This window comes from Ruicaihuangia caeni (genome assembly GCF_040536845.1).
GTDB classification, from domain to species: domain Bacteria; phylum Actinomycetota; class Actinomycetes; order Actinomycetales; family Microbacteriaceae; genus Ruicaihuangia; species Ruicaihuangia caeni.
On sequence record NZ_CP159582.1, the window covers coordinates 1,599,027 to 1,656,697 of the forward strand.

Sequence of the window (57,671 nt, forward strand, 5' to 3'; positions counted from 1 at the left end):
GGCGACGAAGTGGATCCCTCGACCGGCTGAGAAGGAAGAGCAGTACAGCGCGACCCGAGTGATCGTTCGCGGAGCACGACACGGCGAAAAGGTTGAGGTCGAGTTGTACATGTGCACGGGGTCACACGAGGGTTGGAACGTGCCCGCCGGCATGCTCAAGACCGTCGTGCCTCCGTCGATCGTGGCGGAGATGATCGGCAATGGGGCGATCGCGAACCCAGGAGTATGGCTGCCCGAGAGCAGCGTGCCCGTCCAGGAGTTCTTCGATGAACTGGCTTTGCGCGGGATGGTGATCGAGACAACCGAGCGCCGCGCCAGCACTATCGACGTCTCGCGCTGAGTCTGAACAGCGCGAAGCCCCCCACAGACCCGGGTGGGGGGCTTCGCTGATCGTGGAGGCGCTAGCGCTATCCAGCGACCCTGGTTACGGGCGGCGCCCGGTGAACGCTCGAATGAGGAAGGCGATGATCGCCAGGACGAGCAGTATGAGCCCGACCCAGAGCAAGAAGTTGAGCGACTGCACGAAACCACCGGTGATCAGCAGCACGATGGCGACAATGGCGATGATGACGAAGAGCAGATTCATGATGTTCCTTCCGTAGTCGTTCGTTGTTCGAACTGGCGTTGCGGGCGGGTATCCGGTGAACCGGCTCAGTCCTTGAAAGCGTCCTTGACGTTCTCGCCGGCCTGCTTCAGGTTCGCCTTCGTCTGGTCGAGCTTGCCCTCGGCCTGGAGCTTCTCGTCGTCGGTCATGTCACCGACCGCTTCCTTGCCCTTGCCCTTGAGCTCTTCGGCCTTGTTCTCGAACTTGTCGGCTCCGCTCATCGTCGGTGCCTCCCTTCCCTTTCTCGCCCGGCAAGTGTCTGCCGGACGACCTTTCTGCGCCAGACGGTACCCCCCGACCAGGGGAGCGGCAAGAGTCGGTCCAGGCGTCGCGTTCATGTTCTTGCACCCCTGCCCCGGTCGACTCGAGCAGGGTTATCGTGCACCTATGCCCCGCCTCCGCCGCAGCGTCCCCGGTCGAAAGGGCTACGCCAGGGTTCGAGCCGGAGCGGGTTTCAGCTACCGCGACGCGGATGGCCAGACTGTCCGCGATCCGGTGCTCCGGCAGCGTTTCGACGCCCTGGTGATTCCTCCGGCGTGGACGGATGTCTGGATCTGCGAGCACGAGAACGGGCATATTCAGGCGACGGGCGTCGACGACGCCGGGAGACGGCAGTATCTCTACCACCCGGTGTGGCGCGAGCAGAAGGACAGGCTCAAGTTCGAGCGCGCGCTCGCGCTCGCGGCGTCGCTGCCGACGGCCCGAGCGTTCGTGACCAGGGCGCTGCGCGACCCCGAACCGAGCCGAGAGCGCACGCTGGCAGCCGCCTTCCGCATCATCGATCTCGGCTCACTGCGCGTGGGCCATGCGCGGTATGCCCTCGCGCACGGCAGCCGCGGTCTCGCGACGCTGCGGTGCGAGCACGCACGAGTCGACGGCGACGTCGTGGAGCTGCGGTTCCCTGGAAAGAGCCGGCAGCCGTGGAACACCAGCATCCGGGATGCCGATCTGGCGCACGTCGTTGGCGAGTTGCTCGAGGGTCGGCCCGCGAACGCACCGCTGCTCGTGTGGCCGAGGCCGTCGGTGGATGAGGGCGCTCCAGCCGATGCGAGCACCCTGCACCCGATCACGCCAGCCGACATCAACGCGTACATCAAAGAGCGCACCGGCGGCGAGTTCACGGCGAAGGACTTCAGAACACTGCGCGGCACGGCGATCGCTGCCGAATCGCTCGCGCGCTCTTCCGCCGGCAGCACCGTGCGTGAACGCACCAAGGCGGTGAGCGAAGCCATGCGAGCGTGCGCCGAAGCACTCGGGAACACCCCCGCCGTCGCGCGATCGAGCTACGTCGACCCGCGCGTCGTCGACCGATTCATGCAGGGCGAGACGATTCAGCTCTCGCCCGGTATGACGGTGGAATCGGCGTTGCGGGCAATGCTCGGCGACCCTCGCCAGCCCGAGTAGCCGCGGCGACGCGGCGCTCCATGAGCAGTGGGCAGAGAGCGGCGGGCTGCTACGCCCGGTCGATCATTCCGAACCCGATGACTCCGCCGGGTCGGGGGTGTGCTGCTCGATGAGCCAAGCGGCGAAACGCTTCGCGCGGTAGGCGGCTTCGATGTCGCCCATGGTCGAGGTGATGATCGCCCCCTTCATCAGCAACTGGAACGAGCTGGCGAAGTCTGCGGCATCCTTGAGTCCGGCCTCTCTGGCCATCTGCTCGACCCCGGCGCGCACGTGGCTGAGGTGGGTGATCGCGGTCTGGCCGAGCGGATGCTGCGGCCCCATCTCGATGAGCACGTTCACGAACGAGTCGCCCTCGAAGTCGTCGCGTTCGAACCAGTCGGCGAACACGTCGAAGATCGCGAGCAGACGCTCGCGCGGAGTGCTGCCCAGCTGCTTGGCGCTCTCGATGATCGACTCGGAGGTCCACAGTTGCTCTCGCCGAGTGAGAAACGCTTCGACCAATTCATTCTTCGACGAGAAGTGACGGTAGAAGGTTGCGATCGCTACGCCTGATCGGCGGATGATCTCATCGACACTGACTTCGCGAACTCCTCTGCGTGAGAAGAGCTCGTAGGCGGCATCGAGGATGCGGTCGCGAGCACCTGGCTTCGGGCGAAATTTCTGCTGGTCAGACAAGTGTTACCTCTTGTGCGAGCCCGGGACGTCGGGGGCCGGGTAGAACGGGGGCTCTCTAAGGATGGCCCTGATCGGGGCCTCCTTGACACTGCCTCGCCAACAATTCGCTTGACAGAACGCGCGTTCTCCCCTCCAATAGGGGTAGACCCAGTGGTCACTCTCTTTCGGTCAACCCGAAGGGGTGGTCACGCGAGCAGATGGGAAGACGAAATGTCACGAACCACCGCCCTTCGCGAACGCACCACGGTCATCTCCAGCGAGCAGACCAGCGCATCGCGTGTTCCTTCCCGGGCTTCGCGCCCGTCCGCCACGCCCGCCGATGCGTCGGTTGATGTGGTGCACGACTACTTGAGCAAGATCGGCACCTACCCCCTGCTGACAGCTCAGGAAGAGACCGAGCTCGCCCAGATCATCGAGGTCGGGCTCTTCGCACGTGAGCGCCTCGAGACGAAGGGCGACTCGCTCACGCCGAAGGAGAAGCGAGAGCTTCGCCAGTTGATCCATGAGGGCGAAGCGGCGCACAAGCGCTTCATCCAGTCGAACCTGCGTCTGGTAGTGAGCGTCGCGAAGCGCTACACCAACACCGGCGTGCCCCTCATCGACCTCATTCAGGAGGGCAACATCGGCCTCGACCGCGCGGTCAAGAAGTTCGACTTCGCACAGGGGTACAAGTTCTCCACCTACGCGACGTGGTGGATCAAGCACGCCGTGAACCGCTGCGTCTACGACTCGGCTCGGCTTATCCGGGTTCCGGTTCACACCGAGGAGAAGATCACCGCAGTGCGTCGAGCTGCTGCCCTCTTCGAGATCGAGACCGGCCGCACCCCCACCGCCGAGGAGCTCGCCGATGAGACCGGGTTCAGTGCTGAGAACATCGAGCGCTACATCGAGGCCGACCGCACGCCGGTCTCGATCCACATCCCCGTCGGCGATGAGGCCGACTCGGAACTCGGCGACCTCATCATGGATGACGACACGGCGCCCGTGGTGGACATCGTGCACGCCGGCATCCGTCGCGAGAAGCTGCAGGAGAAGCTCAAGACGCTTCCGCAGCGCGACGCTGATGTGTTGCGCATGCACTTCGGGCTCGACAATCGCGAACCGATGACCCTGGAGCAGCTCGGCGGAGTGCTGGGCATCTCCCGCGAACGTGTGCGCCAGATCGAGCAGCGGGCGCTCGCGAAGCTGCGCTGCCCCGAACTGGCCGACATGCTCGAAGACGAGCCGCCGCTCATCGACGAGAAGGAGGCCAAGTGAAGGCTTCGCGAGACCTGAGCGCGTCGCTGCAGGCGGTGCTCGTCGATCTCATCGCCTTGAGCCTGCAAGCGAAGCAGGCGCACTGGAGCATCGTGGGCCCGAACTTCCGCGGGCTGCATCTGCAACTCGACGAGGTGACCGTCGATGCCAGGCGATTCGCCGACCAGGTGGCCGAGCGCATGCGCGCCTTGCAGGCGGTGCCCGATGGCAGTGCGGCGACGGTGGCCGGCACTGCAAGCTTCGACGACTTTCCTGCCGGAGAGGTGCTGACGACCGACGCGGTCGTGATGATCACCGACCGGTTGGAGAGCGTCGTCGGCACGATGCGCGATGTGCACGACGCGGTCGAGGAAGAAGACCCGACATCCGCCGACCTCCTGCACGCGATCATCGAACGATTCGAGCAACTGGCCTGGATGGTGAGCGCGGAGGATCGGATGCCGCAGGCAGCCGCCGACGCTGAAACCTCGACTGAGAAGGCCGCCTCCGGCAAGAAGTCGGCAGGCGCCAAGTCGGGCGGGCGCAAGGGCAGTGCCACTTCCAGCAAGTCGAAAGTGAAGGCTTCGTAGCGACGTCTTCCTGAACACTTCCGTAACGACGACGACCCTATACCCCGGGTGGGTATAGGGTCGTCGTATGTCTGAGCACGGGAAAGGTGGCGGCGAGCACGAGCACGCGTCGCACAATGAGCACCTGGGGCACGATGAGAACGTCGGGCACGATGAGCACGTCGGGCGTGATCGCGATGAGCAGGGCCACCGCCCGGCGGGTAGCGAGCATGGGCAGAGGGCTCGCGATCGCCGAGTCACCAGCGGAGAGCACGACCACCGCACTGATGACGGGCACAGTGCCCACCACACGCACGCTCGTCCCGTAGCGCGTGGTGATAACGCCGATCATGCTGGACGCGGCGATCACGCGGATCGCGCCGATCACGCCGATCACGGCGGTGCCGTCGATCATCCGGACCATGGCGATCATGCTCCGCAGGGCGATCATGCCGCGCATGGCGATCATGCTGGGCACGGCGATCACGGGGATCACGGCGATCACGGCGCGATGGGCCACGCTGCCCATGGCGCAGCGCACGCGATCATGTACCGGAGGCTCTTCTGGTTCATGCTGGCTCTCGCTGTGCCGGTCGTGCTGCTGAACCAGATGTTCGCCGACCTCGTTGGCTACAGCATTCCTTCCATACCCGGGCTCTCGTGGGTTTCCCCAGCGCTCGGCACCGTCATCTTCGGCATCGGCGGGCGACCGTTCCTTGCGGGCGCCGTCGACGAACTGCGTTCGCGCAAGCCCGGCATGATGACCCTCATCTCGCTCGCGATCAGCGTCGCGTTCCTCGCATCCGCGGGCGCCACCCTCGGCTTCCTCGACCATCATCTCGACTTCTGGTGGGAGCTCGCGCTGCTGGTCGTGATCATGCTGCTCGGCCATTGGCTCGAGATGCGATCGCTGGCGCAAACCGCTTCTGCGCTTGACAGCCTCGCCGCGCTGCTGCCCGACCAGGCGGAGCGTGTGGTCGGCGACGCGATCGAGCAAGTGCGCCCGGACGAGTTGCGTGTGGGGGACATCGTCATCGTGCGGCCAGGTGGCCGAGTTCCTGCGGACGGTGACATCGTCGCAGGAACCGCAGACATTGACGAGTCGATGATCACGGGCGAGTCGACCCCTGTCACACGCGCCCCGGGCGACCGCGTAGTGGCTGGAAGCGTCGCGACCGACACGGCGATCAGGGTCGAGGTCATGGCGGTCGGCGACGATACGGCGCTCGCCGGCATCCGTCGGCTCGTCGACCAGGCGCAGAGCTCGTCGTCGCGAGCGCAGACGCTCGCCGACCGGGCCGCGGCACTGCTGTTCTGGTTCGCGCTCAGCGCGGCGGTGATCACGGCGGTCGTGTGGTGGATGCTGGGCATGCCCGACGACGCGATCGTGCGCACCATCACCGTGCTCGTCATCGCGTGCCCGCACGCGCTCGGCCTCGCGATCCCGCTCGTCGTCTCCATCGCGACGGAACGCGCCGCTCGCGCAGGCGTGCTCGTGAAAGACCGGCGCGCACTGGAGACGATGCGGTCGGTCACGGCGGTGCTGTTCGACAAGACCGGCACGCTCACCCTCGGTGAGCCCGAAGTCACCCGGGTGCTCGTCGACTCCGGCGCTGAAGCCGACGAGTCGCAATTGCTTGCGCTCGCCGCAGCTGCGGAGCATGACAGCGAGCACCCGCTGGCGCGGGCCATCGTGCGCGAGGCGGAGCGACGCGGAATCAGCCTCAGCACCGCCACCGAGTTCGAGGCATCCGCCGCTGTCGGTGTGCGGGCTCGCGTAGACGGCAGCGTCATCGAGGTCGGCGGGCCGCACCTGCTGCGCCAGGCCAGGCTCGCCCCACTCGCAGGCACTTCGGACTGGGCGACCGAGGGCGTGACCGTGCTGCATGTCACGCGCGACGGGCGCCTGATCGGGGCCCTGGCGCTCGCCGATGCGGTGCGCGAAGAATCGAGTGCTGCCATCGCGGCGCTGCACGAGGCCGGCATCCAGGTGGTCATGATCACGGGCGATGCGGAGCCTGCAGCCCATCGCGTGGCGGCCGAACTCGGCATCGACCGGGTCTACGCAGGCGTGCGCCCCGAGCACAAGGCCGACAAGGTGGCCGAGTTGCAGCGCGAGGGGCACGTGGTCGCGATGGTCGGCGACGGGGTGAACGACGCGCCGGCCCTGGCGCAGGCCGACGTCGGCGTGGCGATCGGCGCAGGAACAGATGTCGCGATCGCATCCGCTGGCGTGATCCTGGCCGGATCCGATCCGCGGGCGGTGCTGTCTGTGCGCGATCTGTCAGTCGCCTCGTACCGCAAGATGCGGCAGAACCTCTGGTGGGCAGCCGGATACAACGTCGCGGCGGTGCCGCTTGCGGCGGGTGTCCTCGCCCCGATCGGGTTCACGCTGCCGATGGAAGTGGGTGCACTGCTCATGTCGGCCTCGACGATCGTCGTCGCGCTGAACGCGCAACTGCTGCGGCGCCTCGACCTGCGACCCGCGACCGTAGCGCCGTTGGCGAACCGGGAGACCGCGGCGCTTCCGGCCTGACCCGCTGCTTGCGCGAGGCAAGGCGGTAGTGCTGTGCGCCGCCTGTGCTAGCCGGGCTGGCGTCGCAATCGCTCCTCCGCCTGGCGCGGTCTCCAACCACACGCGCCGAGAAAAGATTGGGAAAAGTTTCGTCGTGCCGGGATTCCAGTCACCTTTCCCCGGCGCAACGGCGGCGCGACGGCATCCGTCTTGACAGGATGGAAGGGATCCCGCTGTTCGGAAGGAAAGCATGCCCAAGTCGCCAGAAACCGCGCTCGAGAACTGGATGGATCGCGAGGCCGCAGCCGAACAGATGATTCCGCTGATCGGTGCCCTCCATCGCAACCATGGCGTGGTGACTTCGATCCATGGGCGCCGGCTCGTCCACAAGTCAGCACTCGGCATCGTCAAGGCTCACCGCTACGCGCGTCAGCACTCCGGCGAGGAGTTGGCGACGACCGATACGCTCGCTCTGCTGCAGGCGCTTGCCGGCCTGGACGTGGGCGCCGCTTCTATCGACATCGCCAAGCTCGTGCTGCGCCACCAGGCGGCCGGCCGACCAGACCTTGACGCCTTCCTGCGCGAAGAGCTCGCCCCGGTGATCGGCGCATCGGCGAGCATCGAGCCCACCGACGTCGTGCTCTACGGCTTCGGCCGCATCGGGCGACTGCTCGCCCGGCTGCTCGTCGACCACGAGAGCCCGAACGCGGGCCTTCGCCTGCGGGCGATCGTGGTGCGCAAGGGCAGCGACAACGACATCGTCAAGCGAGCGAGCCTGCTGCGGCGCGACTCGGTGCACGGACCCTTCGACGGCACGATCTCGGTCGACGAGGAGAACAGCACTATCCTCGCGAACGGCACCCTGATCCGGGTGATCTACTCGAACGATCCGGCCACTGTCGACTACACCGCATACGGCATCGACAACGCGATCGTCGTCGACAACACCGGCCGCTGGCGCGACTTCGACGGCCTCGGCCAGCACCTGCGGGCGAAGGGCGTCGCACGAGTGCTCCTCACGGCGCCCGGCAAGGGCGACATGAAGAACATCGTGCACGGCATCAACCACGAGAGCATCACGGATGCCGACACCATCGTGTCTGCCGCATCGTGCACCACGAACGCCATCACGCCCGTGCTCAAGGCCCTCAACGACAAGTTCGGCGTCGTGCACGGCCACGTCGAGACGGTGCACTCGTACACCAACGACCAGAACCTGATTGACAACTTCCACAAGGGCGACCGTCGTGGACGGTCCGCCGCGCTCAACATGGTGATCACCGAGACCGGTGCCGCCAAGGCCGTCGCCAAGGCACTGCCGGAGCTCGCTGGCAAGCTGACCGGCAACGCCATCCGCGTGCCCACCCCCGACGTGTCGATGGCCATCCTCAACCTCACGCTCGAGACCGAGACCACCAAGGACGAGGTCAACCAGTACCTGCGCGGCCTCTCGCTCAACTCGAACCTGCGCCAGCAGATCGACTACATCGAATCGCCCGAGGTCGTCTCGACCGACTTCGTCGGATCGCGCCGCGCCGGGGTGGTCGACGGTCTCGCGACCATCAGCAACGGCAAGAACCTCGTGCTCTACGTCTGGTACGACAACGAGTTCGGCTACAGCAACCAGGTGATCCGCGTGGTCGAGCACATGGCGAACGCGCACCCGCGGGTCTTTCCGCCGCGCGAGGCCTAGCGCCTCTCGCTCGGCGCCGGCAGCACGGAATTCGAACGCCCGCAAGGGCTACCGGGCTCCGTGCTGTGGTGTCTAGCATGGGGCATGGTCGCCCGAATCGTCTCGCTCGAGACCGCCGTCCCCGAAACCGTGCTCGTGCAGGAGCAGGTGCGCGACGTGTTCCTCGCGCAGCCCGGCTTGAACCGGCTCGCGCAACGTCTCATCACGACGTCCTTCGACCAATCGGGCATCGAGCGGCGGCACACCGTGATCGACGAGCTCACGCTCGACCGGCAGGCGGACGACCCGCGCTTCTTCGACCGTGACCAGCGGTTGCTGCACATGCCGGGCACGCGAGAGCGCAACGAGCTGTACACACGCGCCGCAGGGGAACTGTTCGTCGCGACGGCAAAAGCGGCGATCGACGGATGCGGCGGCATCCTGCCCGGCGATGTCACACACATCATCACGGTGTCGTGCACCGGCTTCTTCGCACCCGGCCCCGATTTCCTGATCGCGAGGGATCTCGGACTGCGCCCCGACGTGCAGCGCTACAACCTCGGCTTCATGGGCTGCTACGCCTCGATGCCGGCCCTACGGCTCGCCGCCCAGTTGTGCGACGCCGATCCACAAGCAGTCGTGCTGGTCGTGAGCGTCGAGCTCTGCACGCTGCACGTGAGGTCGTCGAACGATCCCGACCAGATCATCGCTGCGTCGCTGTTCGCTGACGGAGCTGCCGCCGCGCTCGTGACGGCGCGCGACGACGTCGGCGACCAGGTGAGTCTCACGCTCGACCGCTTCGAGACCCGCGTCACGCCGGTCGGGGAAGAGGCCATGAGCTGGACCATCGGCGACGAGGGCTTCGAGATGGTCTTGAGCAGCTACGTGCCCCACATCATCGGCGAGCACATCGACGCTGCCCTCGCGCCGCTGCTCGAGCATCCCTTCAGCGCGGTCACGGCGGGCGCGACATCCGATTCACTGCTCGATCTCACCGCGCCGGTGCCCGATGACGCGAGCGGCCTGCTCGACGACAGCGCCGGACCGCCCGTAGTTCAGTCGGCCCCGGAACCCGCAGCCGAGACGGCCACTGCCACTGCCACTGCCACTGCCACTGCGACGGCTGCGGTTGCAACCGACGACGTGCCCGACGCCGTGCGCTCCGGCGCGCGTTCCGATGTGCAGTGGTGGGCGGTGCACCCCGGCGGGCGCAGCATCGTCGACCGCATCCAGCAACGCTTCGAGCTCAGTGACGAGCAGGTGGGACCGTCTCGAGATGTGCTCCGTGACTTCGGGAACATGTCGAGCGCGACGGTGCTCTTCGTGCTCGACGCGCTGCTCGATCGGGCGGCCCCCGGCGACACGGTCCTCGCGATGGCGTTCGGTCCCGGGCTCACGGTCGAGTCCGGTCTCATGACGGTGCGCTGATGGTCGCCTCATCGAGCGGTTCCGGCGGGCGGGACCGGGCACAGACCTCGGCGCGGACGCGCAGATTCGCGCCGATCCGCTCCGAGAAACTGGCGCACCGGCATCCGGAGCTTCGCGAACACATGGACGACCCAGAGTGCGACCGAGAGGTGCTGCGACGCACCTACCTCGGCTTCCGCATCGTCAACCCGATCGTGTCGGGCTGGCGCTCCAACTGGAGGCGGTACCTTCGGCCGCGCCTGGATCCCGCGCGCGAGATCACGGTGCTCGACGTCGGCAGCGGCGGTGGCGACATTGCGCGCCTCATCAGCAGGCTCGCACGGGCAGACGGGATGCCGGTCGCCATCACCGCGGTCGACCCAGACCCGCGCGCCCTCGACTTCGCCCGTGCGCGCCCGACACCGACGGGGCTGACGTTCCGTCAGGCGAGCACGCGGGAGCTTCTCGACGCGGGTGAGCGGTTCGACATCGTCATCTCGAACCATGTGCTGCACCACCTCGATGCGCCGCGCGAGTTCCTCGACGAGACGCTCGCCCTCGCACGCCGACTCGTGCTGCACTCCGATATCGAGCGCAGCGCCTGGGCCTACCGCGCGTTCGGTGCGCTGACCTGGCCATGGTTCGCCGGCTCGTTCATCCGCGACGACGGACTCACCTCGATTCGGAAGAGCTTCACGCTGCCCGAACTCGCGCGCGTCGCAGGCCCCGGATGGCGGCTCCGCCGGGCAGTACCCGGGCGCCTGCTCCTGATGCGCGAGGTCAGCGGCGGCCACCCGGACGCGGAACCCGACGGAGCGCGGGTGGGCGCCGCACAGGCAAGCGCAGAGCAAGCGAGCGCGCAGCAGGCCATGACTGACCAGACTGATCAGGCCGCCACCGCGAACGCCGTCGTCGGGAGGGAACGATGACGGATGCCGCGGCGAACGCCGCGCTGACGCATCCTGAGCATGACGTCGCCGTCGTCGGTGGCGGACCGGTCGGTGTGCTCGCCGCCGTGCTGCTCGCCCAGCGGGGGCTCGATGTGGTGGTGCTCGAACGACGGGTCGGCATCTGGGACCGACCCCGCGCGATCGGAATGCACCCGCCGGCGCTGCACGTGCTCCGACAGGCAGGCGTGCTCGACCGGGCGCGCAGCGCGGGCCGCCCGATCGAAGGCGGATCCGCGCGTGATCGCGATCGGGTGCTCGGCTCGTTGCGGTTCGAGGAGGCAGTGCTCTCGCTGCCTCAGCAGGAGCTCGAGCGCATGCTGCGCGACCGGCTCGCCGCGTTGGGCGCCGACATCTTGCGCGAGGGCGCCGAGGTGACGCGACTCGAGCAGCTCAACGGCGCCGTCGCGGTCGTCTGGAGGGACGCCCGATCTTCGAATGCCGAGACCGAGCACCGACTCACGGCGCGATATGTGATCGGTGCCGACGGGGTTCGGAGCGCGGTGCGACGCGCAATCGGCGCTGAATGGCGGCGACTGCGCGGCACTGCGGCGTACGTCATGGCCGATGTGGAGTCGCCGGAATCGTCCGTCGGACGCTCTTCGACCCTGGGCGACGGGTCTTCCGGCGCCGGTCTCGATGGGGAGTCCCACGGCGCAGCAGGGCCCCCGCTCGAGTCGGCCGTACTGTGGTTCGACCGCGAGGGCGTCGCCGAGTCGTTCGCGCTGCCGGGCGGCAGGCGTTGGGTGGCGCGCCTGGTGCCGCCGCATCGGTCGCGGCCCGCTTGGCTGCCGAGCGGGCAGGGGGCGGCATCCGCGCTCGCGCTCGCGATCCGCAGGCGCACGGGAGCCGTGATCGCTCCCACCGAGGCGAGCACCTTCATCGCTCGGCAGCATCTCGCCGAGCCGATGGTGAAGGGCCGCGTCGTGCTCGCGGGCGATGCCGCACACGAGTTGAGCCCGATCGGTGGGCAGGGCATGGCGCTCGGACTCGTCGGCGCCGAGCGTCTCTCACGGGTGATCGCACACGCGCTCCGAAGCGGCCACAGCGGGCCCAGGACTTCGAACGATCACTCCGACGACGATGACGCGACCCTGGCGACATGGGCGGCTCGCGAGCGCCGTCACGCACTTCGAGCCGCGGTGCAGGCCGAGTTCAACATGGCGATGGGCCGCGCCGCCGGCCCGTTCATGCACGCGCTGCGGTCTGCCGCGATCCGGATGCTGGCCCTGCCTCCTCTCGATCGGCTGCTCGCCCGCGTCTTCACGCTCCGCTGGCTCGCCCGCGACTAGCGCCCGGAGCCGCCAGGTAGCCTGAGCGCATGACTTCGCCGCGGCTCACGCTCGCCTATGTGCCCGGCGCGACCCCGGCGAAGTGGCTGCGCGTCTGGGCAGAGCGGCATCCGGAGATTCCGATGGATGCCGAACGGGTACCGCTCGAAGAAGTGCGCGCGCGACTCGATGACGGTCGCGCAGACGCGGCGCTGCTGCGCCTGCCCTCCGAGGTCGACCCGACATCGGTGGAGGAGCTGCACGTCATCCGGCTCTACGAGGAGACCCAGGTCGCCGTGCTTCCCCGCGATCACGCCTTTGCCGACTTCGGTGAGCTGAGCGGTGAGGAGTTCGCCGAACTTTCCGGCGAGGTTCTCGACCCGGTCGCACTGGGGGAGAAGTACGGCGAGTCCGGCCCCCTCGGCGACGAGCAACTGATCGAGGTGGTGGCATCGGGGGCCGGGATCGCCGTGATGCCCCAGCCGGTCGCCCGACTGTACTCGCGTCGCGATGTACGAGCGGTGGTGCTCACCGACGCCCGCGCCACTGCCATTGCACTGGTCTGGCGAAGGGATTCTTCCTCACCACTCATCGAAGACCTGGCCGGCATCGTGAGGGGTCGCGGTGCGAAGAGCTCGCGTGGGAGCGCCGATGGCGCGTCGGGCCCGCCTGCCGCCAAGTCGACGAGCGCTTCTGCGGGCGGGCGATCCGGCGGGTCTGGTGCGAGGCGCCAGCAAACGAGAGGGACGTCTGCTCAAGGCTCTACGGCGAGCCGTCGCCCGCCGCGGCCGAAGCGCAAGCGGGGTCGTTGATCGCCCGACCTGACCGGCGCTTTCAACCGCTAGCTGTACTCGGTCATGAGGTTGGTGACACCCTGCTGATCGGGGGTCGGCCGCCGCAGGCGGTGTGTGGTCGAGCGTAGTTGTAATGCTCGAGCCATGGTGCGAGGGCGTCGGCGCGGTGCTGGTTCGAGATGTAGGGGGCGCGGTAGGCCCAGTACTCCTGCATGGTGCGGTTGAAGCGTTCGGCCTTGCCGTTCTGCCAGGGACAGTGCGGCCGGGTGGTGATGTGCGTCGCGCCGACCGCGTGGAGCTGGGTCTGGAACGCGGTCGAGACGGTGTAGTTCTTCGCGTTGTCGGTCATGACCTCGCGGATCGGGATGCCGTGACGGGCGAAGAAATCGGTCGCGGCGGCGAGGAATGCCGCGCAGGTGGTGCCCTTCTCATCCGGCGGGATCTGCGCGAACGCGAGCCGGGAGTGATCGTCGACGGCGACGTGGACGTAGTCGAACCCGAGCTTCACCTTCCGGTCCCGGCCGTGGTGGTGGTCGATGAAGTCCGGTCCCTGCGTCCGCCAGCCGCCGCCGTCGGGGATCCGGCCGAGCTTCTTCACGTCGATGTGAATCAGATCCCCCGGGGCGTCGCGTTCGTAGCGGACCTGGGTGCGCCGGGACGCGCGCAACGCGATCCCTGTGACCGGGTCCAGCTGGTGCAGCGCCGGTAGGCCTGCCTTCGCGATCAGCCGCGACGCTGTGCGGGGACTGATCCCGCAGGCCCGAGCGACCTCGTCCCGCCCAAGCCGCTCGCGCGAACGCAGCTCGACCACGGCCGCCGCCGTCTCCGGCGGTGTCGCGGCGGGCGATGAGACCGGACGCGAGGACCGATCGGACAGCCCAGCCTCGCCGGCGACGCGGTAGCGGCCGACCCAGCGATGAGCACACTGCCGGGATACACCCATCTCCTTCGCGACATGCGAGACGGGCCGGCCGCCGAGGATCCGGCGCACGAGAATCAGGCGGCCCGTGACAGTGAGCCGCGCGTTACGGTGGACCAAGAGAAGGCCTCCACTTCGGTGACGTTAGACACCACCAATCGTGGAGGCTTTCTCCCTATCCGGCTGTCACCAACGTGCTGGCCGAGTACAGCTAGCGCTTCCCGGCTGGGTGCAGGCGCCCCATCGTCCGGCTCTCGCTTCGCGCGCCTTCGCTTCGGCAGCGCTGAGTTCGGGCCAATACGCGTCGTTCGCCCCGATGCGCACGGCCTCGGCGGCGCCCTCGCGCACGAGTTCGAGGTTCACGAAGTCGCCATCGCTGTTCCACAGGTAGAGCAATGCGCGACCGTACGGGTCGATGCGGTCGACGCCGGCGAGCGCTCGCACGGAACTGCCATCCGGCAGCAATCGACGCAGGTCGTCACGGGCTTCTGCAGCGAAGCATTCCGCGGGTTCGGAGCCCTCGAGTTCAGGAGTGTCGACGCCGATCAGTCGCACCTTGATGTCGCTGCCGTCATCCGCTCTGACGAAGAGCGTGTCACCGTCGTGCACATGCTCGACCGTGTACTCGGTCGTGCCGACGGGAGGCTCCGGTGAGCCGGCATCGCCCGTGCCGATGCCGAGCAATTGCGACGCGGCGAAGACCGCGAGAACGAGGCAGGCGACCGCGCCCAGCCCCCACCACCGCGCCCCGCCCACGCGCCGAGCATACCCAGCGCGCATCCCACTCACACCCGCAGCCGGAGGCCTTGCGGGGTTGGCGCGAATCCAGCGCGCTCAAGGGCGAGGCCGAACGCGGTGCCGATTGCGAACTCGCCATTGACGCGTTCGATGCGCAGCGACCGGGCTCCGCGCCGGACGGCCCCGGCGAGAGCGGATGCCGCAGCCTCGAATCCCTGCTCAGACGCGGCGTGCCCGAAGGTGAGCGCGCTCTTGCCGCCGCGCTCGAGGTACACCGCGAGTGCGCCGTCGACGAGCACCACAATGGCGCCCGCCTTGCGGGCTGGACGGTGACCTTCAACCTCTGGCCACGGCAACGCCGAACCGTAAGCGTTCGCCGGATCGGTCGCGGCGAGGGCGATCGCGGTGGGCGGGCGGTCGGCATCCGCCGCGTCGTCTCGATTGAACGAGCGCAGTCGGTCGACGGTGGGCCCTGTGGCGAACTGCGCCGCTCCGAGCCCCTCGACGAAGTAGCCCCGGCGGGCACGCCCCGACTCCTCGAACCGCTTCAGCACCTTGTACACGACCGCGAAGCCGCCGGGCAGCTCTTCAGACTGCACGAATCCGCGCGTCACCACCCCGTACCGCTCGAGCAGTTGCTCGGCGGCGGCGGCCGCGCGCATCGTCGGGTCGTCGTGCGCGGTCGGAACCACCGACCAACGTCCCGCGACCGTCGGCGGACCCGATCGGCTCGGCAGTGCGGCGCGCCCTCGCCCGCGGTAGCTTCGCGGGCGAGGCGTGCGCCTCACTCCCGAACTGCTTCGCAACGGCGCGAACGAGTCGTTCGTCACCGCGCCGGCCCACACGAGGTTCCAGAGTGCGGTGGCCAGGTCGGTGTCGTCCACAACGCCGCGCGCTGCCCCTACTGCATCCGACAACTGCCGGAAGAAGTAGCCGCCGCCACCTGCGAGCGCCGCCAAGATGGCGAGTTCGAGCTCGCCGAGAGCATCGTCCACACCGCCGCTCGACTCGCCCGCGGCGTCGGTGCGGCTGTCGACGTCGATCGCAGCCTTGTCGGTCGTGCCCCCGCCGGTCATGCCGCCGTCGAGCGCGCCGCCGCCGGTCATGCCGCCGTCGAGCGCGCCGCCGTCGGTCATGCCGCCGTCGATCGCTGCGCCGTCGATCGAAGCCCCGTCGGTCGTGCCCCCGCCTGTCGCCTTACGGGCCGTGCCGACACCAGTGCTCACCAGGGGCAGCGTGAGCGGCGAAGACTCCGCCGTGTGCAGGCTGACCCAGCCGTCGTGCCCAGGAAGCGCCCCATGCCCGGCCCAGACCACTTCGCCGCTGGTGGTGAGCTCGTCGAGCATCCCCGGTTCGTAGTCCGAAACGCGTGACGGCAGCACGAGCGACTCCCAGGCGGATGCCGGCAGCGGAACTCCCGCGAGCTGCTCCACGACCTGCAGCACCCCGTCGACTCCGCGCAGTCGCCCGCCCACGTGCTGCCACACGGGCAGGAAACGCGCCAGGGTGTCGGGCGGCACCGGCTCCACCTCGCGCCTCAGCGCGGCCAGCGATCTGGCGCGAAGGCGTCGCAACACCTCGGCGTCCACCCACTCGGTTCCGATGGCGTCGGGCGTGAACTCGCCCTCGAGTACCCGACGGTCAGCGGCGAGCCGGCGCAAGGCGTCGTGAGCGACAGCCGTGCCGAGGCCGAAGCGCGATGCGACATCAGCGATCGTGAAGGGCGCATGCGTGCGCGCGTACCGGCTCACAAGATCGCCGACCGGGTCGGCCACCGGCTCGAGGAAGGCTGTGGGCACTCCGATGGGCAGCGGCACTCCGAGCGCGTCGCGTAGGCGAGCGGCATCCTCGACGACGGCCCAATGCTCGACGCCCGCGATGCGGGCTCGGATCACCCGGTTGGCGCGTTCCAACTCGTCCAACCAGCCGAGGGGGGTGCTGCCCGGTTCGACCCGCTCGGCGATCTCTTCGGCGGTCAACGGCCCGAGCAATCGCAGCAGGTCGGCGAGAGCCTCGGCATCCGCCGCGAGTCGGTCGCGCGTCAGTCGTTGCAGCTCCTGACCGACATCGCGGATGACCGCGGGGTCGAGCAGTTCACGCAGTTCGGCCCGGCCCAGCAGTTCGGCGAGCAGCGTCGTGTCGAGTGCGAGCGCTGCTGCCCGGCGTTCGGCCAGGGGCGAATCGCCCTCGTAGATGAACTGCCCGACGTATCCGAACAGCAGCGATCTCGCGAACGGCGACGGCTGCTCGGTGGCTGTTTCGACGAGGCGCACCTTGCGACTAGAGAGGTCTTTCATCAGCGAGATCAGCCCAGGAAGGTCGTAGACGTCTTGCAGCACCTCGCGCATGGTCTCGAGCACGATCGGGAACGCCGGGTACTTGCTGGCGACGGCCAGCAGCTGTGACGCCTTCTGTCGCTGCTGCCACAGCGGTGATCGCCTGCCGGGGTCGAGTTTGGGCAGCAGCAACGCTCGGGCCGCACACTCCCGGAATCGCGACGCGAAGAGGGCCGAGCCGCCCACTTCATCGGTCACGAGTTGATCGAGCTCGTCGGCCTCGAAGACGAACAGTTCGGCGCCTGGAGGCTCGGCGTCGGTCTCCTGCAAGCGCACGACGATGCCGTCATCCGAGGCGTTCGCCGCTGCGTCGATCCCGTAGCGCTCACGCACGCGCGCGCTCACCGCGAGCGCCCAGGGCGCGTGCACATCCAAGCCGAACGGCGAGTGCAGCACGAGCCGCCAATCGCCGAGCTCGTCGCGGAAGCGCTCCACCACGAGCACGCGATCGCTCGGCACGTGACCGGTCGCATCCTGCTGCTCTCGCAGGTAGGCGGTGAGGTTCGCAATCGCGCGCTCGTCGAGCCCTGCCCCTCGGAGCCGCTCCGCAGCGCTACCGGGCGATGACGCGATCTCTCGCATGAACGCGCCCAGGGCCCGCCCGAGCTCCAGCGGCCGACCCGGGCGGTCACCGCGCCAGAACGGCACTCGCGCCGCCTGGCCGAAGGCGGGGCTCACGACGACGCGATCGTGGGTGATCTCCTCGATGCGCCAGCTAGTCGTGCCGAGGGCGAAGACATCCCCGACTCGTGACTCGTAGACCATCTCCTCGTCGAGCTCGCCGACGCGAGTGCCGCCGGTCGCATCACCGACCATGAAGACGCCGAACATCCCGCGATCGGGGATGGTGCCGCCGCTGGTCACCGCGAGCCGCTGTGCTCCGGGGCGTCCGGTCAGTGTGCCGTGAACGCGGTCCCATACGACTCGCGGGCGGAGCTGCGCGAACTCATCGCTCGGGTATCGCCCGGCGAGCAGATCGAGTGTTGCGTCGAAGGCACTGCGGGGGAGCGCCGAGAACGGTGCGCTTCGTCTGACGGTGTCGAACCAGGTCTCCACCTCGAGCGGTTCGAGGGCCACTGCAGCGACAGTCTGCTGCGCCAGCACGTCAAGAGGGTTCGACGGCACGACGAGCTGCTCGATCGCTCCGGCGGCCATCCGTTCGCTCGTGACCGCTGCCGGAACCAGATCGCCCCGGTACTGCGGAACGATGATGCCCTTCGAGATGCCGCCCACCTGGTGACCGGCGCGGCCGATGCGCTGCAGGCCGCTGGCGACCGAAGGCGGCGATTCGACCTGGATCACTTGATCGACCGCGCCCATGTCGATGCCGAGCTCCAGCGATGAGGTGGCGACCACGCACCGCAGCCGGCCGGATTTCAGGTCGTCCTCGATCACGCCCCGCTGCTCTTTGCTGACCGAGCCGTGGTGCGCCCGGGCGAGCACTGGTTCGGCCCCCGAGACCTGTCCCGACTGGCCCATGAGCTGGGCGGGCATCGACGTGAAGGCTCCCTGCGGCCGAAGTGCGTTGACAGCGTCACGCGCGCCGTCATCGGCTTCATCGCGCAAGGGCGGTGGCTCGGGCGGCAGCTCTGCCGCGGTCGCCTCTGCCAGCCGCTCCTCATACAGCTCGTTGATGCGCCCGGTGAGGCGCTCGGCGATGCGGCGCGAGTTCGCGAACACGATGGTCGATCGGTGCTCCAACACGCGCTCGAGCAACTCGGCCTCGACGTGCGGCCAGATCGATCCGGATCGCTCGCCGTCAGCGCCCGTGCCGCCGAGCTCAGTCATGTCTTCGACCGGCACGACGACGCGAAGGTCGAAGCGCTTGCCGCTGGGCGGCGCGACGATCTGAACGGGCGCCGCCCCGCCGAGGAAGCGCGCCACTTCCTCCGGCGGACGCACGGTGGCCGAGAGACCGATGCGCTGGGCCGGCCGTTCGAGCAGCAGGTCGAGCCGCTCGAGCGAGAGCGCCAGATGCGCGCCCCGCTTCGTGCCTGCGACCGCGTGCACTTCGTCGATGATCACGGTCTCGACATTGCGCAACGATTCACGCGCCGAACTCGTGAGCATGAGATAGAGCGACTCAGGCGTAGTGATGAGGATGTCGGGCGGCGTGCGCTGCAATGCGCGACGCTCCTGAGGGGGAGTGTCGCCCGAGCGCACACCTACCGTCGGTTCCGGCGCGGGCTGCCCCAGTCGGCGCGCGGTCTGAGTGATGCCGATCAGTGGAGCCCGAAGGTTGCGCTCGACGTCGACGCCAAGCGCCTTTAGCGGTGAGATGTACAGCACTCTGGTGCGCTGCTTCGGGTCGAGGTCGCGTTGGTCGACCATGAGCCGATCGAGCGACCAGAGGAACGCCGCGAGCGTCTTTCCAGACCCGGTCGGCGCGATCACGAGCGAGTGCGCGCCGGTCGAGATCGACTCCCATGCGCCTGCTTGCGCGTCGGTCGGCGCCTCGAACGCGCCCGCGAACCACGCAGCGGTGGCGGGCGAGAATCGATCGAGCGCGGTCACGCGACCATCTTTACGGATGCCGCCGACACTGGCTCGCCCTCGCCCTTGCTCTTGCTCTTGCTCTTGCTCTTGCTCTTGCTCTTGCTCTTGCTCTTGCTCTTGCTCTTGCTCTTGCCGTTGCCGTTGCCGTTGCCCTTGCCCTTGCCCTTGCTGTTGCTGTTCCCGTTGCCCGGTCTCCGGCCACGCCTACGCTCGCGGGACCCGGCCGCGCTTCAGTCGCCCCGACATCCGTTTCGCGCGAGACTGCCCCGTAGGCCGCGCTACCGCCCCGGCATCCGCTTCTCGCGAGGGTTTGGTGCAGCCGCGCGGGTAGTAACCGTCGCGCTTGCAGCAAACCCTCGCGCGAGGGTAGACCGCTCGCCACCCTCGGTAGTCCGGCACGCGGCCGGTGCGGGGCAAGCGGTTGCGTTCTCGCGAGGTTTGGTGCAGCCGCGCGGGTTGCAACCCTCGCGCCTGTAGCAAACCCTCGCGACGGCAGGCGCGCTCGCCGCAGCGATCCGACTCAGCCCTAGACGAGCGGCGCCATGAACTCCGCGATGTCGAGCAGTTCCTGATGCACGACTTCGTGTGCCATCCCCGGATACGGCCGATACGTCAGCGTCGAGTGCTCCGGCAGCCACTCCCGCGTGTACTCGATGAAGCGCGGGTTGATGACCTGATCGGCCGAACCCATGCCCCAGAACACCGGTGGCTTGCGCTCGGCCAGCGCAGCATCCCCCTCGTGAGGAGTGGGCACGACGAAGCCCGAGAGGTTGATCGCGTACCCGAACTGCTCGGGGCGGTGGCGCATGAGTTGTGCGCTCATCGCGCCGCCCTGCGAGAAGCCGAGCAGACCGACCGAGGTGAAGGCCTGCGCGTCGAGCCACTCGAGCACGGCAGCGGATGCCGCGTCGATCTCCCGCGCCCGCGCCTCGTCGTCGGGGTTCGGCTCGAACCACGACCAGCCGCCGCCGTAGCGGTTCGGCGCGCGCAGTGACGCGACCACCGGCTCCTTGGGCAGGTAGGGAGTCAGGCTGAAGAGGTCGCCCTCATTAGAGCCGAGCCCGTGCATGACGACCAGCAGGGGTCGACCCTCGCGTTCGCTCTCGGCAGCCGACCAGAGCACAGCATCCGCATCGATTCGCATCCTTCGATTCTGCTGCATGCCGTCTGCCCGAGCGCCGAGACCGCCAGCGGCGCCCGGCCGCCCGGGTCACGATTCGGTGAAAGCGGCCGCTCGGCCCGCGTCCATGTCGGGCGCCGGAACTCGGCAGTGCTGCAAGGCAGGAGGAACTCCCAATGGATTGGGCCTCGATCTTCGTGCCGTCGATTCCCGTGCTGGAATCGGTGGTGCGAGGCTCTCTCGTGTTCATCGGACTGATGGTTCTGCTCAGGATCACCGGGCAGCGCGAGTCCGGTTCGCTCGCGCTCACCGACCTGCTGGTGATCGTGCTCATCGCCCAGGCGATCGGGCAGGGGCTCGCCCCTGAGTCCACTTCGATCACCGATGGGTTCATCTCGGTGCTGACGATTCTCGCGTGGAGCATCGCCTCGATGCGCTGGCATACCGGTTCCCTCGGGTCAGGCGCGTGCTCAAACCGAGCAAGCAACCGCTCATCGAGAACGGCCCGCCGAACAAGCACGCGATGCGTCGCGAGTTCCTCAGCCGTGCAGAACTGGAGGCTCAGCTTCGGCTGCAAGGCATTGAAGACATCGAGCACGTGCGCGTGGCCTATCTGGAGCCGAACGGCATGATCTCGGCGTTCCGGAAGGATGCCGGCGACGTCGAGCCAACGCCGAGGCCACCCGAGAGCTGAGGGAGCAGTGCGCGCCACTCAGCCGTGAGTCAGCCGCGAAACCTCAGGGGAGCACGCCGGCCGAAGCGAGCGCTGCCCGCAGCAGGGTGCCGCGGCCGCCCTCCATCTCGCTGACGATGCGCGGCGAGGCCGCTTCTTCTGGAGTGAACCAGGTGAGCTCGAGGGCGTCCTGACGGGGATCGCACGTGCCCGTGACCGGGACGATATAGGCGAGTGACACCGCGTGCTGGCGGCTGTCCATATAAGGAGTGAGCCCCGGCAGGGGAAAGTACTCAGCAACCGAGAACGGCACTGGCGACGCCGGCAACTGTGGGAAGGCCATCGGCCCCAGATCGTTCTCGAGGTGACGGAACAGCGCATCGCGCAGGGTCTCCCCGTACATGACGCGGCCCGACACGATGGTGCGCGTGATCTCGTCCTCCGAGTTCGCGCGCATCAGGAGGCCGACCTCGGTCACTACGCCGAGTCCGTCGACCCGCACCGGCACGGCCTCGACGTAGAGCACCGGCATCCGTCGCCGGTACATCGCGAGCTCATCGTCAGAGAGCCACGCCGAGTTGGGGTCTGGAGTGCCCACGGAAGCCATGTTCCATTCTTACCCGAGGGCCGGGCGCAACGGGCGCGAGTTCGCCGAGCGCGCACGATTGGGCGAGGGGTCGGCCGACGTGCGGTTCAGTTCCGCAGCCAGCGAGCCAGCGAGCCAGCGAGCCAGCGAGCCAGCCAGCCAGCCAGCCAGCAAGCCGGCCGGCAAGCCAGCCGATCGATCGGTGGTCGACAGCTCATCGCCGCCGACCACCTTGAGCGATCAGCCCTGTGCGCGGCGGCCGGGACGGCGCTCGACCCGCGGCGCAGCAACGCGCTGCTGACCGGCGGATGCTGCGCGACCGCTCGCGGCGCTGGAGCGTGCGGGGCCGGTGGCTCCGCTGCGTTGGCCGCCGAGCGCGCCTGAAGCATTCGAAGTGGCGGCGTTGGCACCGCCGGCGGCGCTGCCGCCACGCCGGCGACCACGACCGCCCCGACTGCGTGCCGGTGCAGCGCCATCGCGACTCGAGTTCGAGTTGCGCGTCGACGATCGTTGCTGGGCCGCCTGAGGGGCTCCGGCCGGGGCGGGCGCGACATACGCCGCGACCTCGCCGACGAGCGCCGCCACCTCGGGCGACTCGGCGTGCACCGCGAGCGGGCTCACCGTGATGGCGGCCTTCTTCAACAGCATCCGCACGTCGTCGCGTTGCGAGGGCAGCATGATCGTGACGACATCACCCTCCGCACCGGCCCGCGCAGTGCGGCCGGAACGGTGCAGGTACGCCTTGTGCTCGGCCGGCGGGTCGACGTGCACGACGAGTTCGACATGGTCGACGTGCACGCCGCGGGCGGCGACGTCAGTGGCCACGAGCACGCGTGCCGCCCCGCTGCCGAACGCCTGAAGGTTGCGGTCTCGCTGCGGTTGCGAAAGGTTCCCGTGCAGATCCACTGCCGGGATGCCCGACTGCGTCAGCTGCCGGGCCAGCTTCTTGGCCTGGTGCTTGGTGCGCATGAACAGGATGCGGCGGCCGGTGCCCGAAGCGAGCGTGCGCACGAGCTGCGTCTTCGCTTCGGCGGTCTCTGCCATGAACACGTGGTGCGTCATGGCGGCGACGGGCGAGTTGGCCTCGTCGACGGAGTGCAGCACCTCATTGCGAAGGAACCGCTTCACGAGCTTGTCAACGCCGTTGTCGAGCGTGGCGCTGAACAGCAGACGCTGGCCGCCCGCCGGGGTGGCGTTCATGATGCGCGTGACACCCGGGAGGAAGCCGAGGTCGGCCATGTGGTCGGCCTCATCGAGCACGGTGATCTCGACCGCGTCGAGACTGATGAAGCCCTGCTGCATCAGATCTTCGAGCCGTCCAGGGCAGGCGACGACGATGTCGACACCGGCCTTCAGAGCGGTGACCTGGCGGTTCTGGGAGACCCCGCCGAAGATCGTCGTGGTCACGAGGCCGTATGCCTTCGCGAGCGGCTCGATCGCCGTGGCGATCTGCGTGGCGAGCTCGCGGGTCGGTGCGAGCACGAGGCCCAGCGGACGCCCGGCGCGACGCTTGCCACCGGCGAGCGAGGTGCCGAGTCGGGCGACGAGGGGGATCGAGAACGCGAGCGTCTTGCCCGATCCGGTCTTGCCACGGCCGAGCACATCGCGGCCGTTCAGGCTGTCGGGCAGCGTGTCGGCCTGGATCGGGAAGGCTGAGGTCTTGCCCTCGGCCTCGAGCACCGAGGCGAGGGGAGCGGGCACGCCGAGCGCGCGGAAGGACGTTGACGACGCAGCGGTCGCCGGTGAAGTAATAGACAAAGAGGAATTCCTGATTCGTTGCACCCTCGCGCACGATCAGTGCCGGTCGCGAGAGCGGATAGGCGAAGATGCCGACGGCATATTCGTTCGCCGAGAGAAAGTGTCGAACGGGCCGGATCAGAGTGAATCGGCCGGGCCCGTGAGGGAAGCGCTCGCGACGCACGAGCGCAGAATCGCGCTCACAGTGGTTCAAGTCTAGCGGCACGAAGCTGGGCGCTCGCCCGCGCGCCCGAACCGGGCAGCCGCCTGGCCAGCAGAGGCGGCGGCGAGACTACGTGAATGACCACTCCGAACCGGTGCTTGTGCACATTCGCGTAGTGTCGCGTCACACTCCAGGGTGGGCACGGCGACGCGGTTAGCATCGCGGCGTGAGCCTTGACGAAACTCTCCCCACAAGCTCCGACCCGTGGGCCGGTCAGCGTCGCTACCAGGTGCGCTTCGACTGGGGCGGGGCTGGCGCCGCTCGCATCGCAGACGGCGCCGATGTGACGGTCTGGGTCGATCAGGTGCGCACGGATGCCGCGGGCTCGCCGAGCGCCTTCACGCCATTTGTCGTCGAGGGCTCCCTGCAGAACGCGGTCGCCGTCGCCCAGTGGGTGCTCGCGCGTCAGGAGGAACGCGGCGATCGGTTCACCGTCGCCGTGGTCGCCGCGGGTCATGCGGTGAGCGCAGTCGTTCCGGCCCGCGATCCTGACGCCGGTGGGGAGACGGATGCCGCGGAGCCTCGCTTCGCCGTCGAAGACCTGTTCGCGGCGGGGGCGGTCGTCGACGCGCTCACCGCCGTGGGTCTCGACCACTGCTCGCCCGAGGCGGCGGCTGCGGCTGCGGCGTACGCGGGACTGCGCGGCGCGATGAAGCATCTCGTGAAGAACGCGGCATCCGTCGTCGAGCACGGCGTCACCACGGTCGACTTCACGCCATCAGACGACGTGGTGGTGCTGCACTCGCCGCGGTGATCAGTGCGCCCGGTGATCTGCGCGCCCCGGGTGATCGGCGCGCACGCGATCGACGCGCCGCCGTGGGCGGCTCAGCGGACGAAGCGCACTTCGCAGATCTCTTCGCCGAGCAGCGTCTCCATGCGCTCGGCGCCGTCGGCGACCATGCCGTTGCGACGGTAGAAGCTGTGCGCACGAGCGTTCTGCTTGGGCACCCAGAGGTAACCGGGCCGGTCGCCGCACGCCGCGTCGAACAGCTGCTGACCGATTCCGGTGCCCTGATACTGCTGCAGCAGATAGATGTAGTACAGCTCGCGCTCGCGCGGGGCGTCTTCATCCCGCGCGGGTCCCGAGCCGACGAAGCCGACGATCTCACCCTCGACGAGTGCTGCGAACTGGTTGTACTCGTCGCCGAGACTCGCCCAATGGTTCCAGAGCTCGGCCATGCGACGGGGTGAGAGGTTCTCGAGAGCGGCCTTGCTCACGAGCTGGTCGTAGGTCTCGTGCCAACAGGCGGCGTGCACACGCCCGAGCGCCTCGGCATCGGTGGTGCGGACAGGTCGAACAACAACGTTGGTGCTCATACGGTGAGCGTACGACCACGACGGCCCATGAAGAAATCGGGAAGTGCGTCGCCGACGGCGGGTGCGAACACTGCATGTCGACCATGCGGTGCCGACATGCGATGCCGACACGCGGTGTCAGCGCGCGTGGGCCAGCAGCCCGGTGTCAGCAGTGCAGTGTCAGGCGGCGCGCTCGCGGCGCAGCCAGCTGATGGTGTTCGCGGGATCGTAGCGGCGTGAGCAGATGCCGCACGCCAGCTTCGACTTCGGCCGGCGGTATCGGTAGTGCCGGTGACCGCGCGGGCACGTGCCGATCCATGACGCGAACTCGTCAGCGATGGGGCCGTCGTGCGTGCGCTCGCCGACGTAGCCGAGCTCACCCGCGATGCGCTTCCACTCCTTGCCGTGACCCGCGCCCGGCCCGGCGAGAGCGTGCGCGACTTCATGCAGCAGCACCTGGTGAATCGCATCGTCGTCGAACTTGGCGGCGAGGTGGCGCGAGACCGTGATGCGGCGGTCGCCGTAGTGACACGCGCCGGCGCGACGCTTGGCGTGGTCGAATTCGAAACGCCAGGTGTCATCGAGGTGCAAGCGGATCAATGCCTCTGCCCACCGGCGCACGCGGTCGAGCTCGGCCACTACTGCGCTCCGCGCTCGGAAGCGCCTCCTTGGTCGAGGCGCTGGCCGTCGGCGTCGCGCAGGTCGAAGAGCGGGGTGTCGGTGCTCGCGGGGTCCACCGCGGGTGCATCGATGACGGCAGCGGGTTCGCCGCTCGAGGGCGCCGAGGCCGCTGACCACAGGCCACCGCCGACTCCACCGCCGAGTCCACCGCCGGCTCCGATACCAGCGCTCGCCGAGGCGGCGCCGGTGCGCGGCACCAGCGCGTCGGTTCCGCGAGGGCGCACGCCTTCGACGGCGTCGATCGACGCGGCGACGTCGCCCTCATGCAAGGCGGATGCCGCGGCGCTCATGTCGACCGGCGCAAGGCTACCGGCGTGCGCGGGCGCAACGTGCTCGAGGTCGGGAGCGGCAGTGCCGGCGCCGGCGGCATCCGCCCGTCCGTGCTGCACTAGCTCCGGCGCGACGAATGACTCCGCGACCGCGACCGCGACCATCGAGCTGTCGATCTGGTTCGCGCTCGCCTTGATGCGCACCCGGATGGTGAGCGCCTCACGGAAATCACGAAGCGCCTTCTCGTACTCGCGCTGGTCGAACCATACCTTGCCGCGATGCTGCAGTGCGAAGGCTTCTGCGGCGGGCCAGTCGTGCGCGTTCGCCTCGTTGGCGCAGTCGGTGAGCTCCACGAGCGCCGTCTCGTACTTGCCCTGATACTGCTGCACCTGAGCGCGGCGCACCCGTGCGAGCACGAGCTCTTCACGGTCGCCGCCGAAGCGAGCGAGACGCACGGCGGCGTTCGCCACGTCGAGCGCCTCGTCGAGCTGGCCGGCCAGACGCAGCAGCCCGACCTTCTCATTGAGTGCCGACGTGCTGCGAAGCTCGCCGATCTCCTCGAGCCGAGCGCCCAGCGCCTGCAGGTCGACCTTCTCTCGAAGCGTGACCGGGTCGTACCCCAAAACAATGCTCACGATGTGTCCCTACCGGTGTGGTGCTTCCACAGGCTAACCCCGGCCGCTCACATCGAGCCGCACCTCCATCAGCCTGTCGTCACCCTGGCGCGGCGTGCCGCGTGCGGTGTTGTTCGTGAGCAGCCAGAGCGTGCCGCCCGGGCCGGCCACCGCATCGCGCAACCGGCCGTACTCGCCTCGGTACCACTCGCGCGGCTCGCCGATCGCGGACCCCGAGACATCAACCGTCCAGAGGCGTTCGCCCCTGAGCGAGGCGATGAAGAGCGTGCCGCCGATGACCGCGATCCCGCTGGGGCTCGCCTGGTCAGTGCGCCACTGCAGCACCGGGTCGATGAATCGCGCCGACTCGCACGCGGGCGACCCGGGCTCGGCGCATTCCGCCCGGCCTTCGACAGCGGGCCATCCGTAGTTGCCGCCCGCTTCGATGAGGTTGAGCTCGTCCCAGGTGTTCTGCCCGAACTCCGATGCCCACAGCCGCCCGGTGGAGTCCCACGCGATGCCCTGCACGTTCCGGTGTCCATATGAGAAGACCGGGCTGTGTCCGAAGGGGTTGTCGTCGGGCACGCGTCCCTCCGGGGTGACGCGCAAGATCTTGCCGCCGAGGGAATCGAGGTTCTGTGCGTGCTCGGTGCTACCGGCGTCTCCCGTCGTGATGTACAGCATCCCGTCATGGCCGAACGCGAGGCGCCCGCCGTTGTGGTTGCCTGCTTTGGGGATGCCCTTCAGCACGAGCGTCGGCGCGCCGAGCGAGCGCTCGCCGGACTCGCCGAGCAGCGGCATCCGCATCACGCGATTGTCATCTACGGCAGTGAAGTAGGCGTACAGCTCATCGCCGAGCGGCGAGAGCGCGATGCCGAGCAGACCGCCTTCGCCACCGGCTTGGACGCCGGCGACGACACCTGCCTCTCGTACGTCACCGGATGCCGTCAACTCGAGCACGCGGGCCGTATCGCGTTCGCTCATCAGCGCCGCTCCGTCGCCCAGCGAGATCACCGACCACGGCACCTCGAGCCTCGTCGCCAGGTCCCGGGGCGCGCCCGCCGGCTGCAGCAGCTGCGCGCCATTCGGGGCCGACGGCGCAGTAGGCGGAACCGTAGAGGATGGGTCGGTCGGGTTCGGGTCCGAGGTCGGCCCGCTGCCGGCCGGGGCGCAGCCCGTCACGACGAGCGCGGCGAGGGCGAGGGCGGCTCCGAGGAATCTTGCCGCTGCTCTCGCGGTGGCTGTGCCCGGTCTCGCCTGACGCACGGTTCAGTCCTCGGGATTCTCGCCGGGCCGTTTCTCGTCGGACCGCTTGTCGCTTGGCCGCTTCTGGCCGAACACCGAGGTGGCGGGGGAAGGGGAGGCCACCGCCGTGGCGTCGGTCACGATTCGCGCGCCCGCGATCCAGTGGCGCAGTTCCTTGCCGATCACGAGCTTCGCGGGGTGCGGCCCGCCTGCGAGGAGCCTCGGCATCCACTCGACGGGCAGTTCCGAACGGGATGCCGCAAGCACCACATTGCCGAACCTCCGCCCCTTCAAGATCTGCGGTTCCGCGAGCACCGCCACCTCGGCGAACACCGCCGCCATGGTCGCCGCCTGGCCGCGCGCGAAGGCGAGCCCGGGGCCGTCTGCGATGTTCACCACGACGACACCGTCGGGTGTGAGGAGGTCGGCGACGAGCCGGTAGAACTCGACGCTCGTGACATGCGGGGGAATACGCGACCCGCTGAACACGTCGACGACGACGAGGTCGGCACTCTGGCGAAGCCCCTGCGGAAGCTTGCCGAGCACCTCGCGCGCGTCACCGTAGCGCATTCGGATCGAAGCGCCTCGCGGCAGGGGCAGCGTCTCCCGCACGAAATCGATGAGATCGGCTTCGAGCTCGATCACCTGCTGTCGCGATCCCGGCCGCGTCGCGTCGACGTACCGGGGGAGCGTGAGGGCCCCCGCGCCCAGGTGAACGGCGGTGATCGGTCCAGGCGGCAACTGGTCGATCACATGTCCGATGCGCTGCACGTACTCGAAGAACAGCTGCGTCGGGTCGTCGAGATTGACGTGGGACTGCGGGGTACCGTCGACCACCAACTGGTACGCGCCGGGCACCCAGCGGTCCGGCGCGATCTCGGCTCTGAGGCCGCTCAGCTTGAGAGTTGTCGCGGGCACGGTCCTATTCTTTCCTGAGCGCGAGCCCCTAAATACCCCAGGAACGCAGCAAGGTCAAGAACGAAGTGGACACGGCGAGCCGAGCCGACCTATAGTAGTTGTTTGCGCTCCATGATCGTTCATGCCGTCATATTGCGGATGGCAGCGCACCCCGAGTATAGCGGCGGGGTGGATCTGAGATGAGCATTCTCCTTTCCGACATGCCACGGCCCATTGGGCCTCCGGAGGTTATTTCCCTTGGCTGCTGCGCGCAACGCATCACCTGATAAGTCCAAGTCCTTCAAGAACGGCCGATCCGCATCACGGCTCTCGTTCGCCAAATACTCCGACACGCTGGCGGTTCCTGACCTGCTCGCTCTGCAGACCGAGAGCTTCGAATGGCTCATCGGAGACGACGCCTGGCGCGCCCGCGTCGGCGACGCCGGGCAGCAGTCCGGGCTCGAGGAGATCTTCGAAGAGATCAGCCCGATCGAAGACCTCGCCGAGACGATGCAGCTCTCGTTCGCGAACCCCGAGCTCGAAGAGCCGAAGTACTCGATCGACGAGTGCAAGGAGCGCGGCAAGACCTACGCTGCGCCCCTCTACGTGAACGCCGAGTTCATGAACCACCAGACCGGTGAGATCAAGACCCAGACGGTCTTCATGGGCGACTTCCCGCTCATGACCGAAAAGGGCACCTTCATCGTCAACGGCACCGAGCGCGTCGTCGTGTCGCAGCTCGTCCGCAGCCCGGGCGTGTACTTCGAGCGCACGCAGGAGAAGACGTCCGACAAGGACATCTTCTCGGCGCGCATCATCCCGAGCCGCGGCGCGTGGCTCGAGTTCGAGATCGACAAGCGCGACCAGGTGGGCGTGCGAATCGACCGCAAGCGCAAGCAGTCGGTCACGGTGTTTCTCAAGGCCCTCGGTCTCACCACTGAGGAGATCCGCGACGAGTTCAAGGGCTTCCCCTCGATCGAGCTGACCCTTGAGAAGGACACCATCCTCACCAAGGAAGACGCGCTCAAGGACATCTACCGCAAGCTGCGCCCGGGCGAGCAGGTGGCGGCCGAGGCGGCGCGTGCGCTCCTCGACAACTTCTACTTCAACCCGAAGCGCTACGACCTCGCGAAGGTCGGTCGCTACAAGATCAACCAGAAGCTCGGCCTCGACGCGCCGATCAGCGACTCGGTGCTCACCGTCTCCGACATCGTCGCGACGATCAAGTACCTCGTCGCTCTGCACGACAACCAGACCATCACCGGCGTTCGCGGCGGCAAGAAGGTCGAGATCACCCCTGACGTCGACGACATCGACCACTTCGGCAACCGCCGCATCCGCGCGGTGGGCGAGCTGATCCAGAACCAGGTGCGCACCGGCCTCAGCCGCATGGAGCGCGTCGTGCGCGAGCGCATGACCACGCAGGACATCGAGGCGATCACGCCGCAGACCCTGATCAACGTGCGCCCCGTGGTTGCCGCGATCAAGGAGTTCTTCGGAACCTCGCAGCTCTCGCAGTTCATGGACCAGAACAACCCCCTCGCGGGCCTCACCCACAAGCGCCGTCTCTCGGCGCTCGGCCCGGGTGGTCTGAGCCGTGAGCGCGCCGGCGTCGAGGTGCGCGACGTGCACCCCTCGCACTACGGCCGCATGTGCCCGATCGAGACGCCTGAAGGCCCGAACATCGGCCTGATCGGCTCGCTCGCGACCTTCGCGCGCATCAACTCGTTCGGGTTCATCGAAACTCCGTACCGCAAGGTCGAGAACGGCAAGGTCACCGACCAGATCGACTACCTCACCGCGAGCGAAGAGGACGAGTACCTCATCGCGCAGGCGAACACCCCGGTGAACGCCGACGGCACCTTCGCCGAGTCGAAGGTCCTCGCCCGCCCGAAGGGCTCCGAGGTCGTGTTCGTCGACGCCGACCGCGTCGAGTACATCGACGTGTCACCGCGCCAGATGGTGTCGGTCGCCACCTCGCTCATCCCCTTCCTCGAGCACGACGACGCGAACCGTGCGCTCATGGGCGCCAACATGCAGCGTCAGGCGGTTCCGCTGCTGCGCAGCGAGAGCCCCATCGTCGGCACCGGCATGGAGGGCTTCGCCGCGATCGACGCGGGCGACGTCATCACCGCCGAGAAGCCGGGTGTGGTGGCCGAGGTCTCGGCCGACGTGGTCAGCGTGCAGCTCGACGAGGGCGGCGTGCAGTACTACTACCTGCGCAAGTTCGACCGTTCGAACCAGGGCACGAGCTACAACCACCGCGTGGTGGTCAACGCCGGTGACCGCGTGGAAGCCGGCGAGGTCATCGCCGACGGCCCCGCGACCGAGAACGGCGAGCTCGCACTCGGCAAGAACCTGCTCGTGGCATTCATGCCGTGGGAGGGTCACAACTTCGAAGACGCGATCATCCTCAGCCAGAACCTGGTGAAGGACGACACCCTCTCCTCGATCCACATCGAGGAGTACGAGGTGGATGCCCGTGACACCAAGCTCGGCAAGGAGGAGATCACTCGCGACCTGCCCAACGTGTCGCTCGACCTCCTGAGCAACCTCGACGAGCGCGGCATCATCCGCATCGGCGCCGAGGTCCGCCCCGGCGACATCCTCGTCGGCAAGGTGACCCCGAAGGGCGAGACCGAGCTGAGCGCCGAGGAGCGCCTGCTCCGCGCGATCTTCAACGAGAAGAGCCGTGAGGTGCGCGACACCTCGCTCAAGGTGCCCCACGGTGAAGAGGGAACCGTCATCGCGGTCAAGGAGTTCTCCGCTGACAACGATGACGAGCTCGGCTCGGGCGTGAACCAGCGCGTGGTCGTCTACATCGCGCAGAAGCGCAAGATCACCGCCGGTGACAAGCTCGCGGGCCGCCACGGCAACAAGGGCGTCATCGCGAAGATCCTCCCCGTCGAAGACATGCCCTTCCTCGAAGACGGCACGCCGGTCGACGTCATCCTCAACCCGCTCGGCGTTCCCGGCCGCATGAACTTCGGCCAGGTGCTCGAGATCCACCTCGGGTGGGCGGCCAAGCAGGGCTGGGAGATCGAGGGCAATCCTGAGTGGGCCGCGAGCCTGCCCGAGGGTGCCCGCGAGGTCGCGCCCGGCACGAAGGTTGCGACGCCCGTGTTCGACGGCGCCTCGCAGGCCGAGATCACGGGTCTGCTCGACTCGACCCTGCCGACCCGTGATGGTCAGCGTCTCATCGACCAGACCGGCAAGGCACGCCTGTTCGACGGTCGCTCGGGTGAGCCGTACCCCGACCCCATCTCGGTCGGCTACATGTACATCCTCAAGCTGCACCACCTGGTCGACGACAAGATCCACGCGCGCTCGACCGGTCCGTACTCGATGATCACCCAGCAGCCGCTCGGTGGTAAGGCGCAGTTCGGTGGTCAGCGCTTCGGTGAGATGGAGGTGTGGGCGCTCGAGGCATACGGCGCGGCATACGCCCTCCAGGAGCTCCTCACCATCAAGTCCGACGACATCCTCGGCCGAGTCAAGGTCTACGAGGCGATCGTCAAGGGCGAGAACATCCAGGAGCCCGGTATTCCCGAGAGCTTCAAGGTGCTCATGAAGGAGATGCAGTCGCTCTGCCTGAACGTCGAGGTCCTCTCGGCCGACGGCACCACGCTGAGCCTCAAGGACACGGATGACGAGGTCTTCCGCGCCGCTGAGGAACTCGGCATCAACATCTCCGCCCGCTTCGAGTCCTCGTCGGTCGACGAGATCTGAGCCGGGACCACTGGACACGTTCGACGTTTTTCATGAGAGAGAGAACATTGCTCGACGCAACCTCATTTGACGAGCTGCGGATCGGCCTCGCGACGGCCGACGACATCCGCAAGTGGTCCTACGGCGAGGTAAAGAAGCCTGAGACCATCAACTACCGCACGCTGAAGCCCGAGAAGGACGGCCTCTTCGGCGAGCAGATCTTCGGCCCCAGCCGCGACTGGGAGTGCGCCTGCGGCAAGTACAAGCGGGTGCGCTTCAAGGGCATCGTGTGCGAGCGCTGCGGCGTCGAGGTCACCAAGAGCTCGGTGCGCCGCGAGCGCATGGGCCACATCGAGCTGGCTGCTCCGGTGACGCACATCTGGTACTTCAAGGGTGTGCCGAGCCGCCTCGGCTACCTGCTCGACATGGCGCCGAAGGACCTCGAGAAGGTCATCTACTTCGCCGCGTACATGGTCATCTCGGTCGACGAGGAGGGGCGCCACGAAGACCTGCCCGACCTCGAGAACGAGCTGCGTCTCGAGCTGAAGACGCTCGAGAGCCAGCGTGACGCTCGCATCGCCGAGCGCATGAAGACGCTCGAGGACGACCTCGCCGCGCTGGAAGAGGAAGGCGCGAAGGCCGACCAGAAGCGCAAGACCAAGGACGCCGCCGAGAAGGAGATGGCGCAGCTCCGCAAGGGCTACGACGAGCAGATCAACCAGCTCGAGCGCGTCTGGGACGACTTCCGCAACCTGAAGGTCGGAGACCTCAAGCCTGAGGACAGCGTCTTCCAGGAGCTGCAGGACCGCTACGGCCAGTACTTCGAGTCGTACATGGGCGCGGAGGCAATCCAGCGTCGCCTCCAGAGCTTCGACCTACAGGCCGAGGCAGAAGATCTGCACGACCAGATCGCCAACGGCAAGGGCCAGAAGAAGATCCGCGCGATCAAGCGTCTGCGCGTCGTCAACTCGTTCCTGCAGACCGGCAACTCGCCGGCGGCGATGGTGCTCGACGTCGTTCCGGTGATCCCGCCGGAGCTGCGCCCGATGGTGCAGCTCGACGGTGGCCGCTTCGCGACGAGCGACCTGAACGACCTGTACCGCCGTGTGATCAACCGCAACAACCGTCTCCGTCGTCTGCTCGACCTCGGCGCTCCCGAGATCATCGTCAACAACGAGAAGCGGATGCTGCAGGAGGCCGTCGACGCGCTGTTCGACAACGGCCGCCGTGGTCGCCCCGTGACCGGCACCGGCAACCGTGCGCTCAAGAGCCTCAGCGACATGCTGAAGGGCAAGCAGGGCCGGTTCCGTCAGAACCTGCTCGGTAAGCGCGTGGACTACTCGGGCCGTTCGGTCATCATCGTGGGTCCCCAGCTGCAGCTGCACCAGTGCGGTCTGCCCAAGCAGATGGCGCTCGAGCTGTTCAAGCCGTTCGTCATCAAGCGACTGATCGACCTGGGCCACTCGCAGAACATCAAGAGCGCCAAGCGCATGGTGGAGCGTTCGCGTCCGCAGGTGTGGGACGTGCTCGAGGAGATCATCCGCGAGCGCCCCGTGCTGCTGAACCGTGCGCCCACGCTGCACCGTCTCGGCATCCAGGCGTTCGAGCCGCAGCTCGTCGAGGGTAAGGCGATCCAGCTCCACCCGCTCGTGTGTGCTGCGTTCAACGCCGACTTCGACGGCGACCAGATGGCGGTGCACCTGCCGCTCTCGGTCGAGGCTCAGGCCGAGGCCCGCATCCTGATGCTCGCCTCGAACAACATCCTGAAGCCGTCCGACGGCCGCCCGGTGACCCTGCCCTCGCAGGACATGATCATCGGCCTGCACCACCTGACCTCGGTCGCGGCGGGCGCTACCGGCGAAGGTCGCGCGTTCTCCTCGGTCGCCGAGGCGATCCTCGCGAAGGACCAGGGCACTCTCGACCTGAACGCCCTCGTGAAGATCCGCATGTCGGGCGAGAAGGTCGGCGGCGAGCGCGTGCTCAAGGAGACGACCCTCGGTCGCGCCCTGTTCAACGAGATGCTGCCCGCTGACTACCCGTGGGTCGAGGCTGTGGCCGACAAGGGCCGCCTCTCGCAGATCGTCAACGACCTCGCAGAGCGGTACCCCAAGGTGACCGTCGCCGCGACGCTCGACGCGATCAAGGACGCCGGCTTCTACTGGGCCACTCGCTCGGGTGTGACCGTCGCCCTCAGTGACGTCATCACGCCTCCGAACAAGGCCGAGATCGTGGCCAAGTACGAGCAGCAGGCGCAGAAGATCCAGGACCAGTTCGAGAAGGGTCTGACGACCGACCTCGAGCGCCGCCAGGAGCTCATCCAGATCTGGACCAAGGCGACCGACGAGGTCGCGGCGGCCATGCGTGAGCACTTCCCCGAAGACAACACCATCAACCGCATGGTGACCTCGGGCGCTCGTGGTAACTGGCTGCAGGTGCGCAACATCGCCGGTATGCGCGGTCTGGTGAACAACCCCAAGGGTGAGATCATCCCGCGCCCGATCATCAACTCGTACCGCGAGGGCCTGTCGGTGGCGGAGTACTTCATCGCCACGCACGGTGCGCGTAAGGGTCTGGCCGACACGGCGCTTCGTACCGCCGACTCGGGCTACCTGACCCGTCGTCTCGTGGACGTCTCGCAGGATGTCATCATCCGCGAGGACGACTGCGGCACCAGCAAGGGCCTCGACTTGCCGATCGCCGTGCAGGACCACACCGGTGCCTGGACGCGCGACCCGAACGTCGAGAACTCGGTGTACGCCCGCTCGCTCGCCGCTCCCGCGGTGAACGAGGCCGGTGAAGTGATCGCGGATGCCGGTGCCGACGTCGGTGACGTGCTCATCGAGACGCTGGTCGCCGCCGACGTGCGCAGCATCAAGGTGCGCTCGGTCCTCACCTGCGAGTCGGCTGTCGGCGTCTGCGCCGCCTGCTACGGGCGTTCGCTCGCGACCGGTCAGCTGGTCGACATCGGTGAGGCCGTCGGCATCATCGCCGCGCAGTCGATCGGTGAGCCCGGCACGCAGCTGACGATGCGTACGTTCCACACGGGTGGTTCGGCATCCGCCGACGACATCACCCAGGGTCTGCCGCGTGTCACCGAGCTGTTCGAGGCGCGCACCCCGAAGGGTGCCTCCCCGATCGCCGAGGCCGCCGGCCGCATCACGATCGAGGACACCGAGCGTCAGCGCCGCCTGATCCTCACGCCCGACAACGGCGATGAGCCTGTGATCTACCCGGTGCTGAAGCGCGCCACGCTGCTCGTCGAAGACGGCCAGCATGTCGAGCTCGGGCAGCAGCTGCACGTCGGCAACCTCGACCCGAAGGAGGTGCTGCGCGTCCGCGGTGAGCGTGCCGTGCAGCAGCACCTGGTCGAGGGTGTGCAGGGCGTGTACCGCTCGCAGGGCGTGCCGATCCACGACAAGCACATCGAGGTCATCGTTCGCCAGATGCTGCGCAAGGTCACCGTGATCGATCACGGCGAGACCGAGCTGCTGCCCGGCGAGCTGGTCGACCGCTCGCGGTACAACACCCTCAACCGGGCTGCGCTCGTCGAGGGCAAGAAGACCGCGTCGGCACGCGCCGAGGTCATGGGTATCACCAAGGCGTCGCTCGCGACCGAGTCGTGGCTGTCGGCCGCGTCGTTCCAGGAGACCACCCGGGTGCTCACCCAGGCGGCCATGGAAGGAAAGCGCGACCCGCTGCTCGGCCTCAAGGAGAACGTGATCATCGGAAAGCTGATCCCGGCCGGCACCGGCCTGTCGCGTTACCGCAACGTGACGGTCGAGCCGACCGAGGAAGCCCGCGCCGAGCGCTACCCGAACCGCATCTTCGCGGACGACGGCGGCTTCAGCGACGCGGACCTCAGCTTCGTCGACTTCGACAGCTTCACGTCGGAGGAGTTCCCGAGCGACAACGTGCAGTAGCGGCATCCGTCGATCGAGCGGGTCGATCCCCTTGACCCGCTCGATCGATTGAGTCGTCGCACTCAGCGGGAGGCCCCCGGCACCACGCCGGGGGCCTCTTCGCGTCTTCGCGAAGCGTCGCCGCGTTGCCGCGTCGCCGCGTGGCGGCGTGGTCACGGCGGCGCCTCTCGTGCGCCCTCGTTCGCCCTCGTGCGCCCTCGTTCGTTCCGGCCTCGGTCTCGGAACTCGGGAGTGCGCCCCCACGCGTCCCTGCCGTCGCGCTGCGGCTGCGACGTTGCGCCCGGTCTTCGCGCTGGCGGGCTCGGCGTAGGCTCGAGGCATGGACCCCTACCGTCGGTACGCCGGGTTTCTCGCGGTCTTCGCGGTCGTGCTGCACGTGGCGATCGTGGTGGCCGCGTTCGGGCTGATCAGCCTGTACTCGGGAACCGACCCGATCAGCGATCCCGACGTCGGCCGCATCGTGGGACCGCTCATGGTGGGGCTCTCAGCCGTGGTGCTTCTGGTCTTCCTGATGATCAACGGCATGAACACGCCCGCTGACCAGCAGCGGCTCTCCGTGCCGTTCGCGTTCGCGATGGGTATCGCCGCGATCGCGGTGTACGTGCTCATCGGCGGTCTGCTCACCGCCACGGGCACAGGGGAGCCCCTGGCGTTCGTGCTCTTCGTCGGCGCGACGCTGATCAGCCCCTACGCGATTACTGTGGGCCTCAGCGCGTTCGTCATCACGGTGCTCTACCAGTGGGTGCTCACGCTGCGCATCGACCGCACCGGCCGACCGCGGTGGCCGTGGGAGAACCCCGACGACGTGTGAGCTGCCTCGCTGCACCCCGCGGCATCCGCTCCAATCACCGCCCTGCCGCAACCGGCGCACTGACCCCCTCCGAGCGGCCTCACCGCCTCCCGTGGGGCGAACGCCGTGAGTACACCGTCGAGATGACACTTTTCGCGCACTCAAAGCGCTTGACGAATGCAGAACCTGACATCTCGGCGCTCGCGCGTGGCGCCTGCGTCTACATCTGCAGGATGATTTCGCGCTGAGTCGGCACTCGCCGCGGGCCGAACGACGTTCCAGGGGTCGCGCGGGCCGTAGCGTGAGAGGGTGAGCCTCTCAGCCGCTTCGGATGCCGTGGCCGAACGCCCATCGTCGGTGTTCGCGTCGCGACGGCTCACGACCGCCCAGCTCGTGGTCGACATCGTCGTTCCTGCATCACTTGCGCTCCTGGCTGTGCCGATCGCCGGGTTCGGCGGCGTTGGCTCTGTGCTGGTGCTGCTCGGCATGGCGACGGCGGCCACTGTGCGTCGGCTGAACCCGCTGATCGCGCTGCTGGCCGCCTGGTTCGTCTGTCTGGCCCAGGTGCTCGCGGGCATGGGCCCCCATCCGGCGAACATCGCGGTGCTCGTGGTGCTCTACTCGACCGCCGCGTACGGCACGACAGTGACCCGGTGGATGGGCTTCGCATCCGCCTTCGTCGGAGCCGCTATCGTCACGGTGCATCTCGTGCTGCCGCAGGCGGTGGCGACGCTCTCCGAGCAGTTGGGCAGCGCGGCGGGAATCGCTTCCGCGGTGGTGCCGGCGCTGCTGCTCTTCGGCGGATCGCTGACGCTGTTCCTGCTCTCGTGGACGCTCGGCATCCTCGCGAGCACATGGCGCCGTGCCCGCCAGAACCGCGTCGAGGCCGAGCTTGCAGCGCGCGAGATGACCATCGAGCAGGAGCGGACGCGGATTGCGCGCGATATGCACGACATCGTCGCTCATTCGCTCGCTGTGGTCGTCGCGCAGGCCGATGGAGCACGCTATGTCGGTCGATCCGACCCCGCTGCCGTAGACACCGCGCTCGCCACCATCGCGTCAACGTCGCGAGAGGCGCTGGCGGATGTGCGCGTGCTGCTCGAGCAGCTGCGGCACCGCCAGGCCGAAGGCCCTCAGCCCGGACTCGGCGACCTCGATCGACTGCTCGCGCAGGTGGAGGCCGCCGGACTCGCGGTCGAACGTCAGGTGACGGGTGCGCCGGGAACGCTGACGACCGTGCAGCAGCTCGCCGTGTATCGCGTGGTCCAGGAGTCGCTCACCAACGCCCTGCGTCATGCCGACACCGGCCAGCCGGTATTGCTGCGCTTCGACTGGGCGACGCACGGGCTCACCATCACGATCGCCAGCTCGCTTCGCACTCACAGCGGCAGGGACGGTCGCGATGCTCGGGACGGTCGCGATGCTCGCGAGAGCCGAGAGTCCTACCCTTCGCACAGCCTCGCGATCCACCGAGGTCACGGCATCCCCGGCATGACCGAGCGCATGGCGCTCGTCGGCGGCAGCCTCACCGCCGAGCCGGAGCGCGAGCGCTTCGTCGTGCGCGCCTGGCTCCCGTTCGGCGCCACGCAACACCTCCCAGGCGGTGCCGCGTGACCCGCGCACCGATCCGAGTCGTGCTGGTCGACGACCAGGCGCTGTTCCGAGCCGGCATCCGCATGCTCATCGACTCGCAACCCGACCTCGAGTTCGTTGGCGAAGCCTCCGACGGGCGCGAGGCGGTCGACCTCGTCGAGCGGGCGCGTCCCGATGTGGTGCTGATGGACATCCGGATGCCGGTCATGGACGGCATCGAGGCGACCGAGCGCATCGTCGCGGCGGCCAGCGCGCGGGGCAGGGAGCTGCCGAGGGTCATCGTGCTCACGACGTTCGACCTCGACGAGGCGGCCACGCGCGCCATTCGTGGTGGAGCGAGCGGCTTCCTGTTGAAGGATGCCGCTCCGGAGTTCCTGCTCGCGGCGATCCGTACCGTGCACGCGGGCGCTGCGGTGGTCGCGCCCGGCGCCACCCGTGAGCTCTTCCGTCATTTCGATTCGCGGGCGACCGCTCCCGCGCCGCCGAAAACGTTCTCGACGCTGACCTCGCGCGAGCGCGACATCTTCCTGCTCGCCGCGCGGGGGCTGAGCAACGCCGAGATCGCAGAGCGCGAGTTCCTGAGCGAAGCCACCGTGAAGACGCACATCAGTCGAGTGCTGGCGAAGCTCGCGCTGCGCGATCGGGTGCAATTGGTGGTCTTCGCCTACGAGCACCGCTTGGTCGTCTGACCGCGCACCGCCGCCCGAGCGCGAATCATCCTCGAGGATGATGCGATCGCTACCGCAGCATGACGACGCCGCCCGAAGCCGCTTCGTAGCGTCGGAGCATGGAAATCACCACGACGGACCTCGGCCTTGTCGCCCGGGTGCAGCATCTCAGCAAGAGCTACGGCAGCGATCCGAACCGAGTCCACGCCCTCCGCGACATCAGCCTCGGCATCCGGGCGGCGGAGTTCACCGCAATCATGGGGCCGAGCGGTTCGGGCAAGTCGACGCTCATGCACATCATGGCCGGCCTCGATTCCGCGACCGACGGCCGCAGCTGGCTGGGCGACGATGAGATCACTGACATGAGCGACTCGCAGCTCACCCTGCTGCGCCGCCGCCGCGTCGGCTTCGTGTTCCAGGCGTTCAACCTCGTGCCGACCCTCGACGTGCGGGCGAATATCCGGCTCCCGTTCGAACTGGACGGGCGCAGGCCGACGGATGCCGAGGCCGCCTGGATCGCCGAGCTCGAGCAGACGCTCGGCCTCGCCGACCGCCTCGCGCACCGCCCCCACGAGCTCTCCGGCGGGCAGCAGCAGCGCGTCGCAATCGCCCGCGCGCTCTCAACCCGCCCGGCGCTGCTCTTCGCCGACGAGCCCACCGGCAACCTCGACTCGCGTACGGGCCGTGAGGTGCTCGAGTTGCTGCAGCACGCCAGTCGGCGGTACGGCCAGAGCATCGCCATGGTCACCCACGATCCGATCGCCGCCGCCTATGCCGACCGGGTGCTCTTTCTCGCCGATGGCCGGCTCGTGGCCGATCGGGAGCGGATGCCGGCGCAGCAGATCAGCGAGTTCATGCTCTCGATGGAGGTTCCGGCATGAGCGGGCGCAGCGCCTTCGCTCTCCACGATGAGATCGGCGAGCGCGGCGACCGCGTGGGGGATCGCCGTGTGAGCCGTGCGCGTGTTGCGCACGACCGGCCCCGCGGTCCCGAAGTTCGCCAGCCGCGGAGGGCACCGCGAGCCTCGGCGATGCACGGCCACGGCGCCAGCATCCTTGTCGCCGCAATCGCCTCAGCCTTCGGAGTGGGCCTGCTGCAGATCACCGGGCTGCTGTCTGCAGTGGTCGCGGCCGACGACGTCGCCGGCGAGAGCGGCACTGTCGCGTTCATGCTGCAATTGCTCGCCTTCGTGTTCATCGTGATCGCCGCCTACGTCGGAGCGGTCGTCACCTCGAACACGTTCGCGACCATCGTCGCCGGGCGGGTGCGGTCCATCGCCCTGCTGCGTCTGCTGGGCTCGACCGCGAGCGCCCAACGCAACACCATCGCGCGCGAAGGGCTCGCAGTCGGCGTGATCGGTTCTCTGACGGGCGCGGTGGCGGGCACCGCGATCGCCGTCGCGCTCGACCGCACCGCCGTGGCCACCGGGTTCCTGCCCGATGTCGGCTTCTCCTATGCACGGCCGGTGCTCGCCGTGCCCATCGTGGGAGTGCTGCTCACGACATGGCTGGCCTCGTGGATCGGGTGCCGACGCGTGCTCACCGTCACGCCGCTGCAGGCGCTCTCGAACGCAACCGAGCTTCGGCACGACGAGGTCACGGGCAGGCGGGGCCGCAACGCCGCCGCGGTCACGCTGGTCGTGATCGGCGGCGTGCTGCTCGCGGGTGCGCTCCTGCTCGGATTGCTTACGCCGCTCGCGGTGCTGGTGGGCCTGTTCGGCGGCATCATCTCGTTCACCGGTGTCGTACTCGCAGCGGATGCGGTGATCCCGCCCGTGCTGCGTCTAATGGGCCGTCTCCTGGGCTCCCGCCCTGCAGCATCACTCGCGGCAGGCAACGCGCTGCGCTACCCGCAGCGCAGCGCTCGGTCCACCGTGGGACTCGTCATCGGCGTGACCCTCGTCACGACCTTCGGCGTCGCGGTGGCGAGCTTCGAGCAGATGACTCGCGCGGCGATGGAAGCGGAGCCCGAGCTCTACCAGGGCATCTCCGAGGTGCTCGCGATGGTCGTAGGCGTGGTCTCGCTGCTCATCGGCTTCAGTGCGCTGATCGCAGCGGTGGGTCTGGTGAACACCCTCTCGCTGAGTGTGCTGCAGCGCACTCGCGAGCTGGGGCTGCTTCGCGCGCTGGGGTTCTCGGCGCGGCAGATCCGCGCCATGATCCTCGCCGAGAGCGCCCAGCTCGTCGCGGCGGCGCTGGTCATCGGTCTGCTGCTCGGCGGAGTATACGGGTGGATCGGCGCGCAATCGATGATGGGGTCGGTCAACGGAAGTCCCGGCATCGTGATGCCCGGTGTGCCGTGGATCGTGATCGCTGCGGTGGTGCTCGCCAGCGCGGTGCTCACCGTGGTCGCATCATGGGCGCCCAGTCGCCGGGCGACGCGCGTGTCACCCATCGAGGCGCTCGCCGCGGATTGACGCCGCGCCCCGGCATCCGGACCCGCCCCGGATCCGCCATCACTCCGCCCGCTCCCCGCCGCCCGGCATCCGCCGGTGTGCGCCCTTCGCCGGCATCCGCAGCTCGCTCGTCGAGATGACACAATGTGCACGCGTCAAGCGCTTGCCGATCGCGCTTTGTGTCATCTCGGCGTGCGCCAGGTGAGCCCAGGCCGGTCTCCGGCATCCGCATCGCACCCCGCTCAGTAGGGTAGAACGGTGCGTCTGAAGCTGACCCTGTCGCGCCCGTCCGGCTCGTCGAGCGACATCGTGGTGACCACGGATGCCGGGGCCACCATCAACGAGGTGGCGCAGACCATCAACCGGGTCGACCCGCTCGCCACCCCGCTCGAGCACACCGACCTCACGCTGCGTGCCACCATCCCGGGTCTCGCCGAGCCCATGCTGCTGCCGGCCGACGCTCCGGTCGGAGAGGCCTGGATCGGCTCGGGCGCCACCGTGACCCTCACACGCGCGGGCCACCACTTCGAGGCCGCCGAGAGCCGCCGGGGCCCGGCAGTCGCAACGCTGCAGATCCTCGACGGCCCCGACGCCGGGCGAACAGTTCCGCTCGCATCGGGCAGTTGGACGCTCGGCCGCGACGCCGACTGCGACATCGTGCTCGACGACAAGCTGGTCTCGAAGCGCCACCTGCGGCTTGAGGTGGGCGACGCGGTGGGCGTGGTCGACCTCGGCTCGGCGAACGGGGTCGTCGTCGATGGCGGCATCGTCACCCGCTTGCGGGTCGAGCGCGAAGAGACACTGCTGCTCGGCGACACCCGCGTGCTCATCACGGTGCTGCAGCACGTCTCGGCCGCCGCCGCGACCAAGGCCGGTCCGGTCTTCTTCAACCGATCGCCCAAGGTGGAGCAGCGCTACCGGGGCCGCGAGTTCGCCGCCCCCGATGTGCCCACCGAGCCCGAGGAGCAGCCGTTCCCCTACCTGGCGCTCATCGCGCCGGTGCTGCTCGGGTTGAGCATGTTCGCGCTCACCGGACGCGTGTTCTCGCTGCTCTTCGTGTTCATGGCGCCGCTCATGCTGCTCGGCAACCACCTCACGCAGAAGCAGCGCGACAAGCGCAAGCAAAAGCGCATGATCGAGCGCTTCGAGAGCCGCATCGAGAGCCTCGAAGCCCTCATGTCGAAGGAGGCGGTCGTCGAGCAGTCCGCGCGACTCGCCGAATCGCCCTCCACGTACGACGCCTACGAGGCCGCCGTGCACCGCAGTCCGCTGCTCTGGACGCGTCGACCCGAGCACTGGTCGTTCCTCAACGTGCGACTGGGCATCGGCACGATGCTCTCGCGCAACACGATCGGCTCGCACGACAACCCCGAGATGCTGCCCGAGTTCCAGGAGCGGCTCGACGCCCTCGTCGAGCGCACCAAGCGGGTGCCCGGCGTTCCGATCATCGACAACCTCTATGACGCGGGCGCACTCGGCGTCGCCGGTGACCCCGACACCGCCATCGGGTCGGTGAACTCGATCCTCGTGCAACTGACCGCGTTGCACTCGCCCGCCGAGCTCGCGGTCGCGACCATCGTCACACCACGGTGGTCCGAGCCGCTCTCTTGGCTCAAATGGATGCCGCACACATCCTCGCCGCACAGCCCGCTCGGCAGCACCTCGCACCTCGCCGATAGCGCGTCGAGCGGGGCCGCAGTGCTCTCAGCGATCGAAGAGCTCATCGCGCAGCGACTCGCCGGCCGCAAGGTCGAGCGGCGCGGTGCGATGGAGCAGCGGCGTGCAGCCCTCGATCGCGGCAACGAGGTCGGACAGTCGAGCTCGCAAGCATCCGAGGGCACCAAGTCACCGGTGCCGGCGGTGGTCGTGCTCATCTCGAACGACGCCGACCTCGATCGTGCCCGGCTCGTGCAACTGGCCGAATCGGCAGCGGATGCCGGGGTCTACCCCATCTGGCTCGGCACCGAGGTTCACGAGCTCCCCGCTGTCTGCCGCACGTATCTGCACATCGAGCCCGAGCAGCAGCACGCCACGGTCGGACTGGTGCGGCTCGGCGAGACGATCACCGACGTCGTCACGGAGGTGGTCTCGCCCGACCAGGCGCTCGACTTCGCACGTCGGATGGCACCGGTCATCGATGCCGGAGCCCTTGTGGAGGACTCCAGCGACCTGCCTCGCTCGATATCGCTCGTCACCCTGCTTGGGCACGAGCTGATCGAGACCAGCGACGCCGTCATCGACCGCTGGCGGCAGAACGAATCGATCCACGACCGCACTCCTGGCAGCGCCCTCAAGCCACGCCGCGCCGGAAAGCTGCGTGCCACGGTCGGCTCGGCCGGTGTTGACGCGATGCACCTCGATCTGCGCACACAAGGGCCGCACGCCCTCGTCGGCGGCACCACCGGTGCGGGCAAGAGCGAGTTCCTGCAGGCGTGGGTGCTCGGCATGGCCGCCGAGTACAGCCCCGACCGGGTCACGTTCCTGTTCGTCGACTACAAGGGCGGTTCGGCGTTCGCCGATTGCGTGTCGCTGCCGCACTGCGTGGGCCTCGTCACCGACCTCAGCCCGCACCTCGTGCGCCGCGCGCTAACGAGCCTGCGCGCCGAGCTGCACCACCGCGAGCACCTGCTCAATCGCAAGAAGGCCAAGGATCTGCTCGAGCTCGAGAAGCGCGGCGACCCCGAGAGCCCGCCCGCGCTCGTGCTCGTGATCGACGAGTTCGCCGCCCTCGTGGGCGAGGTTCCCGAGTTCGTCGACGGCGTGGTCGATATCGCGCAGCGAGGGCGCTCGCTCGGCATCCACTTGATCATGGCCACGCAGCGGCCGGCCGGTGTGATCCGCGACAACTTGCGCGCCAACACGAACCTGCGGGTCGCCCTGCGGATGGCCGACGAGTCAGACAGCCAGGATGTCGTCGGGGTCGAGGATGCCGCGCACTTCGACCCCGGTCTGCCCGGCCGTGGCGTGGCCAAAACGGGGCCCGGGCGCCTCGCGCTGTTCCAGTCGGCGTATGCCGGCGGGTGGACGAGTCGTGAACCCGAGCGGGCCGGCATCGAGGTCGCCGAGCTCCGCTTCGGCTCGGAGCAGCGCTGGGTCGAACCCGAGAGCGGCGTGGTTGAAGAGCTGCGCGACCTCGGTCCGACCGACCAGCAGCGCCTCGTCACCTCGATCGTCGCCGCGGCCGGTGCCGCTGGCATCCCGGCACCGCGTCGTCCGTGGCTCGATGAACTCGCGCCGGTGTACGACCTGGTGAAGCTCAAGCAGCGTACCGACGCGCAGCTCGTGCTCGGCGTGGCCGACATGCCGCAGGTGCAAGACCAGCGGGTGCTCTACTTCGAGCCGGATGCCGACGGTCACCTTGCGTTCTACGGCACTGGAGGCTCGGGCAAGAGCGCTGCGCTGCGCACGTTGACGGCGGCCTCGGGCATCACCCCACGCGGTGGCCCCGTGCAGGTGTACGGGCTCGACTTCGCCGCGGGCAGCCTGCGGATGCTCGAGGAGCTGCCGAATGTCGGCTCGATCGTCTCGGGCGACGACAGCGAGCGGATCGTCAGGCTGTTCCGGATGCTGAAGCTCGAGCTCGACCGGCGCGGACCGCTGTTCGCCGAGGCCAATGCCGGCAGCATCGCCGAGTACCGGCGACTCGCGGGGAGACCCGATGAGCCGCGCATCCTGTTGCTGGTCGACGGGTTCCCGTCGTTCCGCGATGACTGGGAGATCGGTGCCGGGCGCTCGGCATCGTTCGACGTGTTCAAAGACATCCTCTCCGACGGGCGCCGCCTCGGCATGCACGTGCTGCTCACGGCCGACCGGGCCTCGGGAGTGCCCTCGTCGATCGCCTCGAGCATCCCGCGCAAGGTCGTGCTTCGTCTCGCCGACGAGTCGGCCTACGCGCAACTCGATGTGCCCGGCGACGTGCTGAGCTCGAAGTCGGCACCCGGCCGCGCGATCATCGACGGATTCGAGACGCAACTAGCGGTGCTCGGGGGCAGTACGAGCATCGCCGAGCAGTCGGCCGCGCTACAGCGGCTTGCAGAGTCGATGCGCCGCGCGGGCGTGGCTGACGCGGCGCCGATCGGCTCGCTGCCGAAGGAGTACGCGCTCGCCGAACTCCCCGCCCACGTCGACGGGATGCCGGTGCTCGGCATCAACGACGAGCTTGAGCCCGCGACGCTCGATCCCGAGGGCGTGCTGCTCGTGGCCGGTGGCCCGGCGAGCGGCCGCACCACCGCACTGCAGAGCCTTGCAGCGGCGCTGCGACGCCACGACGAGCAGACCCGGCTGTACTACTTCGGCAACCCGCGCTCGGTGGTCGGCGACGGTGATCACTGGACGGGGACCGCGACGTCAGTCGACGAGGTGGCTGCGCTCGCCAAGGCGCTCGCCGAGGCCATGGCGGATGCCGATACCGATGGCCGCATCGTGGTGGTGGTCGAGGCGCTCAACGAGTTCTTGCAGTCGGCGGCCGATCAGCCGCTCGTCGAGCTCATCAAGACCGCGAAGCGCAGCGAGCACCTGCTCATCGCCGAGGCCGAGACCTCGGCGTGGAGCTCGTCGTGGCCGCTCATGGGCGAGGTGAAGAACGCGCGCCGCGGCCTCCTGCTGCAGCCCGAGAGCATCGAGGGCGAGGTGCTGCTGAAGACCGCGCTGCCGCGCATCGCCCGCTCCGAGTTCCCACCCGGCCGCGGCATGTTCATCGCCAAGGGCAAAGCCAGCCGCGTGCAGCTGCCGTTGCCGGAGTAGCCCCCGATCGTCCTGCCTGAGCGCCGCCACCGGCCGTCAAGAGTGTCCGGCACTGCTGTGGCGTCAAGACGAGGTGCGATCGCAAGCGACATCTGGCTCGTATGCGCTCGGCTTGCATGGCATGCTCTAGGCGCTCCGCGCCTTTCCCGTAGCACGCACTTCTGAGGCGCATCGTTCACGCCCGTGGTTCTCATGGATGCCGGCGCTGCGTAACCGAACAGGCAATAGATCAGGTGGCATCACGCTATACCGGGCTGCCGCGCCCGGCGAACATCTATGGGAGGGAGAGTCAAGGACGACCGGAGGACTCGATGAATGCGCCAGCCATGACGAAATCCAGCGTGCCGACCACGCTGACTGTAGAGCAAGCCATAGAGAGCGCTCGTCGCATCGGTGAACAGGTCCTGGCCGAGGCGGCCGACACGGAACGAAACGCGCGTCACTCGGAAGCGCTGCATGAACAGTTCCTTCAAGCAGGGTTCTACCACTTGCTTCGACCGAAGATGTTCGGCGGCTACGAGTTCAGCTTGCGGGAGTTCCTCTTGGTCATGCGGGAGATCGCGCGGGCCGACATGGGAACGGCTTGGTGCCTGACCCTCGCGTCGGGACATAACCTGCAGGTGGGTGCGTATTGGAACGAGAAGGCGCAGCGTCAGTTGTTCGACGGCGCCTACTTCGCTGCGCCCATGACAAGCGCTCCATCCGGCACGCTCACCCGGGTGGAGGGTGGATTCCTGGTCAACGGCATTCACCGGTATGCCTCCGGAGTCCCGTACGCCACACATTTTTCGGGGCACGCCTTCCACGAAGACCTGCCCGGTGTCGTCTCGAACTTCATCGCGCCGCGCGACTCCTACGAGATATTGGACGACTGGGGTAACACTTTGGGCCTTCGTGGCAGTGGCTCCAACTCGGTCAAGTTCGTCGACGCGTTCATCCCAGAAGAGTTCGTGCTCGAAGGCATTACGCAGCTGTCCATCGACCCTGAAACGCAGGCCCCCGGGCGGATGCTGCACGGAAACCCTATTTACGGGGCTCCAACTCTCGCATTCTTCTCGCTAGAACTGCACTCGCTCGCGCTTGGGGCCGCACTTGCGCTCCTCGATGAGTTTGAGGCACTGATGACCACGCGAAAGACAGTTGCATTTCCCCAGACGCTGCGGTCGCAGGATGACTTCTTTCTATGGAGGTACGGGACTGCGCGCGCCAAACTCGACACCGCAGTGGGCGCCATGGATTATGCGGGGCGACTGTTCGACTCCGCGTTGATCGAGTCGGATCGGGTGCCCTTCAAACCGGCTATGGACACCAGAATCGGCACGATCGCAGGGCAAGCGGCGACGCTGATCTGGGATGCGACGAGCGACTACCTGTTCAAGTCCATCGGCTCTAGCGCCGTGACTTCAGGAAGCAGGGTAGAGCGAATCTGGCGTGACTTGAGCCAGTGGTGGAGCCATTTGGCGACGTCCATGAACGACCCGGCCGCTGCGCGGTCGGCTCGGTTGCTCTTCGATGGCGATCAGAAGATCCCGGTCGGACGCTGAGAGGCCGTCAAGGAGACCGACCTAGCAAACGACGACGTGTTGCCCGTGCACAGAAGGAAGAAGTAGATGTCTGCAAATGATGTCATCGCGGAGGGGGCATCGACCTACCGCCCGATGGGTTCCTCAATAACGCCGTTCGAATACGCTGGCTGGCGGCGGGAGAACCTCGCTGCGAAGGAGAGCGCATACCTCGGTACGTCACTTCATGGTGGATCACCCGTTTACGACGTCGCCGGCCCCGATGCACTTGAGTTTCTACGCTCAGTCTGTATCAACTCGTTCAAGAATTTCGAAGTCGGGCAGATCCGGCACGCCGTGATGTGTAACGACGAGGGCCAGATTCTGACTGACGGTGTGATCGCCCGTATTGACGAGGAGACCTTCCGGAGCTATTGGCTCGCGCCGGTTCTCGAGTATCGCGTGCTGCACACCGACCTGGACGTCACGGGAGTGGATCAGTCGGCGAACGAGTTCTTCTTCCAACTCGCCGGGCCGCGCTCACTCGAGATTCTTGAGAAGGCTGCGCAAGAGGACCTGCATGACATCCGATTCGGTCGACACCGGATGACGTCGATCGCCGGTGCGTCGGTTCGAGTCATCCGGCTCGGTATGGCCGGCACGTTGGCCTACGAGCTTCACGGAGATATGGCTGATACCGAACCCGTGTACGCGGCAATCATGGATGCTGGGCAGGACTACGGGCTGGTGAAGCAGGGCCGGGTGAGCTACCTCATGCAGCACACTGAGTCCGGTTTCCCAAACATCAACTTGCACTACCCCCTCCCCTGGTACGAAGACGAAGCCCTCGGCGCGTTCTTCGACACGCGGCCCCAGTCAAACTTCTTCAACAAGTATCGCGACCTCAAAGGGAGTGTCGGCGACAACTTGGACGTCCGCTTCGTCACGCCGTACAAGGTCGGGTGGGGCAAGATGGTGGATTTCAATCACGACTTCATCGGCAAAGAGGCGTTGATGAGGGAGGCCGCCGAAGACCGCTGGGCAACAGTGACGCTGGTGTGGAATGAAGAGGATCTCGCTGACATCTACGCCTCTCAGTTCCGAGGTCGCGAGGTCGAGCCCTACGACCCCATCGACTCGCGTCCGGTCGATCTCTACTTCAATCCGTATGACGCTGATGGCTGGGCGTATCACGCTGACTGGGTGCTCGCCAATGGCGAGCAGATCGGAACGTCCGTGATGCGAACGCACAGTGTGTACTACCGCCGGATGATCTCCATCGGCTTTATCGACAAGAGATACGGAGCTGAAGGTACGGAACTCAAGGTCCTCTGGGGCGAACCGGGTCACCGGCAGAAGGAAGTTCGGGTGACGGTGGGTCGCTATCCCTACCTCGACCTGCCGAACAACAACGCGATTGACGTCGAAACGATCCCCCGCTTCTCGTTCGAAGCGGCGAGAGTGAGCGTCTCGTGACCTGGCTCGGCAACTCAGGGGACCAAGTGAACTCGACGGACGCGCTCACGCCAGAGGCGTTTGTGAGTGCTATGAATGTGTTCGCGTCAGGTGTAGCGGTGGTGACGACGCGCGATCGAACTGCTGACAGGGGCGCGACGGTCGCTGCCATTGCCCCGATCGCCGCTGACCCGCCGACTGTAATGATCTCGATGTCGGCAACGTCGTCCACCGCAGCGGCCGCGGTGGCGGCGGGGTCGCTGACCCTCAATGTTCTCGACGAAGATTCGGCTGCTGTTGCGGGCCGATTCGCCACAGGCGGCGAGGACAAGTTCTCGGGACTCGTCGTGCAGCGCGACCAGCTGGGCAATGCCTTGCTGCCACACCGTATCGCTTCCATCAGCTGCCAGATCATCGAAGCCGTGGAGTTTGGATCGCACTGGGAACTCCGCGGTCGAGCGATCGCAGCAGAGGTGCTCGAAGGGCATCCGCTGGCATACTTCCGTGGCGCCTTCGCTCACGTGAAGACTGCGGCCGAACGGGACGTCCTCGCGCTCACTCGTGCGCTTGTGCTGTCGCTTCGAACAGTTGAGGACGAGCAGCTCGATCCTGATCAGATCGCCCATGAACTCTCGGTGCCGCGGGGCGCTGTGCTGCGGGCTCTCTCCGCCTTGAAGTCAGAAAACATCGTGGAGCGTCGCGAGGGCGTATACATGATTGCGGCGATTCCCGAGGGAGTCGTGGATGCCGCTTATGAGGCGCGATTGGCAATCGAAATCGGCGCCGCAACGCTCTCCGTGGGCAACGTGACCGCTGCCCAGCTCCGGCAACTCAGGGATCGACACGATCGCTTCACAGCTATTGCGGTCGACGGTTCCTACGATCGCTTGGACGAGTACGTTGCCGCGTTGGACGAGTTCCACGAGTACTTGGTCGGATTGGCGGGTTCTGCGCCTCTAGTCGATGCCTATCGATCGCTGGGTTTGCCGGGGATCGACCGCCGCACTATCACAGAGGCCTACTTCAGGCAGATTGCTGCAACCACTTATTCCTCCACGGTCGTGGACGGCTTCGATTCAGCTGACGTAGGCGTCGTCCTCCGGGCGCTCCAATCGGAATCGCGCAAGCCACGCGCAATTCGCGCGGCAGCGAAGCGAGTGCGCGAGAACTCCGCATGCGCGGGACGACCATTTTTCGAAGGAGCAGCACGGTGACATCCGCCCCCGATCGCCAGGATATGCGCCCAGCGAATACCACAATCAATCCGGATGAGTTCAGGAGTGCCTTCCGCAATCACGCCGCAGGCGTGGCCGTCATTACCGCCGACCTGGGCGATGGTCCAGTCGCGCTCACCGCGACGTCGGTCGTCTCGGTGAGCGCAGAGCCGCCGATTCTCGCATTCTCGCTATCGGCCTCGTCTTCAGCATCACCGAGCATCAAGCGCGCGAGCACGGTGGTTGTCCACCTGCTAACTGACCGGGACCTGGCACTTGCCCAGTTGTGTTCGACCTCCGGCGCCGACCGGTTCTCGAACAGCGCCGTGTGGTCGCGACTCGATGGAGGGGAGCCGGTCTTCCACCTGGCGACAAGGTGGCTCCGCTGTCGGGTGTTGCATCGCGTCGAACCCGACGGAGGCTCGACCCTGATAGTCGCGAGTGTCATGGACGCCGGAGGGGGGCAGGCCGAGGGCGGCCAGCCCCTCGTGTACTACGACCGCCAATGGCATGGGCTCAGCGGTGCGTCGAGGTTGAACTGAAATGGATGCGTTCGTCTACAGCGCCGGACCCGCTGAAGTGCATTTCGGCCGCAATCGATCCACGACAGCCATTCGCGAGTGGATTGTCGAACACGGGTATCGCCGAGCGCTACTGATTGCCTCGGCCGAGCGTTCCGCCATGGCTCGGGAACTCACGGCAGACGTGAGTGACAGCATCGCTGTGCATTTCGCCGAGGTAGTTGAGCATGTGCCTTCCGGCACCGCTGAGGCGGCTCGACGGGTGGCCACTGACGCCAGGTGCGACCTCATCATCTCGGTGGGGGGAGGGTCGGCCACTGGTCTTGCAAAGGCTGTGGCGCTGACGCACCGACTACCCATCATGGCTGTTCCCACGACACTCGCGGGTTCCGAGATGACTGACGTATGGGGGATCACTTCCGACGGCCGCAAGCGGACGGGCAAGGATCCGGTGGTCCGACCGCTCGTCGTCGTTTACGATTCAGACCTCCTTGCCTCTCTTCCAGACAGCCTCGCCGTCTCGTCGAGCTTCAACGCAATCGCGCACTGTGTGGAGGCATTCTGGGCGCCGAGATCGAATCCAGTGACCGGGTTGCTCGCCGGTGAAGGCCTACGCGCCATCGCAACTGGCCTTCGATCTCTGCACGACGAACCGACCGACGCGCGAGACGCACTGATGTACGGGAGCTTCCTTGCAGGGACGGTGTTCTCAGCGGCCGGATCCGGCCTGCACCACAAGATCTGCCACGCGCTCGGCGGGGCGTTTGACCTCTCACATTCTGGTACGCATGCGGTCATCCTTCCCGAGGTCTTGAAGTTCAACGCTCCGGCAGTGCCGGAAGCAGCCGACGCGATCGCAAGCGCTTTGGGGGGCGACGAGGCGGCCGCGGCGCTCCGGCAGTTGCTTCACGAAACGCATGCTCCGCTGAGCCTGCGCCAACTTGGGCTGTCTGCGGCCGAATTGACAACTGCACTTGATGTTGTTGCCGATCAGTTGCCGATACAGAATCCCCGAACAGTCAGCCGGGGCGATATCCAGTCGCTGCTTCACGCGGCGTTCGATGAAGGGAATTGATCATGTCTGCGCGCGAGGATTCGTTGGAGCAGAGGAGTCGTGAGGCTGCTCTCACAGACGAAGTAGTTGCGAGCTTTAGCACGGCGCGTGACCCTCGGTATCGCGAGGTCATGTCGAGCCTGGTTCGGCATCTGCATGCATTTGTCAGGGATGTGCGGCTTACCCAAGACGAGTGGGACATCGCGATTTCGTTCCTCACTCGCACCGGCCACATGAGCGACGATCTGCGGCAGGAGTTCATCTTGCTCTCAGACGTACTCGGAGCGTCGATGATGACAGTCGCCGTGAACTCGCCGGCTCGATCAGGGGCGACTGAATCTACCGTCTTCGGACCGTTCTTTGTTGAGAATGCGCCCCTCATCGAAAACGGCGATGACATCGGTGCAGGACTGAGCGGACGTCCTTGTCACGTGAGCGGCACGGTTCGCTCGGTCACAGGCGAACCGCTTCCTGGCGCACGTGTCGAGATCTGGGCCGCCGATGACGAAGGGTTCTATGACGTGCAGCGCGACGGTGCGAAGCTCGCCGGCAGGGCGCACCTCTTCGCAGATGAGAACGGAGACTTCGACTACTGGACTGTTCAGCCAGCCGCGTATCCGATTCCCCATGACGGCCCTGTGGGGACGTTGCTCGACGCTGCGGGGCGTTCACCCATGCGCCCGGCCCATATCCATTTCATGGTCTCCCAAGAGGGGTACGAAACGCTGATCACACACATCTTCGTCGAGGGTGACCAGTGGCTTCAGAACGATGCGGTCTTCGGAGTCAAGGAGTCGCTCATCCTTCCCTTCTCGGAGCACCCGCCGGGCACGGGACCTGGCGGCCGGCGCATCTCCGAGACATGGAGCTCTGTTCGCTTTGACATCGTGCTCGCAACGTCGACTGATGACTGACCGTGCCACTAGATACGAGGAACCAACTACGGCCATGACCGCTCAGAACCCAACGCTCGCCGATCACGCATGCTTGATCGTCCAGGGCCCCGACCAACCGGGTATTGTCGCCGCTGTGACCGGCCTGATCGCAAGGAACAACGGCAACATCGTGACGTTGGACCAGTACTCAGACGATCCCGAAGGAGGGCACTTCTTCCAGCGTCTGGTCTTTCACCGCCCACATCTCGCTGCCGCCATGTCCGAGATCGAGGCGGATCTGAAGGCCACTCTCGAGCCTCTCGGAATGGGATGGAGATTGACGGATCAGTCGGTTCCGAAGCGAATGGCGATCCTCGCGTCCACCAGCGATCACTGTCTGCTGGATCTGCTCTGGCGCCATCGGCGCGGGGAGTTGGCCGTGACCATCCCTATGGTGATCAGCAACCACACTCGTATTGCCGACGACGTCCGCACCTTCGGCATCCCGTTCTTCCACGTGCCGTCTCAGGGGCCTGACAAGTCACAAGCGGAGGCGCGGATCCTTGAACTGCTCGGGGACAACGTCGATTTCGTGGTACTCGCGCGGTATATGCAGATCTTGAGCGAGGACTTTCTTGACCGTGTCGCTGTGCCGGTGATTAACATCCACCATTCCTTCCTTCCCGCATTTGTGGGTGCCGGCCCATATAAGAAGGCGAAGGAACGTGGAGTGAAACTGATCGGCGCGACTAGCCACTACGTCACCAAGGATCTCGACGAGGGACCAATTATCGAACAAGACGTGACGAGAGTCGATCATTCGATGACCGCCGCCGACCTTCAAGCTCATGGCGCCTCGGTCGAGCGGGCCGTACTCTCCCGCGCAGTTCAGTGGCATGCCGAAGACCGGGTGATTCGGCACGGCAATCATGCAATCGTCTTCTAGCTCTTTCCGTCCCATTCAATTGACGGGGATCGGAGAGTCTGGAGCAATGGAATCGACGGTAAGGGCGATGAAGTGACCGCGACCCGACTCGACGGCGTGACGACTGCCGCGTCGATCAAGCAAGAACTCGTGACCCGAGTGGCGACCATGAGAGAACTTGGCGTGACTCCCGGAATCGCTACCGTTCTCGTCGGCGCGGATCCCGCGTCGCGCTTGTACGTGGGTATGAAGCACAAGCAGTCGACCGCTATCGGCCTGAAGTCGATTCAACGGGAGCTGCGAGCCGACGCACGACAGGGGGAAGTTGAGCAGGTCATTGACGAACTGAACGCTGACCCGGAATGCCACGGTTTCATCGTGCAGTTGCCATTGCCTCCTCAGCTCGACGCCAACGCGATCCTGGAGCGCATCGATCCGGCGAAGGATGCAGACGGCCTGCACCCGGTCAACCTGGGCAAGCTGGTTCTCAGCGTGAGCGACCCGGTTCGATCGCCGCTGCCGTGCACGCCACGAGGGGTAATAGAGTTGCTGCGTCGCAACGACTACGACCTGTCAGGCAAGCACGTGGCGGTAATCGGGCGCGGAGTCACGATCGGTCGATCGATCGGCCTCTTACTCGCGCGGCGAGACGTCAACTCCACGGTCACGGTGACCCACACCGGAACAGTTGATCTGCGGAAGCACTTGCTCGGAGCCGATGTCGTGGTTGCAGCTGCCGGAGTCAAGCATCTGGTGACCGCAGCCGATGTGAAACCGGGCGCTGCTGTGGTTGACGTCGGGGTGACTCGTGAGTTCGATCGGCGCACGGGCAAGTACGAGGTGTATGGCGATGTCGCGCCGGATGTCGCGCAGGTCGCAGGCTACCTCTCGCCGAATCCAGGCGGAGTTGGCCCCATGACCGTTGCGCTCCTCATGGCGAATGTTGTCGAGGCCGCCGAGCGCGCAATGGCACATTCGGTCTGACCTGAGTCATCTTCGCAGCTATCGGTCACCGCTAGAATTCACCTGTTGTTGGCACTGACACTCCGATGGAGGAGCTATGGCCGCCCTCGAGATCCCACGCTCGCTGTCGACGCTCATTGGCCGCCGTGAGTTGATTCGCGACCTCGCGCGCTCGCTCGCTCGGGATCGCCTCGTCACATTAGTTGGCGCAGCGGGCGTGGGGAAGACCCGGGTAGCAGCTGAGCTCGCCGCAAGTCTCGTCAAGTCGTATGGAGCCGTCTTCTGGTGCACCACAAGAGACGACGTCGAACTGGCGGTTGAGAAGCTCGTCGATGTCGCCGGCGATGCGCTGGTGGTCGTGGACGCACCCGACGAAGCCGGCGTTGATGAAGTGCTGACTCGTCTATTCGGAATCTTGTCGTCGACAGAGTCGCTGCGTGTACTGATGGTCCGTCACAAGCGAATCGGAGTCGCGGGTGAGCACGTGCACGAAGTGGGTCCTTTGGCAAACCGTCGGTCGAGTGGTCGGGGCCTTGATGACGCTGGCCAGTTGTTTATCGAGCGGGCTAGAGCACAGTGCGCGACGTTCGACGCGGAGCAGGGGAGAGACGCCGTCTGGCGAATCTGTGACCTCTTGAATGGCATACCGGCTGCGATCGAGAGCGCTGCCTCGGCGTGTCGGGCCATGAGTCTCGACCAGATTGCACAGATCCTCGAGCATCCGAGGTCGGACGATGCGTTGAGAGCGGTGCTCGGCGAGTACTTTGACCAGCTTGTTCACGGATTGATGGCAACCGCGCAGAGCCGGCGCCGGGTGTGGGCGAGTGTGACGAGTTTCAGCGGCAACTTCACCGCGGCCTGCCTGGAAGCCTTCGACGCCGGCGGGCGCGACGAGATGCTCGCAGAGTTCCTGGAAATGGCTGATGACCATAGCTTGCTGCGCGCCACCTCCGCTGGTGCAGGGACTAAGGCGTTCACCGTGCCGACCATTCACAAGCACATTGTCACGGGCTCCATCATCGATGGTTCCGACCGTGCCGTCGCCGGTGAATCCATGGAGCAACACGTCCGAGAGTTGCTTTACGCATTGGCTGAAGGCTGGTTCGGTCCGGAGCACGAGCGCCTTCTCGCACACGTCCACCTGCATCGGGACGACGTCGAGCACGTGCTGGTGAACATGTCGAAGCGCGCGGATGAGGCATCCGAGTTGATCGCCTTGCTGACGTCGTTGAGATACTTCTGGCGCGTCGCAAACCTTGAGCGATTCGCGGTCGCCCTGCTCGGCCCAGCGCTTGAGCTCGTACCCCGATCGAGTTCTTCGTACGTCCGCGGGCTCGCGTTCGCGTCTTACCTCCACCTGATGAATGGTGACGTCGCACTCGCTAGCGAAGCGGCAGAAGCCGCAGCCCAGTTGTCGGAAGATCTGCGCGACACGACGGCCTTCAGACACGCCTCTATCACCCGCGTGATGCTGAGACTCCGGAACCCGAGCGAAGTGATGGAAGCAGAGTCTCTCTTGCGGTCATCTGTCAAGGCGAGCGCTCACCTTCCGAAAGAGCTCGGTGAGCAATACCATTTCCTCGCTTCGGCGCTCCTGATCAAGGGTGAAACTCGAGCCGCCGAGGAAGTCTGTCGAATAAGCCTGCGCGCGTCACTGGCGATGAATGACTCGTGGGGAGCCGCGAATACCTCCCTCGTCCTGGCGGTTTCCCTTTGCAAGATGGGGGAGACTCGCGCGGCGTACGACCTCGCCAGAGAATCGTATTCAGTGCTCCAGCGGTTCGGAGACGCAGCGGGGGTGAGGAGTTCGCTTCGTCTACTGGCGTCGCTCGCCCACGTCAATGGTGACTGGGACCGCAGCGCCGTGCTCGCCGGTGCTGCGTCCCGGCTGTCATCGGAGCTCGCTCCTCTCGCTTTCTTCTACGCTGAAGGGCTCGAGCAGTCGCTCGAAAGCAAGTTGGGAAGGCTGCTCTTCCACGCGCGTCTCCAAGCCGGAGCTGAGCTTTCCGCAGTAGAACTTCTCGCTGTGGTTAACGGGAGCGAACTGCCGCACAATCAGAGCCTTAGCGCTCTTACTGACCGTGAAGCAGAGATCGCAGAACTTGTCGCTGCGGGCTATCAGAACGGCCGCATCGCACAAGAACTGGTGATCTCGCGCCGGACTGTCGAAGGTCACGTGCAGCGGATCCTTACCAAACTGGACTTTAACTCGCGCACCCAGATTGCGGTGTGGTTCGCCGAGCAACAGCAGAACGCTGGAGGGCTCTCTGGCGCGGGGAGCATCGGCATGCTTGGTGAGCAGATGCCCGCTGCGGCCGTGCTCGGCGGCATGCTTGGTCGCACGGAGCCGGCTCCGGTCCGGAACGCGCAAGCCTGATGCCGTGAGAGGCGTCCCTTCTCGTTGCGGCGCTTCAGCTACC

General features: G+C 67.0%; 44 protein-coding genes (1 of these 44 only partly in view). 29 read left to right on the forward strand and 15 right to left on the reverse strand.

The window, feature by feature from the left end:
* Positions 1–340: the 3' portion of a saccharopine dehydrogenase family protein gene (locus tag ABV606_RS07450; RefSeq protein WP_353987249.1), read on the forward strand. The gene continues 845 nt to the left of window position 1, outside the view; the window shows 340 of its 1,185 coding nt (coding positions 846–1,185); the start codon falls outside the window, past its left edge; it ends in the stop codon at positions 338–340.
* 84 nt (positions 341–424) lie between these two features.
* Here the strand turns inward: ABV606_RS07450 and ABV606_RS07455 are convergent, their stop codons facing one another.
* A complete protein-coding gene (locus ABV606_RS07455) occupies positions 425–586 on the reverse strand; it encodes a hypothetical protein (RefSeq protein ID WP_281488291.1) in 162 nt (53 codons plus the stop codon).
* A 65-nt stretch (positions 587–651) separates the two neighbouring features.
* On the reverse strand, positions 652–825 hold the full coding sequence (locus tag ABV606_RS07460; protein ID WP_281488292.1) for a CsbD family protein: 174 nt from the start codon (positions 823–825) through the stop codon (positions 652–654).
* Positions 826–991: 166 nt separating this feature from the next.
* On the opposite strand from ABV606_RS07460, the gene ABV606_RS07465 reads away from it, so the two are divergent.
* Positions 992–2,008: a DNA topoisomerase IB gene (locus ABV606_RS07465; RefSeq protein WP_281488293.1), complete on the forward strand. Its 1,017-nt coding sequence runs from the start codon at positions 992–994 to the stop codon at positions 2,006–2,008.
* Between the two features lie 63 nt (positions 2,009–2,071).
* Here the strand turns inward: ABV606_RS07465 and ABV606_RS07470 are convergent, their stop codons facing one another.
* Positions 2,072–2,683: a TetR/AcrR family transcriptional regulator gene (locus ABV606_RS07470; RefSeq protein ID WP_281488294.1), complete on the reverse strand. Its 612-nt coding sequence runs from the start codon at positions 2,681–2,683 to the stop codon at positions 2,072–2,074.
* A 210-nt stretch (positions 2,684–2,893) separates the two neighbouring features.
* On the opposite strand from ABV606_RS07470, the gene ABV606_RS07475 reads away from it, so the two are divergent.
* Both ABV606_RS07475 and ABV606_RS07480 read left to right on the forward strand, forming a co-directional pair.
* On the forward strand, positions 2,894–3,940 hold the full coding sequence (locus ABV606_RS07475) for a sigma-70 family RNA polymerase sigma factor (protein WP_353987250.1): 1,047 nt from the start codon (positions 2,894–2,896) through the stop codon (positions 3,938–3,940).
* Entirely contained in the window at positions 3,937–4,509 is a 573-nt protein-coding gene (locus ABV606_RS07480; protein ID WP_353987251.1) for a Dps family protein, read from the forward strand. Before ABV606_RS07475 ends, ABV606_RS07480 begins: the two co-directional genes overlap by 4 nt.
* 37 nt (positions 4,510–4,546) lie before the next feature.
* On the opposite strand, the gene ABV606_RS12140 is transcribed toward ABV606_RS07480, so the two are convergent.
* Positions 4,547–5,008: a hypothetical protein gene (locus tag ABV606_RS12140; RefSeq protein ID WP_435414822.1), complete on the reverse strand. Its 462-nt coding sequence runs from the start codon at positions 5,006–5,008 to the stop codon at positions 4,547–4,549.
* On the opposite strand from ABV606_RS12140, the gene ABV606_RS07485 reads away from it, so the two are divergent.
* From ABV606_RS07485 to ABV606_RS07510, 6 genes are all read left to right on the forward strand, one after another.
* On the forward strand, positions 5,000–7,024 hold the full coding sequence (locus ABV606_RS07485; RefSeq protein WP_435414824.1) for a heavy metal translocating P-type ATPase: 2,025 nt from the start codon (positions 5,000–5,002) through the stop codon (positions 7,022–7,024). The genes ABV606_RS12140 and ABV606_RS07485 overlap by 9 nt on opposite strands.
* 229 nt (positions 7,025–7,253) lie before the next feature.
* Positions 7,254–8,696, forward strand: coding sequence for a glyceraldehyde-3-phosphate dehydrogenase (locus tag ABV606_RS07490; protein ID WP_353987252.1), 1,443 nt, complete (start codon positions 7,254–7,256; stop codon positions 8,694–8,696).
* An 84-nt stretch (positions 8,697–8,780) separates the two neighbouring features.
* Positions 8,781–10,103, forward strand: a complete 1,323-nt coding sequence (locus tag ABV606_RS07495) for a type III polyketide synthase (protein WP_353987253.1) — start codon at positions 8,781–8,783, stop codon at positions 10,101–10,103.
* 89 nt (positions 10,104–10,192) lie between these two features.
* Positions 10,193–11,011, forward strand: coding sequence for a methyltransferase domain-containing protein (locus ABV606_RS07500; RefSeq protein ID WP_435415542.1), 819 nt, complete (start codon positions 10,193–10,195; stop codon positions 11,009–11,011).
* Positions 11,008–12,321: an FAD-dependent oxidoreductase gene (locus ABV606_RS07505; protein ID WP_353987255.1), complete on the forward strand. Its 1,314-nt coding sequence runs from the start codon at positions 11,008–11,010 to the stop codon at positions 12,319–12,321. Before ABV606_RS07500 ends, ABV606_RS07505 begins: the two co-directional genes overlap by 4 nt.
* Positions 12,322–12,350: 29 nt before the next feature.
* Entirely contained in the window at positions 12,351–13,112 is a 762-nt protein-coding gene (locus tag ABV606_RS07510) for a LysR substrate-binding domain-containing protein (protein WP_353987256.1), read from the forward strand.
* A 43-nt stretch (positions 13,113–13,155) separates the two neighbouring features.
* Here the strand turns inward: ABV606_RS07510 and ABV606_RS07515 are convergent, their stop codons facing one another.
* The 4 genes from ABV606_RS07515 to ABV606_RS07530 form a co-directional block, all read right to left on the reverse strand.
* Positions 13,156–14,133 (reverse strand): IS481 family transposase, encoded by a 978-nt coding sequence (locus ABV606_RS07515; protein WP_353987257.1) that lies wholly within the window; start codon positions 14,131–14,133, stop codon positions 13,156–13,158.
* 66 nt (positions 14,134–14,199) lie between these two features.
* Positions 14,200–14,769 (reverse strand): thermonuclease family protein, encoded by a 570-nt coding sequence (locus ABV606_RS07520; RefSeq protein ID WP_353987258.1) that lies wholly within the window; start codon positions 14,767–14,769, stop codon positions 14,200–14,202.
* 29 nt (positions 14,770–14,798) lie between these two features.
* Positions 14,799–19,601, reverse strand: a complete 4,803-nt coding sequence (locus ABV606_RS07525; RefSeq protein WP_353987259.1) for an ATP-dependent helicase — start codon at positions 19,599–19,601, stop codon at positions 14,799–14,801.
* A 508-nt stretch (positions 19,602–20,109) separates the two neighbouring features.
* Positions 20,110–20,727, reverse strand: a complete 618-nt coding sequence (locus ABV606_RS07530; RefSeq protein ID WP_353987260.1) for an alpha/beta hydrolase — start codon at positions 20,725–20,727, stop codon at positions 20,110–20,112.
* A 391-nt stretch (positions 20,728–21,118) separates the two neighbouring features.
* Between ABV606_RS07530 and ABV606_RS07535 the strand changes: the two genes are divergently transcribed.
* Positions 21,119–21,397, forward strand: coding sequence for a DUF421 domain-containing protein (locus ABV606_RS07535; protein ID WP_353987261.1), 279 nt, complete (start codon positions 21,119–21,121; stop codon positions 21,395–21,397).
* 43 nt (positions 21,398–21,440) lie between these two features.
* Here ABV606_RS07535 and ABV606_RS07540 read toward each other — a convergent pair whose 3' ends face one another.
* Positions 21,441–21,983 carry an NUDIX hydrolase family protein gene (locus ABV606_RS07540; protein WP_281488306.1) on the reverse strand — a complete coding sequence of 181 codons (543 nt, stop codon included), beginning with the start codon at positions 21,981–21,983 and terminating at the stop codon, positions 21,441–21,443.
* 219 nt (positions 21,984–22,202) lie between these two features.
* Positions 22,203–23,720 carry a DEAD/DEAH box helicase gene (locus ABV606_RS07545; RefSeq protein ID WP_353987262.1) on the reverse strand — a complete coding sequence of 506 codons (1,518 nt, stop codon included), beginning with the start codon at positions 23,718–23,720 and terminating at the stop codon, positions 22,203–22,205.
* A gap of 368 nt (positions 23,721–24,088) precedes the next feature.
* Between ABV606_RS07545 and ABV606_RS07550 the strand changes: the two genes are divergently transcribed.
* Entirely contained in the window at positions 24,089–24,676 is a 588-nt protein-coding gene (locus ABV606_RS07550; RefSeq protein WP_353987263.1) for a hypothetical protein, read from the forward strand.
* Positions 24,677–24,747: 71 nt separating this feature from the next.
* Here ABV606_RS07550 and ABV606_RS07555 read toward each other — a convergent pair whose 3' ends face one another.
* From ABV606_RS07555 to ABV606_RS07575, 5 genes are all read right to left on the reverse strand, one after another.
* Entirely contained in the window at positions 24,748–25,239 is a 492-nt protein-coding gene (locus ABV606_RS07555; RefSeq protein WP_281488309.1) for a GNAT family N-acetyltransferase, read from the reverse strand.
* Between the two features lie 159 nt (positions 25,240–25,398).
* Complete coding sequence (locus ABV606_RS07560) at positions 25,399–25,857, reverse strand: SprT-like domain-containing protein (protein ID WP_281488310.1); 459 nt, start codon at positions 25,855–25,857, stop codon at positions 25,399–25,401.
* The gene (locus ABV606_RS07565) at positions 25,857–26,804 is read right to left on the reverse strand and encodes a tetratricopeptide repeat protein (protein ID WP_281488311.1); all 948 of its coding nucleotides are present in this window, start codon (positions 26,802–26,804) and stop codon (positions 25,857–25,859) included. The genes ABV606_RS07560 and ABV606_RS07565 overlap by 1 nt, the downstream gene beginning before the upstream one ends.
* A 33-nt stretch (positions 26,805–26,837) precedes the next feature.
* Complete coding sequence (locus ABV606_RS07570; protein ID WP_353987264.1) at positions 26,838–28,049, reverse strand: PQQ-dependent sugar dehydrogenase; 1,212 nt, start codon at positions 28,047–28,049, stop codon at positions 26,838–26,840.
* A 3-nt stretch (positions 28,050–28,052) separates the two neighbouring features.
* The gene (locus ABV606_RS07575) at positions 28,053–28,946 is read right to left on the reverse strand and encodes a spermidine synthase (protein WP_353987265.1); all 894 of its coding nucleotides are present in this window, start codon (positions 28,944–28,946) and stop codon (positions 28,053–28,055) included.
* Between the two features lie 237 nt (positions 28,947–29,183).
* On the opposite strand from ABV606_RS07575, the gene rpoB reads away from it, so the two are divergent.
* From rpoB to ABV606_RS07660, 17 genes are all read left to right on the forward strand, one after another.
* On the forward strand, positions 29,184–32,654 hold the full coding sequence (rpoB, locus tag ABV606_RS07580; RefSeq protein WP_281488314.1) for a DNA-directed RNA polymerase subunit beta: 3,471 nt from the start codon (positions 29,184–29,186) through the stop codon (positions 32,652–32,654).
* Between the two features lie 47 nt (positions 32,655–32,701).
* Positions 32,702–36,553: a DNA-directed RNA polymerase subunit beta' gene (rpoC, locus tag ABV606_RS07585; protein ID WP_281488595.1), complete on the forward strand. Its 3,852-nt coding sequence runs from the start codon at positions 32,702–32,704 to the stop codon at positions 36,551–36,553.
* Positions 36,554–36,872: 319 nt separating this feature from the next.
* Complete coding sequence (locus ABV606_RS07590) at positions 36,873–37,364, forward strand: DUF6121 family protein (RefSeq protein WP_353987266.1); 492 nt, start codon at positions 36,873–36,875, stop codon at positions 37,362–37,364.
* 288 nt (positions 37,365–37,652) lie between these two features.
* On the forward strand, positions 37,653–38,957 hold the full coding sequence (locus tag ABV606_RS07595; protein WP_353987267.1) for a sensor histidine kinase: 1,305 nt from the start codon (positions 37,653–37,655) through the stop codon (positions 38,955–38,957).
* Positions 38,954–39,625, forward strand: coding sequence for a response regulator transcription factor (locus ABV606_RS07600; RefSeq protein WP_353987268.1), 672 nt, complete (start codon positions 38,954–38,956; stop codon positions 39,623–39,625). The genes ABV606_RS07595 and ABV606_RS07600 overlap by 4 nt, the downstream gene beginning before the upstream one ends.
* Positions 39,626–39,723: 98 nt before the next feature.
* Complete coding sequence (locus ABV606_RS07605) at positions 39,724–40,485, forward strand: ABC transporter ATP-binding protein (protein ID WP_353987269.1); 762 nt, start codon at positions 39,724–39,726, stop codon at positions 40,483–40,485.
* Complete coding sequence (locus ABV606_RS07610; protein ID WP_353987270.1) at positions 40,482–42,020, forward strand: ABC transporter permease; 1,539 nt, start codon at positions 40,482–40,484, stop codon at positions 42,018–42,020. The genes ABV606_RS07605 and ABV606_RS07610 overlap by 4 nt, the downstream gene beginning before the upstream one ends.
* Positions 42,021–42,257: 237 nt before the next feature.
* The gene (locus tag ABV606_RS07615) at positions 42,258–46,742 is read left to right on the forward strand and encodes an FtsK/SpoIIIE domain-containing protein (RefSeq protein WP_353987271.1); all 4,485 of its coding nucleotides are present in this window, start codon (positions 42,258–42,260) and stop codon (positions 46,740–46,742) included.
* A gap of 326 nt (positions 46,743–47,068) precedes the next feature.
* The gene (locus tag ABV606_RS07620) at positions 47,069–48,286 is read left to right on the forward strand and encodes an acyl-CoA dehydrogenase family protein (protein WP_353987272.1); all 1,218 of its coding nucleotides are present in this window, start codon (positions 47,069–47,071) and stop codon (positions 48,284–48,286) included.
* Between the two features lie 66 nt (positions 48,287–48,352).
* Positions 48,353–49,720, forward strand: a complete 1,368-nt coding sequence (locus tag ABV606_RS07625) for a hypothetical protein (RefSeq protein WP_353987273.1) — start codon at positions 48,353–48,355, stop codon at positions 49,718–49,720.
* A complete protein-coding gene (locus ABV606_RS07630; protein ID WP_353987274.1) occupies positions 49,717–50,913 on the forward strand; it encodes a flavin reductase in 1,197 nt (398 codons plus the stop codon). Before ABV606_RS07625 ends, ABV606_RS07630 begins: the two co-directional genes overlap by 4 nt.
* Complete coding sequence (locus ABV606_RS07635; protein WP_353987275.1) at positions 50,910–51,455, forward strand: flavin reductase family protein; 546 nt, start codon at positions 50,910–50,912, stop codon at positions 51,453–51,455. The genes ABV606_RS07630 and ABV606_RS07635 overlap by 4 nt, the downstream gene beginning before the upstream one ends.
* A gap of 1 nt (position 51,456) precedes the next feature.
* Complete coding sequence (locus ABV606_RS07640; protein ID WP_353987276.1) at positions 51,457–52,509, forward strand: maleylacetate reductase; 1,053 nt, start codon at positions 51,457–51,459, stop codon at positions 52,507–52,509.
* A gap of 2 nt (positions 52,510–52,511) precedes the next feature.
* Positions 52,512–53,402, forward strand: a complete 891-nt coding sequence (locus tag ABV606_RS07645; protein ID WP_353987277.1) for a dioxygenase — start codon at positions 52,512–52,514, stop codon at positions 53,400–53,402.
* A 34-nt stretch (positions 53,403–53,436) separates the two neighbouring features.
* Positions 53,437–54,309 carry a formyltetrahydrofolate deformylase gene (gene purU, locus ABV606_RS07650; RefSeq protein WP_353987278.1) on the forward strand — a complete coding sequence of 291 codons (873 nt, stop codon included), beginning with the start codon at positions 53,437–53,439 and terminating at the stop codon, positions 54,307–54,309.
* 72 nt (positions 54,310–54,381) lie between these two features.
* Positions 54,382–55,272 carry a bifunctional methylenetetrahydrofolate dehydrogenase/methenyltetrahydrofolate cyclohydrolase gene (locus ABV606_RS07655; protein WP_353987279.1) on the forward strand — a complete coding sequence of 297 codons (891 nt, stop codon included), beginning with the start codon at positions 54,382–54,384 and terminating at the stop codon, positions 55,270–55,272.
* Between the two features lie 76 nt (positions 55,273–55,348).
* Positions 55,349–57,628, forward strand: a complete 2,280-nt coding sequence (locus ABV606_RS07660; protein WP_353987280.1) for a LuxR C-terminal-related transcriptional regulator — start codon at positions 55,349–55,351, stop codon at positions 57,626–57,628.
* Positions 57,629–57,671: the final 43 nt, after the last annotated feature.

Bases quoted from the DNA above. Each gene is read 5' to 3' on its own strand.
- ABV606_RS07455 (WP_281488291.1), bottom strand. From the start codon at position 586: ATGAATCTGCTCTTCGTCATCATCGCCATTGTCGCCATCGTGCTGCTG.
- ABV606_RS07460 (WP_281488292.1), bottom strand. From the start codon at position 825: ATGAGCGGAGCCGACAAGTTCGAGAACAAGGCCGAAGAGCTCAAGGGC.
- ABV606_RS07465 (WP_281488293.1), top strand. From the start codon at position 992: ATGCCCCGCCTCCGCCGCAGCGTCCCCGGTCGAAAGGGCTACGCCAGG.
- ABV606_RS07475 (WP_353987250.1), top strand. From the start codon at position 2,894: ATGTCACGAACCACCGCCCTTCGCGAACGCACCACGGTCATCTCCAGC.
- ABV606_RS07485 (WP_435414824.1), top strand. From the start codon at position 5,000: ATGGGCCACGCTGCCCATGGCGCAGCGCACGCGATCATGTACCGGAGG.
- ABV606_RS07490 (WP_353987252.1), top strand. From the start codon at position 7,254: ATGCCCAAGTCGCCAGAAACCGCGCTCGAGAACTGGATGGATCGCGAG.
- ABV606_RS07495 (WP_353987253.1), top strand. From the start codon at position 8,781: ATGGTCGCCCGAATCGTCTCGCTCGAGACCGCCGTCCCCGAAACCGTG.
- ABV606_RS07505 (WP_353987255.1), top strand. From the start codon at position 11,008: ATGACGGATGCCGCGGCGAACGCCGCGCTGACGCATCCTGAGCATGAC.
- ABV606_RS07510 (WP_353987256.1), top strand. From the start codon at position 12,351: ATGACTTCGCCGCGGCTCACGCTCGCCTATGTGCCCGGCGCGACCCCG.
- ABV606_RS07530 (WP_353987260.1), bottom strand. From the start codon at position 20,727: ATGCGAATCGATGCGGATGCTGTGCTCTGGTCGGCTGCCGAGAGCGAA.
- ABV606_RS07540 (WP_281488306.1), bottom strand. From the start codon at position 21,983: ATGGCTTCCGTGGGCACTCCAGACCCCAACTCGGCGTGGCTCTCTGAC.
- ABV606_RS07555 (WP_281488309.1), bottom strand. From the start codon at position 25,239: ATGAGCACCAACGTTGTTGTTCGACCTGTCCGCACCACCGATGCCGAG.
- ABV606_RS07590 (WP_353987266.1), top strand. From the start codon at position 36,873: ATGGACCCCTACCGTCGGTACGCCGGGTTTCTCGCGGTCTTCGCGGTC.
- ABV606_RS07605 (WP_353987269.1), top strand. From the start codon at position 39,724: ATGGAAATCACCACGACGGACCTCGGCCTTGTCGCCCGGGTGCAGCAT.
- ABV606_RS07610 (WP_353987270.1), top strand. From the start codon at position 40,482: ATGAGCGGGCGCAGCGCCTTCGCTCTCCACGATGAGATCGGCGAGCGC.
- ABV606_RS07620 (WP_353987272.1), top strand. From the start codon at position 47,069: ATGACGAAATCCAGCGTGCCGACCACGCTGACTGTAGAGCAAGCCATA.
- ABV606_RS07625 (WP_353987273.1), top strand. From the start codon at position 48,353: ATGTCTGCAAATGATGTCATCGCGGAGGGGGCATCGACCTACCGCCCG.
- ABV606_RS07640 (WP_353987276.1), top strand. From the start codon at position 51,457: ATGGATGCGTTCGTCTACAGCGCCGGACCCGCTGAAGTGCATTTCGGC.
- ABV606_RS07645 (WP_353987277.1), top strand. From the start codon at position 52,512: ATGTCTGCGCGCGAGGATTCGTTGGAGCAGAGGAGTCGTGAGGCTGCT.
- purU (WP_353987278.1), top strand. From the start codon at position 53,437: ATGACCGCTCAGAACCCAACGCTCGCCGATCACGCATGCTTGATCGTC.
- ABV606_RS07660 (WP_353987280.1), top strand. From the start codon at position 55,349: ATGGCCGCCCTCGAGATCCCACGCTCGCTGTCGACGCTCATTGGCCGC.